Origin of the sequence: Bifidobacterium platyrrhinorum, assembly GCF_010667645.1 — a bacterium.
GTDB classification, from domain to species: domain Bacteria; phylum Actinomycetota; class Actinomycetes; order Actinomycetales; family Bifidobacteriaceae; genus Bifidobacterium; species Bifidobacterium platyrrhinorum.
On the sequence record NZ_WHZV01000001.1, the window covers coordinates 572,809 to 627,829 of the forward strand.

The following is a 55,021-nucleotide window of genomic DNA, read 5'->3' on the forward strand; positions in this document are numbered from 1 at the left end:
GCCGGGCGACCCATCGCGGTCGCCCGGCCCCGCTCGCATAAGAAGAAGACGTCCCCTACCACATCCACGACAATCCACGACAACGGAAAGAAGTCACATGGTCGACCCGCATTCCGACACCCCAGAGACCGGCATCACACCGGGAGGCACCACCGGCGCGTTCCGCGACGTGCTATCCAAGGACCACGCCCGGCGTGGCAAGCCGCCGCTGCACTTCGCCGACATGACCCCCGAACAGCGCATCGAGACCGCGCAGGGCCTCGGCCTGCCCAGATTCCGCGTCAAACAGCTCGCCAACCACTACTACGGCCATTTCGATGTGGACGCCTCCGAATTCACCGATTTCCCGGCCGCGAAACGCGACGAGGCCGCGGCCGCGTTCTTCCCGGAACTCATCCATGAGGTCACCCGTCAGGTGGCGGACAACGGCACCACCATCAAGACGCTGTGGCGCCTGTTCGACGGCTCGCATATCGAATCGGTGCTCATGCGCTACCCGACACGCACCACGCTGTGCATATCCTCGCAGGTGGGCTGCGGCATGGGATGCCCGTTCTGCGCCACCGGCAAACTCGGTCTGACGCGCAACATGTCCGCGGGCGAGATCCTCGAGCAGGTGCGCGTGGCCGCCCGCATGATGCGTGACGGCGAGGTGGCCGGCGGCCCCGGACGTCTGAGCAACATCGTGTTCATGGGCATGGGCGAGCCGATGGGCAACTACCGGTCGGTGCTGTCCGCGGTGCGGCAGATCTCCGCCATGCCCCCCGAGGGCTTCGGCATCTCCGCACGCAACATCACGGTCTCCACGGTGGGCGTGGTCCCCGGAATCAAAAAGCTCACCGCGGAGGGGATCCCGGTGCGCCTCGCCGTCTCCCTGCACGCGCCCAGCGACGAGCTGCGCGACGAACTCGTGCCGATGAACCGTCGTTTCGACACCACGCAGGTGCTGGACGCCGCCCATGACTACTGGCTGGCCTCCAAGCGACGCGTCAGCATCGAGTACGCACTGATGCGCGGCATCAACGACCAGGCCGAACATGCGCGCCTGCTCGCCAAGCGGCTCAATCATTACGGCGACAACTGGGCCCATGTGAACCCGATCCCGCTCAATCCGATCGAGGGCTCCCGCTGGACCGCCTCCAAGCCGGAGGACGAGGCGAGGTTCCTCGAGATCCTCCACGACGCCGGCATCACGGCCACATTGCGCGACACCCGCGGCCAGGACATCGACGGCGCATGCGGCCAGCTCGCCGCCAAGACCAAGGAGGCGTTCGAACGCCGTGGCGAGTCGGCGTGACGACGGTTTCGGACGACCCGTATGGACCGGCGCGCGTCCCAGTCAGCATAGCGAGACGCGGCCGGCCCGCCCGGCATGCGGCCGGTAGGCTGAAGACGGTAATGGAAAGCCTTGCAAACAGGGGAGTGGAGTTATGTCGCTGGCGGTTCGAGTCATCCCGTGCCTGGACGTCGATGCCGGACGAGTGGTCAAGGGCGTGCATTTCGAGAATCTGAAGGACGCCGGCAACCCGGTGGAACTGGCCGCCGAATACTACCGTCAGGGCGCCGACGAACTCACCTTCCTCGACGTGACCGCGTCCAGCTCGCATCGCAACACGATGATCGACGTGGTGTCGCGTACCGCCGAGCAGGTGTTCATCCCCATGACCGTGGGCGGCGGCGTGCGCACGCCCGAGGATGTGGACTCGCTGCTGCGTTGCGGCGCGGACAAGGTGGGCGTCAACACGGCCGCCATCAATGATCCGACGCTCATCAGCCGCGTCGCCGAACGCTTTGGCAACCAGGTGCTGGTCCTGTCCGTCGACGCCCGCCGCGAGAAGGGCGAGCAGCACACGCGGTCCGGATTCGAGGTCACCACGATGGGCGGCCGCAAATCCACCGGCATCGACGCGATCTGGTGGGTGAAGCGGGCCGAGGAACTGGGCGCCGGCGAGATCCTCCTCAACTCGATGGATGCCGACGGCACGAAGGAGGGCTTCGATCTGGAGATGATCCGCGCCGTACGCAAGGAGGTCAACATCCCGATCATCGCCTCCGGAGGCGCCGGCAAGGTCGGGGACTTCCCGCCGGCCATCGAGGCGGGCGCGAACGCGGTGCTCGCCGCATCGGTCTTCCACTTCGGCCTCATGACCATCGCCGATGTGAAGGCGGAGCTCAAACGGCACGGCTACACGGTGCGCTGACCGCGCATTCGCGGCATACGGGATTCACCGACGGACCATCCAGCGAACACAACGAAAAGACGACAATGACGGACATCATCTACGACAACACGACCGAACTCGACCCCCGCATCGCCGCGCGGCTCAAGCGCGACGCGAAGGGACTCGTGGCGGCGGTCGTCCAGCAGTACGACACACGCGAAGTGCTCATGGTCGGATACATGAACGACGAGGCGCTGCGCCGCACGCTCACTACCGGACGTGTGACCTTCTGGTCGCGTTCCCGTCAGGAATACTGGCGCAAAGGCGACACCTCGGGCCACGTGCAGTACGTGAAGGGCGTGTCCCTGGACTGCGACGGCGACGCCCTGCTCGTCGAGGTCGACCAAGTGGGCGCCGCCTGCCACACCGGCAAGCGCAGCTGCTTCCTCGAAGGCGGGCCGCTGCCGGTGGTCGTCGGCCATCGCGCACCGGAACGGGCCGACGGACCGGACGGCGGGAAGAACGCGAACGATACGGAAACGGAGGCACGGGCATGAGCGAGTGCAGCGTCGAACATCTCAACTGGGGAGGCACCTGGCCGACCCGCGAACGGTTCCTCGAACTGGCCGGCGAAGGCTACCGCGTGATTCCGATCGTGCGCCGCCTGCTCGCCGATTCGCTCACCCCGGTCGGGTTCTACGAGCGCCTCGCCGGAGGACGCTCCGGCACGTTCATCCTCGAATCGGCCGAATACGGCGGTTCGTGGAGCCGTTACAGCTTCATCGGCGTGGATTCGATGGCGCAATTGCGCGCCGACAAGGACGGCAACGCCGATTGGCTGGGCACCGTGCCCGCCGGGGTCCCCACGCACGGCGACGTGATCGAGGTCGCGCACGCCACGCTCAAGACGCTCAAGGCGCCGCGCGTGGAGGGACTGCCGAACCTCACCTCCGGTCTGGTCGGCACCGTGGGTTGGGACGCGATCCGCCATTGGGAGCCGACGTTGCGAGCCCAGGCCCCGAACGAAACCGGCCAGCCGGAGATGGTGCTGGCCCTCGCCACCGACATCGCCGTGGTCGACCACGTGTCCGGCTCGGTGTGGCTCATCGCCAACGCGGTGAACGTGGACGACAAGCCCACCCGCGCCGACATCGCCTACGACCAGGCCGTCAAACGCCTTGACCGCATGCAGGAGAACGCGGCCACGCCCACGCCGGGCGAGGCCCGTGTGAGCGCCCTCGACACCTCCGTCAAACAGCCCGAACTGCGGTTCCGCACCCCCAAGGAGGTGTACGAGAAGGCGGTGGAGGCCACGCGGCGGCACATCATCGACGGCGATGTGTTCCAGACGGTCATCTCCCAGCGGCTCGACATCGACTCGCCGGCCGACCCGTTCGACGTGTACCGCGTGCTGCGCACGCTCAACCCGAGCCCGTACATGTACTTCATGGCGCTCACCGATGCCGAGGGACGCGACTTCAACGTGATCGGCTCCAGTCCGGAGACGCTCATCAAGGTGGACGACGGCCACGCGCTCACCTTCCCGATCGCCGGATCCCGGCCGCGCGGCAAGACCCCGGAGGAGGACGCGAAGCTCGCCAAGGAGCTGCTCGCCGACCCGAAGGAGCGCAGCGAGCACATCATGCTCGTCGACCTGTCGCGCAACGACCTGAGCAAGGTGTGCAAGCCGGAGACAGTCGAGGTGGTGTCCCTCATGGACATCAAGCGGTTCAGCCACATCATGCACATCTGCTCGACCGTCACCGGCGAGGTCAATCCTGACATGACCGCGTTCGACGTGTTCATGTCGGCGTTCCCGGCCGGCACGCTGTCCGGTGCGCCGAAGCCGCGCGCCATCGAGATCATCGACGAGCTGGAGCCCGCCGACCGCGGCATCTACGGCGGCACCGTCGGCTACTTCGACTTCTCCGGCAACATGGATATGGCCATCGCCATCCGCACCGCGTTCCTGCGCGACCACGAGGCGAGCGTGCAGGCCGGAGCCGGACTGGTGCTCGACTCCGTCCCCGCCAACGAGTGGCAGGAGACCCGCAACAAGGCCGAGGCCAGCGTCGAGGCCATCCAGATCGCCGCGCAGCTGCGCGAGCTGTAACCGGCGTTTTCCCGGTGGTGACGGTCACGCGAACGTGACCGTCACCACGTCGCCCTCCTTCTCGGTGCCGGTCCATGCGGTGTCGGCACGCGTCCATACCATGCCGTTCGCTTCGATTTTCGTGATGCCGTAATGCCGCGCGTTGACGACGAGCCACGTCGACGTCTGCCAGACCGCGCGTCTGAGATTGTCGCCGGACAGGTCCGCGGGCATGGTGAAGACGGCGGTCACGGGGGAGTCGCCCTTGTTCCCGTCCGCGCGCGAACCGGATACGGATGGATAGGCGCTCTGCAGCGCGGCGATCAGCCCGTCCGGATCGGACGCGTCGGCGTCCGGCAGCTTGCACCCGACGCCCGCCGCGACCTCGCCGGTCAATGACTGCGCCCAGGCGCGGGCCAGACCGTCCCATTGCGCATACGCGTCCGGGTAGCCGGAATGCTGCACCTCCTGGGCGGCGTCCTCCACGGGCAATGACTCCCATCCGGAGACCTTGACGAGTCCGTCGTAGAACGCGTTCGTCGCGTAGTTCTCGTCCATGAGCTGTTCGACGGTGCCCCATCCCTGGCTGGGACGCTGTTGGAACAGGCCGAGCGAATCACGGTCGCCGTATTCCAGGTTCCTGAGTTTGGACTCCTGCATGGCCGTGGCGAGCGCCACCGTGGCCGCATGGTCGGGCAGGCCGCGCGTCACGCCGATGGCCGTGATGAGGGCCGCGTTGGCCGACTGCTCGGCGGACAACGCGTAGCTCATCACGCCGTCCGTCTGTTTGGCCATGCAGTACGAGCTCGTGTCCTGCGTGACGGTCGATGAGGAGAGTCCGGCGAGCCATCGTGCCGACAGGCGGACGACGCCCACGATCACGGCGGTGACGATGCAGATGGTGGCGATGACGACGATGAGCGCGTGCCGGAGCGCCTTCGCGCTTCGCGTCGTATTGTTCGTCGTGCGTTTGGCCATGCCCGGTGAAGTCCCCTTCCTTGTCGTCGCGTCTCACGTTACCAGCCGGTTTGTGGTTATTCGGCAAGAGAAGCCCGCAGGCGGGCCGAGGGGATCCCCATGAACCCGCGGATGGCGGATAATGGCGGGAGGCATGCGCATCCGCATGATGCGCCCGGGAAGGATGGACGATGACGAGACATGGTGCCGGGGCGGCGCGGGGGAGGCGTCGGTGGTTCGCCTGGGGGATGGCCGTCCTGTTGCTTGCGGCGTTGGCGGCGGCCGGAACGTACGCCGCCCGTCATCTTGCGACGGCATCCTGGCGTGTGGCGGGCGATGCCGGGACGGCCGGCGGAACGTCGGACGGTTTCGCGCCGGATGCGGCCGCCGGGGCGAGATACCCGAAGGCGGTGAGCCCGGTCGACTACAACGGCAACGGTGTGGACGATTACGCGGATATCGTCGCCGGCGCCCGCATCGATGCGGAGAACCGTCCCGCCTATGACGACGGCTATTACGAGGGAGGATATCCGCCGGACGACCGCGGCGCATGCACCGATCTGGTGTGGCGCGCATTCCGAAACGCCGGGTACGACCTGAAGTCCATGGTGGATGCGGATGTGGCCGCCGATCCGGGGAGCTACGCCGCCGTCGCTCCCCGGCCGGACCCGAACATCGATTTCCGCCGCACCGGCGTGCTCGACGTGTTCTTCGCGAAATACGGGGAGAAACTCACGCTCGACCCGGCCGACCATGCGCAATGGCAGGGCGGTGACATCGTCGTGTTCCAACACGTGAAGCACATCGGCATCGTCTCCGACAAGCGCGACGCGAACGGTACGGCGTTCGTGCTGCACAACATGGGGCAACGGCAGCGCGAGAACGACTATCTCGCATTCGACACGCATATGGCCGTCACCGGCCATTACCGGTTCGACGTGTCCAAGGTGCCGCAGGGCGTGCTCCGGAAGTGGTCGTGACGGTGTCGGAACGGAAGACGGCGGGAACGGTCGCCCGGCCGTCCGCCCGGACGGAGACGCGCGCCCATGCGACGACGGTATGATGAGGGCGGCATATCGAACGGGACATTCAGGAAAGGAACGCGGATGACCGGGCTCTTCATCGGATCGCATCTGTCCACCTCCGGAGGCTGGAGCGGGCTGCTCGAACGGTCGCATGACGAGGGCGGCACCGCGTTCGCGTTCTTCCCGCGGTCGCCTTACGGGAAGCGATCGAAATCGCTGGCTCCCGAAGGTGCGGGGGAGTTCGGCCTCAGGCTGCGGGAGGAGAGCTACGGGCCGATCGTCGTCCACGCGCCGTATGTGTACAATCTCGCCGGCAAGGACCCGGCGAAGCGCGCGTTCGCGATCGCCGCGCTGGAGGAGGACCTGCGTCTGCTCGCCCCCATCCGCGAAGCGGGGCAGGAGACGTATCTCAACATCCATCCCGGTTCGCATGTCGGGCAGGGCGCGGATACGGGGCTCCGACTCATCTCGGAGGGGTTGAACCGGGTGTTCGACACGCTTGGTGACGTACCCGATGCGGGACGCGTCCCGATCCTGTTGGAGACGATGGCGGGCAAGGGCACCGAATGCGGGCGTGATTTCGGCGAGCTCGCCGCGATCATCGACGGCGTCGACGACAAGTCGCAGGTGGGCGTCACCTTCGACACCTGCCACGTGTTCGACGCCGGGTACGATCTGCTCGGCGACTACGAGGGCGTGATGCGCGAACTGGACGGGACCGTCGGTCTCGACCTGGTGAGGGCCATCCATGTGAACGATTCGCTGTTCGGGCTCGGCTCGCATAAGGACCGTCACGCCAACATCGGCGAGGGGGAGTTGGGAATCCCGTTCTTCACCACGCTGGTCAACGACCCGCGCATGGCCCGTCTGCCGATGATCCTGGAGACCAAGGAGCCCACGGCGACCACGCACCGCGACGAGATAACCCTGTTGAGAGGCCTCACGCGGTAGGGCCGGCCGTCTTCATGCGCAGCTCGGGCAGCAGCACGGCGAACAGGATGACGGCCATCACCGCGGTGACGAGATCGGCGAGGGCCTGCGCGGCGATGACGCCGTCGTATCCGGCGATGCGCGAGCCGACGGCCAGGGTGATCGCGAGGACCACGCCCTGACGGCTGATCGACAGCACGAACGCACCCAGCGCCTTGCCGGCGGATTGGAACGTGCAAGTGGTGACCATCACGACGGCCACGCACACGAGGCTGAGCAGCTGGACGCGCAGCATGCCTGCGCCGAGTGCGACGATGACCTCGTCGGCGATGAAGAAACGCATGAGCCAGCGGTCGAAGACGCTCAGCACGACGGTCATGACCAGCGCGAACGAGCACAGGAACAGGTAGGCGAACCGCATGACGGCGTGCAGGCGGCGCATGTTGCGCGCGCCGTAGTTGTATCCGATGAGCGGTTGCGCGCCGAACGCGAACCCGACGAACACGAGCACGGCGATCATGACGACCTTCAGTGCGATGCCCATGGCGGCGACCGCGTCGGTGCCGTAGGGGAGCAGGGCCAGGTTGACCATGACCATTCCCACGCTCTGCGTGAGGTTCGTGATGGCGGAGGGGATGCCGATGGCGAGGATGTTGCGGACCTCGAGCGCGGTGATGTCGAGCCGGCGCTTCGCCGTGACGGCCGCCGCGGTCGCATGCCCGAACATGAGCCTCGGGTCGATGGACAGGTTGCGGCTGCGTGCGAGCAGGAACCAGACGAAATACGCGTCGGTGCAGATGTTCGCGATGACGGTCGCGCCGGCGGAACCGGCGGCGCCCCAACCAAGCCCCTGGATGAACAGGGGGTTGAGGACCATGTTGACGCCGGTGCCGATCATCGACCCGATCATGGAGGGCACGGCATGGCCTTCGGTGCGCAGCAGGTTCGTGGGCGTCATCGACACGATGATGAACGGCGAGCCGATGATGATGAGCGTATAGAACGCGGAGGCGTGCGCCCACGTGTCGTCGGTGGCGCCGAGCAGGTCGAGCATCGGCGTGCGGAAGACGAGTCCGAACACGACGATGAGCAGGCCGGTGACAATCGCCCCGTAGAAGCAGAACACACTCAGACGGCGGCCGTCGTCATAGCGTTTCCGGCCGAACAGGCGGGAGATGACCGAGGCGCCGCCCAGGCCGAAGATGTCGCCGAGCGCGATCATGACGGTGAACACGGGCGCGGTGAGGGATACGCCGGCCACCATGCCCGTGTCGCCGGTGTGCGCCACGAAGTACGTGTCCATCATGTTGTAGACCAGCGTGACGAGCATGCTGAGCACGACGGGCATCGTCAATGCGAAATACGCCTTCGGCACCGGCGCCTTCTCGAACAGTTCGCTATCCATGGGGTTCGTTACGGGGGGGGGCGGCCGTCAGCGCGAATCACGCAGTGCGATGCCGGCGTCGGCCATCTCCTTGCGCGCGGCGACGCCCAGTTCCTCGCTGACCGGTACGGTCAGGTCCTCGAAGACCGTGACCGGATAGCCGAGCTTCACCGCGTCGAGCGCCGTCTCCTTCACGCAGTGCGATTCGGCGATGCCGACCACATCCACATGGCCGACGCCCGCCGACCTAAGCGCGTTGGCGAGCGTCAGCCCCCTGTCCTGCGCCGCCCGGACCTCGTCACGCGATTGGATGCGATCCGTGTTGTCCTCGATGCCCTCGAACCCCGAGTAGGCGGCCGTGTACTGGCCCTTCTTGAAATGATGCCCGATCCCGAGCGCGGCGATGGCCGGGTGCAGTTCGGCGTTAGGGGTGCCGGCCTTGCCGTGCACGGGCCACGTGTCCACGAAGTCCGGATGCTCCGACCAGTGGTCGCCGGGCTCGATGTGCCAGTCCTGCGTGGTCGCGATGTATGCGTAATCGTCGCGGTGCGCCTCCACGTATGCGGCGATGCGTTCCGCAACCGCATTGCCTCCTTCGACGCCGAGCTCGCCGCCCTCGCAGAACGTCGGCTGGACATCGACCACGATCAACGCCTTGCTCACCATGATGTCTCCCTTCGACCTCCCCGGTGCCGGTGACCGGTTCCGACGCCCACTCTAATGGCACGACCGCGGAACGTGTACGAACGTGCCCATAGGATGGTGGCCCATGTGTGAAAGGACGAACCGCCGCGCCGTTTTCGGTCTGCCGTTGATGTTCTGGGGCCTGTGGCTTGCCCTGCTGATTCTATGGATGGGCAGGTTCGTCATCTCGTTCATGTCCATGTACCTCGTCAAGGACCTGCATGTGGATGCGGGGCTTGCGGGCACCATCGTCTCCATGTACGGGTTCGGGGGCATCTTCGGCTGCCTGTTCGGCGGATCCCTGTCCGACCGGTTCGGCCGCCCGGCGATGATCATCGCCGGCGAGATCGGATCGGCGGCGATGCTGGTGCTGCTCTCGTTCATCGACGATCCGACGCTTATGGGCGCGATGCTGCTCGTCTACGGCGCGATCTCGTCCATCCCCACACCCGCCATCGCCGCGTACATCGCGGACGTGGTGCCGATGCGCGACCAGAAACGCGCATACACGCTGCAGACGTGGGCGGTGAACTTCGGTTTCGCCATCGGCCCCATCATCGCGAACCAGCTCGTCAAAATCTCATACACGCTCATGTTCTACGCGGAGGCCATCATCCTCGTGGTCGCCACCTGCATGCTCGCGTTCTTCTTCCATGAGGCGCGCGTGCATGCGGCGACGGCTCCGTGCGATGCCGGTGAGGAGAACCGTTCCACGATTCCGGCCGAGACCCGCGCCGGCCAAGGCGTCTCGATGCTGGCGAACTACCGTCGCGCATTCGCCGACTGGCCGTTCATGTCGATGGTGGTGCTCATGTTCGGCTATACGATCGCGTACTTCCAGATGACCAGCGGCCTGCCGATCGCGATGACCGGGCTCGGCATGGGCACGGACCAGTACTCCGTGCTGCTGACCATCAACGGCGGCATGCTGTGCCTGCTGCAGATCCCCGCCATCGCCGTGTTCAACCGGATGAGCAACACGCGCGTACTCGTGCTCGGCATGCTGATGACGGCGGTCGGGTACATGTTCCAGATCGGCGCGACCACATGGCACGCCTTCGCGGTCGCGACGGTGCTGTGGACGTTCGGCGAGCTGGGCACGTTCCCGATCGCCGCGACCACCGTCGCGAACCTCGCCCCGGCCGAGGCGCGCGGCACCTACCAGGGGCTGTACAACCTGGTCTGGGCGTTGTCGAACGGGGCGGCGCCGCTGGTCGGCGGCTGGATCATCAGCGGATTCGGAAGCTGCGTGCTGTGGGTCTGCTGCACCGTGATGTTCCTGCTCGTCGCCGCCGGGCTCTACGCCACGAAGGGCGGTCGCGAACGCGCCATCGCCCGCAATCTGCGCGCCGCCGACCTGAAGCGGTGAGCCGGGGCGATTCGCGGGTTCGATGAATCCCCACGCCCGTTCGGTCGGCCCCTCCGGTACATGACATGCGCGCGGCGGGGCGTCGGCTTCAGTCGACGTCCGACGACGATTCCCGCCGTGCCTGCGCAAGCCGATCCGGGGCGGCCAGCCGGTCGCGGATCTCGGAAAGCAGTTCGACGGTACGTTCCTCGGGAGAGACCTCCGGTTCCTTCGCCTTCTCGTCCTCCTCCTGCTTGAGCTTCGCCTTGACGAGCATCGCGTCGGTCATGTCGCGGAACTTGTTGATCGGCACGAGGATGAAGAAGTACACGGCCACCGCGATGACGAGGAAGTTGAGCAGCGCGCCCAGAATCGCGCCGATCGAGACGGTCGCCCCGTTGAACGTGAACGCAAGCAGGCCGCTCATGTCCGGCTTGCCGAACACCATGGCGATGAGCGGGTTGATGAGGCTGTCCACGATCGCGTTCACCACGGAGGTGACCGCGCCGCCCATGACCACGCCGACCGCCATGTCGATCATGTTGCCGCGTGAGATGAACTTCTTGAACCCGTCGATCATGTCCTTCTCCTTCGTGTTGCTCATAGGACCATCCCCGCGATTATCCCGATTTCGGCGGACTTCGGGCAATCGCTCCCGATAATGCACAACATGGTGACCATTGCAAACGACAGGGCAATATCAACAACGTGTTGATTATCGTAATGCGCGGATCGACGCTTCTCACGCACGTATAGTGGACGATGAAACGAACACGATGACGGGGCATCCGCCGAAGGAAGGAAGGAAGGAAGGCATCATGGCCTATACGGCTGACGACAAGCAAGGCGGCGACGCGACGAAGCAGCAGACGCCGGCGGCGACGCAGGCGAAATTGCCGGAACCATATGAGAAGACCACACGCCACGCCATCGACATCGACGGACGTACGCTCCGTTACGCGGCGACCGTGGGCACGCTGCTCATCGACACGCCCAAGGTGAAGCCGGCGGCAAGCGTCTTCTTCACCGCATTCGAACTGCTCGACGATGAAGGCAAGGCCGATCACGCACGCCCGATCACCTACATCTTCAACGGCGGCCCTGGATCGTCCACCACGTTCCTGCTCATGGGATCGATCGCCCCGAAACGCATCGACGTGCCGGACGCGGCACCGGTGCCCGCCGCGCCGTACCGTCTCGAAGACAACCCGTACACGCTGCTGCCGGCCTCCGATCTGGTGTTCATCGACGCTCCCGGCGCCGGATTCTCCGAGATCCTCGACAAGGCGAAACCGGAACTGTGGTCGGTGGACGGCGACGTGGCCGGGTTCAGCGCGTTCATCCGCGCCTATTCGAGCAAATACCATCGTTGGAACTCGCCGAAGTACGTGCTCGGCGAATCGTACGGCACCACGCGCGGCACCGCCCTCGCATACCGGCTCCAGCAGGACGGGGTCGCGTTGAACGGGCTCACGCTCATCTCCAACATCCTCGACTACGCGTACACGCTCGACACGTCCGACCAGTTCTACATCGGGTACTTCCCAACCTACGCATCAGTCGCGAAATACCATGGCCGTGTGACGACGGAAACGGACCCCAGCGACCATCTGCAGGAGGCTCGCGCGTTCGCGAACGGCCCGCTGCGCCTCGCCCTCGCCGCCGGAGCCTCGCTGGACGACTCGGTCAAGCGCCATGTCGCCGAACGGTACGCCGAACTGACCGGTCTGGACGCGAAGTACGTCTACGATTCCGATCTGCGCGTCGTGGACATGCGGTTCCGCAAGGAGCTGCTGCGCGACGAAGGGAAGATCGTCGGCCGTTACGACGGGCGCGTGGCCGGCTACGACCTCGACCTGATGAACGACGAGGAGACGTTCGTCGTGGACGACGCGTTCCTCGACCCCGCGTATTCGAGCCTCGCCAACGCGTACCTGCGCGACGAACTCGGCTGGGACCGCACGCCCGAACGCGTCGGGTTCGCCGACTTCGACTGGAACGCCACCGAACCGGGCAAGGGCTGGACCTGGTGGCACAGGCAGCCGGACATGACCAAATCCTCATGGGGGCAGAACATCCCGTTCCCGAACGTCGTGCCCGACCTGGCCGCCGCGATCGCCCACCAGCCCACGCTGAAGGTGCTCATCGGCAACGGCGTCTACGACCTGTGCACGCCGTTCGGCCAGACCGAATACGACATCGACCATCTCGGCCTGCCGAAACCGCTGCGCGGCAACGTCGCGTTCACGTACTATCCGGCCGGTCACATGCTGTACTCGTCCAAGCCGAGCCTCGCGAAGTTCGCCGACGACCTGAACCGCTTCTACGCGGCCGATGTCGCCGGACTGCAGGCCATCGACGAACGTCCCGCCGCGCCCGCGCCGGACATCCGACTGTAGGGGGGGCGGCGTTCATCTCCGTCGGCGCCGGACCAGCGTCATCAGACCTTCCACATCCAGTTATGTGAGACATAGGGGAGAGGGAGATGGCACCGTAATCATGGTTCCATCTCCTTTATCTTATCCTTTCAGCTGGTGAGGCCTTGTGCGGGTTGGATGTGGGTGGCATTGCGCACGGGGACAGCCGCGGCGAGGAGCGCCGCCATAAGGATGACGAGAATGAGCACGCCAATCTGCGTCCATGGCAGTTGCGTGGTGAATTGGCCGGTCATGCCGCCGATCTGGGCTTTCACGCCGGTGACACCGAGCGGTAAACCGACGAGCAGTCCGACAAGCACGCCGAACGGCATCCGCGGACGACAGCGAGACCTCGGATAGCGGGAACGACGATCTCCCTGATTTCACCGGCCGGGAACACGCCATCCTTGCCCGCATCATCCAAGGCGACTCCAACGACCAGATCGCCGTGAGCCTCGGCATCAGTGTGTCCACCGTCAAAACCCACATCGGCAACATCCTCAGGAAAACCGGCCAAACCAACCGCGTCCGCCTCATCGTCTGGGCTGCACGGCATTCAATGCAGATTAACATTCCACACGCAGGGTAGCCCATTTCGTCTCCAATCGACCAATTGTCCGATATGTCCGATATTGTCGAAATGTCTGATTCGGGATAGGCTGTACGTGAGGTTTCAGGAAAGGAGTGGCCATGACAACATTCGAGGCAATCCCCATTTCCCAGATCGGCAAGGGATCCGCATACATCACCACGGGCGACGGCAAGGCATACCCGTTGGACGCGGAGGAGCTGCGCCGTGCGTTCGCGGCCATCGCGTGCGGAGATTCTGCCGAGATGATCACCACCGGTGAAGCCGCTCAGATTCTCGGCGTATCGGCGAAGACCGTCGCCCGCATACTTGACGCCGGAGAGATTCCGTTCGTACGCTACGGCGCGAAAGGCAACCGCATGGTTTCCCGCGCGCAGGTCGTCGCCTACCGCGACAAGTCGGAATCCCACGGCCATGAGGCATTGGAGACCATGCGCGAGGCCGCCAGCCAAGGCGGATTAGACGACATCGACTACTCGACCTATCTGGCTCGTTACAGCTGAAACGAGAGGAATTTGAGTTGGTGGTCGCTTTTCTTGACGCGAACATCTTCCCGCACACTTGGCTGACGGATGTGCTGCTCACGTTTGCCGACCATCACCTGTTCGACCCCGAATACTCCGACGACGTGTTCGAAGAAGCCCGCCGGGCATTCGTCGATGACCTTGGCAAAGATTCTGCTTGGGTCGACCGCTATCTGTCCACCATCCGCAATATCAAGCCGTATTATCTTGTCTCTCCCATTCCGGAACTGACCGGTGAGGTCGTGTTGCCGGACGCTGATGATCGGCATGTGGCGGCCGCCGCCTATAACGGTGATGCGGATGTGATCGTCACCTTCAATCTGAAGGACTTCCCCGCGAACCAACTCGCCAAAATCGGATTATCCGCCCGTCACCCCGACGCGTTTCTGACCGGCGTCGCCGAGGCATATCCCGAGCGCGCGGTCAAGGCCATGACCGAACTGGTCGCATCGAAAAAGCATCCGCCGCGCACCATGCAGGAAGAACTGGAACGGCTCGAACATTCCGGCATGCCAGGATTCGCCCGTATTATGCGCAGGTTGATGAGTGGGCAACCCGCTTAATCCAGGATTCGACTTCTATGTCACATGCCAACACTTCGTTCCGCCATGAATGGGATTGTATTGTTGTGCATCTACCGTGTTGTCCGTGGACTTGAAGACAAATCCGATAAACAGTGTTTCAGTCAGGACCTTCCATGTTCCTTGGCTTGATGCGCTCGTGACGGGCGTTGTGCTGTTGTGTGATTTGCCGTTCGTGTTGCCGTGGTTTTCTTTCGGTGTTCCGTTGAAGGGTGTTGTCGGGTTGGTGTGCGCGGTCGGGATGTGCGCACCGTGGTTGGCGAGACGGCGTTTCCCGCTGGGGTCGTTTTTGGTCTCGTTGGGATTCGCTATCGTTCAAGTGCTGTTTGTCCCGCTTCCGGTTCCCGGTTCGGACGTGCCCCTCAATATGTTCGATGGTGTGGTGACGCCGTTGCCGTCATCGGTAATGGTGGTGTTCGGCGTGTATAACGTGGCGAGCCGGAGTCGCTGGCTGCAGGCGTTGATCGCCGCGTTATTGGCGCTTAGCTTCGTGGGGGTCGTGGCGGCGTGGCAGGTGCGTGCCGGCTGGCTGTCGCGCGATGCGGTGATGCTGGCGGTGATGCTGATCGGCTGGGTGTGGGGTTGGGGTCTGCTGGTCGGTTCCTTGCGCGAACGCAATCGGCGGTTGGAACGTGAGCGGGATATACGTGTGCGGCTGGCTGTCGTCGGAGAGCGTACGCGCATTGCACGTGAGATTCATGATGCGGTCTCGCATTCGTTGGTGTCGATGACGGTGATGGCGGAAGCCGCAGGTCGTCTGGTCGATTCGGACCCCGCGAAGGCCGGGAAGGTGATGAGCATGGTGAGCGGTACGGGGCGGGCGGCCACGGCCGACATCCGCCGGGTGCTGACCGTGCTGCGCGACGACGATACGAGTACCGACGATTCGACTCAGCCGAGTCTTGTGAATCTGGATGCTCTCGTCGCCCGGGCCCGCACGGGTGGCGTCGATGTGGAATTGACGGTGCGGGGCGAACGTCGCACTCTGCCTACCGGATTGGATGCCGCGGCGTATCGCATCGTGCAGGAGTCGTTGACGAACGCAGTCAAACATGGCGGCCCGTCGTTGACCCGCATCGAGGTGACGTTGGATTACGGCGGGGATGCCCTGACCATCCATGTGGATGACGACGGCGCCGGGCCGAAGTCGCATCATGACGGCGGTTTCACCGATGGCGGTCGAGGTCTGATCGGCATGCGGGAACGGGTTGATGCCTATGACGGCACGCTGCGGTTCGGACCGGGCCCTCGGGGCGGGTTCGAGGTGATCGCCGTGCTGCCGTTCGACGATGCGCATGACAGGGAGAGATGAAGTGATGGCGATTCGCGTATTGATTGTGGACGACCAGCCGATGTTCCGCATGGGATTGCAGCTGCTGTTGGAGACCGTCGATGGCATCGACGTGACCGGTGAAGCCGAGGACGGCGGTGCGGCGTTGGCGTTTCTGGAATCCACACCGGTGGATGTGGTGTTGATGGACGTGCGCATGCCCGTGATGGACGGCGTGGAGGCGACCCGGCGAATCCGCGCGGAATTCAAGGACGATGCGCCTCGTGTGCTGATGCTGACCACGTTCGCGTTGGACGAGTATGTGATCGACGCGATGGAGGCCGGGGTATCGGGATTCCTGCTCAAGGACGCACCGTTGGACGAGCTCGTCTCGGCGATACGGCACGTCGAGGCCGGTGACGCGGTCGTGTCCCCACGCATGACCGCGCGTCTGCTGGGGCATTTCCTTTCGAACGGGAGCACGAAGGACAATGCCGGCAACAGGGACGTCACGGGTGCGGTGGCGACGTTCGACCTGACCGACCGGGAGACGGAGGTGTTTCGTCTGATCGGCTTGGGATTGTCGAACGGGCAGATCGCCGACCGTCTGCGTATCGCCGAGAACACGGTGCGCGTGCATGTGCGGCATGTATTGGACAAGACCGGCTCATGCAACCGCGTCCAGGCCGCGGTGTTGGCCTACCGCATCGGCCTTGTCTCCGCCGACGACCGGTGATAGCGACTCGACTAGTCCGAAACGACTAGCGGCACCGGACGCGAATAGTCCATCCGGCCAATGGCGGGGGCGGCGGATCCCGGGAATCATGGATGCCATGAGCAACCAACGACAATCCCCGCAAGGGTCTCCATCCGACGCGATGGTGTCCGCCCATCATCTGACGAAGCGCTACGGCGACCGCACGGTCGTCGACGATCTGAACCTGCTCGTGCCGCGCGGCAGCGTGTACGGGTTCCTCGGCCCGAACGGTTCGGGCAAATCCACCACGATGAAGATGCTCCTGTCCTTGGTCCAACCCACCGGAGGCGACATCATCATCGACAGACGACCCATGAACCGCAGGACCCGGGGCGAGCAGTTGACACACATCGGCTCGCTGATCGAATCGCCTCCCGGATACGGACACCTGACCGGCGAGGAGAACATGCGCATCGTCCAACGCCTGCTCTCGCTGAGCAACCGGCAGATCGACACGGCCGTGCACGCGGTGCGCATGGAAAGCCAGATGGACAAGCTCGTACGCAACTACTCGCTAGGCATGAAGCAACGCCTCGGCATCGCCATGGCACTCGCACGCTCGCCGCAACTGCTGATACTGGACGAGCCGACCAACGGGCTGGATCCGGCAGGCATCGAGGAGATCCGTGAACTGCTCGCACGTCTGCGCGATCAGGGCGTCACGGTGATCGTATCAAGCCACCTGCTCGGCGAGATCGACAGGACCTGCGACACACTCGGCATCCTGTCACGAGGACGTCTCCTGTTCCAAGGCACGCGCTCCCAACTGTTCTCCAAGGCCACACCCGACCTGCTCGTCGAAACCGACGACCCGGCGAAGGCGAAGGCCCTGCTGGAATCACGCGGCTACACCGGACTCGCCCTCGAAGACCGGACACTGGCCGTACCGGGCGTCGGCTCTCACGACTCGACCGCCGATATCATCGCATGGTTCGTGAGCCAGGGCCTACGCATCTTCATGGTGCGCCGCCGCGAACAAAGCCTGGAGGACATCTTCATGCGTTTGACGGGAGCGGGAAGCCTATGAGACACGCAACCCCGGGCGCGGCCACGCCCGATGCCGCCACCGCGGCCCCGCAGTCTAGGAACGAAGGCATGCTGCGCCGGGCCATCATGAACGAATACGCCAAGATGCACCGGCTCAAGGTCCTGCCCCTCTACATCCTGATGCCGGTGGGCATCATCGGCGCCACCATGTTCGAAAGCCTCGGCGCCGGACTGACCAGACACCTCACCGATACGGACGGCACGGCATGGAAACTGGTCACGGCCTGCATGGGAGCGGGGTTCTCGATGCTCATGCCGATCCTGCTGGCGGTCATCGCCAGCCGTCAGGCCGACATCGAGCATCTGGGCAACGGGTGGCTGTTCCAATCCACCGCGGGACTGGCACCGGGCCGGTTGTGCCGGATCAAATTTATCGCCACCGGACTACCGGTCATTCTCGTCTCCCTGCTCGCTGTCATGGTCACCACCGGTTTCGCTCTGGCCGTCGGAGTCACCGGACCGGTGCCCTGGCTGAGACTCGCCGGCTACGCGGTCGCCGTGACCACCGTTAGCCTGATCGTGCTCGCCGTGCAGCTCCTCATCGCCTCGCGCGTGGAGAACCAACTTGCCGGCATCGGCATCGGCCTGATCGGGTTCCTGCTGGCGAACTTCGCCGGCGCGTTCCCCGACTGGCTCGCCTATCCGACGCTGTGGGGCGCGTACGCGAAGATCATGCCCGCCGGATACCAAGGGGAATCGCTCGTCTGGAACGACACCTCGTATGCCGCGGTCGGCGTACTCGCCGTGATTGCCGCCGTGATGTTCCTGTGGATCACCGCACGATTCGACCGAATGGAGGCCCGTTCATGAAACACGCGAACCTCGCAGGTCTCATGGCCTGCGAATTGGCGAAGATCAAAGGCTCACGCATAGGAATCTTCGTCGTACTCTACCCGCTGATCATGGTGTTGACCGGCACGGGCATGACCCTCATCTCGGGAGGGTTCGGCACGGACGGCTGGCATCTCCTGTGGGCCCGCGCAACAGGTTTCTACGGTATGGCCATGTACGCGGTCGGCATCGCCGTCATCGCCTCGCTCGTCTGGCGCGTCGAACACAAGGGCGGCAACTGGAACACCCTGATGAGCTCGGGAACACCCGCGTGGGGCGTCATGACGGGCAAGACCCTCGCCATAGGGCTGCTATCGGCACTGATGCAACCCGTGTTCCTCATCACCGCGATCCTCGTGGGCAAGCTCGCGGGACTACCCGGCATGCTGCCGTTGGAATACTGGTGGAGCGTGCTCGCCTCCATGATCGCCTGCCTGCCCGTGGCCGCCGCCCAGTCGGCATTCTCCTGCTTCATCCGGCCGTTCGCCCCTCCCGTCGCCATGGGACTCGTCCTGGCCGGCGCCGACACGTTCCTCCTGCTCCTGCACCTGACTCCCGCATACTTCCTGCCATACGGCATCCTCACCCGGGCCACCATGATGGGCTCCGCCGCCAGCCGCATCGGCACCTCGTTCCCGGTCGATCCCGTCACGCCCGCCACCATGTGCATCAGCATCGGCGCATCCATCGGCCTGACCCTCATCATCATCGCCATCGCCTCCCTCATACTGGAGAAACGAGACATTTATGTCTAACGGCATGGGCCTTCGCCTTTACCTCGGGATTTACGGTGACGAAAAAACTACAACCCTCCGGCCTTGTACCAGCTGACGGCAATCTGAGTGCGATCCCTGAGCCCGAGGGTCGTAAGGATGCGGCTGACTGCGCGTTTGACCGAATTGGATTCGATGACGAGTCTGCCGGCAATCTCCTCATTGCTGAGTCCTTCGGCAATGAGTGAGCAAATCTCACGTTGGCGCGGGGTAAGCGCGTCGAATGATGCGCGCAACTCCTGTTGCCGTCGGTCTCCCGTGGGATGGGGGAGACCTCGTTCCAGCACCTGTCTGGTGATACGTGGGGTGAGGATCGCATCGCCGCTGGCGATGGAGCGAATCGCTTCCACTAGGGCGCGTTTGGTGACGTCCTTCAGTAGGAATCCGCTGGCTCCTGCGTCGAGTCCGCCGAAGGCGTAGTCGTCTTCGTCGTAGGTGGTGAGGATGAGGATTCTGATGGTGGGCCAGTGCTTGGTGATGTGTCGGGTTGCTTCGATGCCGTCCATGCCGGGCATGCGCACGTCCATGAGGATCACGTCGGGCAACGCCTGGTGATTAACGTCCAACCGGTTGAGTGTGTCGATGGCGGATTGCCCGTTCTCCGCCGCTGCGATGACGGTGATGCCGGTCACGTCGTCGAGCATGAGCTGGAAGCCGAGCCGTGCCAGTCTCTGGTCATCCACGAGCATCACATGGATCATGGCTGGACCTTCCTTTCAGTCTGCTGTTTCCCGGTCGGGGGAATGACCGCTTTGACCTGCCATTCGGTGCCATCTATTGGCCCATAGGCGAATACGCCGCCGGCATCCCGCACGCGCTGTGACAGTCTGGCCAGTCCGGTGCCGTCATCGGGTGTGGCGGTTGGTGTCGCGTCGCCGGCTCCGTCGTTGTGGACGGTGACGGTGACCCCGTTCCGAGGCTGGTGGTTCCATGAGACGTTGAGATGTGTGACGTGCCTGCCGTGACGGATGGCGTTGGTGATGGCCTCTTGGGTCACGTCGAAGCAGAGATTCGCCTGCGATTCGTCGTCGGCGCGGATGCCGGTTTCGGTGAATATGGTGATGATGCCGAGCGTGCGGGCGTGTGCGAGGATCGGACGGATGTCGTCCCATGAGTGCATGTTCCGGGAGCCCAGCCTGGCGGGGTCTTCGTCTTCGCCGTCCACCTCGGTTTCAGCTAACGCGCGTACGGCTTTGCGCGTGTCCGTCAGGCTTTCCCGTGCGATCTCGTTGATGCCTTTCAGAGCCTCCTCCACGCGCGGGTCGCCGGTCTTGCCGGTCAATCCTTCGGATAAAGCGATGATTGCGGTCAGGCCGTGGCCCACACTGTCGTGCAGCTGTCCGGCGATGCGCGAACGACGCACCGCGGCGTCACGCTGCTTGACGGCGGTTTGCGCGCGCCGGTGTTCCAGACCGGCGGCTGCCGTGGCGTTCCTGGCTTGGACCATGCCGCGGCGCGCCAGCGCGATCGCGCCGGCGAGTGCGAGCAGGAGGATGCGGCCGGGCCATTCGCCGAGGAAACGGCTGGCGGGCCATGACATGAACGTCGCCAAGGTCACGACCAGCGTCGTTGCGAGGGACCCGATGTACATGCGGCGTTCCCCGACCGTGCGCATGAATGTGTAGAACGCCGCGACCAGCTGGACCAGCAGGATCGAGTCCGCATGCCAGAAGGACAGCATCAAGGTCAGGATGAGCTGCGACGCCAATGTGACGGACGGGATCCGGTAGCGGAACACCAATGTCAGGCATGACAGGAGCAGGGACAGCAGCAGCATCGCGAATCCGCCGGTCTGCTTGGCGAGCATGTACATCGGGTCCAACGGGGCGCCGATCATGCGTTCCCACGTGAGCATCGCGCCCTCGACCGCGAGCACGCATAATGGCATGGCTATGGCAGTGATTCTGCCGACATTCACCGTTTGCCGTTCCATATGATCCACTGTGCCACCTCGTCGGGTCATCGGCATGCTCACTGGGCGAGACAATCCGCGCCGGGCATCAGGCAGCTGAGCATCGTGATCGAACCGGTGAACAACACAGTGAATACGATGATGATGGCCAGCCATACGAACGGCGAGAACAGCGCCCCGATCCATGCGACGACACGGCCGCCATGCTCCCATCCGTGCCCGTCGCGGCCGATGATCCACGCAATCAGCACGCCGGGCAGAGACAGGAACAGGCCGAGCAGCAGGAAGCCGATAACCGAATCGTTGCGTTGATGTGATTGCATGTCAACGGCTCCTGATCGCATTTGCCACGCTACGACGCAGCGCGGGGCGAATCTGCATGTACTGGATGAGGAACAACGCCAGCCAGCAGGCCGCTCCCGCGCCGATCACACTGGCCCACGGGATTTCGACCACCGGCACGCCGACGAGCGTGATGGAGCGTGTGGTGAGCACGAGCGAGCTGACGGCGACCGGGATGAGCGCGAGGACGACCGCGCCGACGGCCAGTTGCAGGCTCTGCCACAGGATCATGCGCGTCACCCGGCGCGGCGACAGGCCGATACTGCGCAGCAGCGCCTGATCGGCGACCATGCCGCGGTTCGACAACGCGATGACGGCCAGGCTCGTGACCAGGGACACGATGCACAGCATCGCGATTATCAGCAGCGAGTCCGCGTAGTTCAGGCTCGTCGGATGGCCGCCCAGGGTCAGTATCCGCCCGTAGGACCGCGCGCAGGTCAGCAGGGTCGCGGACAATCCCAGAGCCAGTGCGAGCGGGGCGATGGTGTTCATGCTGAACACGGTCTTCGCCTTGGCGGCGCGGGCCGCGAGCACGCCGGTCGCCGACCCGCACAGGCGGCATATGACGCGTCCCGCGTCCAGCAGGATCGGGACCAGCACGCCGGCGAGGACGTACATGCCGAACGACGCGATGATCCCGGCCCATAATGCGCTGTTGAACGTCTGGCCGGCCTCCTGTCCGAATGCGTGGGCGCGCGGCATGCCCATGCCGGAGAACGCCAATGCCAATGCCGCCGCCATGACGACCAGTCCGAGCGCCCAACGAGCCCAATGCCGCCATCCACGCCGCCCGATCGGCGCGTTCCCGCCGCGGATCGCCTCGATGGGACGAACCTTCGCCGCACGCATCGAGGGCACGAACGCACCCAGCATGCACGTGGCCACGCCCAACAGTAGCGAGCCGAGCCATGCCGTCGCGGACGGTGTGAACGCGGGAGGGACGAACGAGCCGAGCCCGCCGGCGAAGCTCTCCGCGGCCATCGCGTCGAACTCGGGGACCGCGAGCAGGCTGGCCGGCATCGCGATCAGCGAGCCGAGCAGCGAACCAGTGAGGCTCGCCACGCCCACGAGCATCCACATGCCCGCACGCACCTGGCTCGGGCTGGCACCCATGAGACGCCATTGCGCGAACGTGCCGCGGATGCGGTCGACCGTGGCCGAACCGACCACCGTCAGCGAGAAGAACGCGAGCAACGCCACCACGACATAGATCGTGACCGACACCATGGCGAACTCGGCCAGATCCAAACCCGCCAGCCGGGCGGCCGACGCGAACGACGGCGACGAGGTCCACACGAACTGGTTCATGCACACGCCCACCAGCGTGGTCACCACCGCGATCACCATGATCGCGGGCACCCAACCCGCGAGATCGTCACGGAACACGCGAAGCACATACCTACCCACGACGAGCCTCCCGGCCGTGCTGCGACATGGCCGGCTCGAACGTGCGGCGCATGCCCTCGACGATCTGCCCGGCGGTCAGCCTGCCCTCGACGTGGGTGATCCCGCCGTCACGCAGGAAGACCACGCGGTCGGCCAGGGCGGCGGCGTCCGTGTCATGCGTGACCATGACCACGCTGGAACCCGAATCCGCCAGCTCGCGCAGCACTTGCAGCACGAGCTCGCTGTTCGCGGTGTCGAGCGCGCCGGTGGGCTCGTCGGCGAACACCACCGACGGACGCAAGAGCAGGGCCCGGCACAGGGCCACGCGCTGCTGCTCTCCACCGGACAGGGCGCTCACCACGGTCCTCGCCCTCCGGCGCAGGCCGAACCGGGACAGCAGCTGCGTGACCCGGACGTAATCGGCCTTGCGATGGGCGAGCGAGAGCGGCAGCATCACGTTCTCCTTGACCGTCAGATACGGCACGAGGTTGTACTGCTGGAACACGAAACCGATATGCCCGCGTATGAACCGCGAACGACGCTCCTCGTCCAACGCGTAGATGTCGGTGCCGCCGATGACGACCCGACCCGAGTCGGGCCTGTCCAAACCTGACAACACGTACAACAGAGAGGTCTTGCCCGCTCCCGAAGGCCCGACGATCGCCGTCAACCCGGCACCGGGAATATCCAACGAGACACCATTGAGAATCACACTCGGACTGGAACCATCAGCGGAAGCCACACGCTTGACCAGCCCACACGCCTGAACCGACATCGACTTGACCGGTTGCAGACCGTCATCTCGTTGCCAATGGCCTGCCGCAATGGGCGTATTCGGATTTTGGATTGCCACGCCAGCCCCTTTCCGTAAAGGTTGATCACGCCGTTTCCGACGTATGACTCATACCTTCATGGAAAGAAGCCCGGAAGTCGAGAGACAAACAAGATCTGTCATCTTAGGGTGACAAACCCCACCGATGACGCTCTCGAAAAAAGAGAACCCCCAGTGCATCACGGCTGAGTCGAAGACCGTCCGGAGAGGCCCATTGGGGGAATTCATGGAATATGATAATGGGTTATGAGCCGACAGTCAAACCCAGCGCCTGATTTCCTCTCGCAAACCCCTCGCAAGGGCAGCCCGCAGGAGAGGGCGTTGCGCGCGTGCATCACCGACGAACGGCTCGCATCCTACGACTCCGAAGCCCAGCGGCGCTCATGCCCGGCGCTGCGACTGTACCTGTGGGATCACGACATGGCCAGCGCCTGCATGGGAGACATCGCCATCCTCGAAGTCGCCCTGCGCAACCACATGGACCGGCGGCTGTCCCTCATTTCCTCGGAACAGACAGGCACCGAAGACTGGTACATGGCGGGTCTCAACTTCGACGACCGTACCCAATACCAGATCCGCGAGGCATGGAACCATCTCACGCCGCAACAGCGCGGAATTCATACGCACGGTCATCTCGTTGCCTCATTGACGTTCGGCTTCTGGCGCAACCTTCTGGAGGACGGAGGCACGATCCATACGAAGTGGCCGGACCAGAGGCGCGCCGACTACGAGAACGACTTCTGGCGCAAGGGGCTTGACAAGACGTTTTCCAATGGGCGCCAGTATGCGCGTGCGATGGGAGAACGTTGGACAAGACGCTACGCGCTGGACATCGTCAAGACGGTGCACGCCCTGCGCAACAGGGTCGCCCATCACGAGCCGCTCGTCAACGGCATCCCGCTGCCCGGTGAGAACCGGCGCATCACGTTGATGGAAGCGGTACAGGCATGCTTCGACTTGGCGATGATACTGGATCGCGACCTGCATGCGTGGTTGATGGACAACAGCAAAATGAAACTCGCACTCGAACACGAACCGCAGCCCAATGGGTAACGGATTGTCATAGGTCCGAATCCTGCCGGCCCAACCAGAACGCTCTACTGCAGATTGCAGAAGTAGAACGTTCTGGTCGATGATTCGGCACTAGATGCGTCTCACCGCCTTGAGCAGCAGCCATGCGCTTATCGCGGCGACGGTGACGCCGACCGGAATCACATAACCGGCGAATCCCGTTCCGTGTAATGCCCATGTGGTCGGTATGACGGCGTACAGCATCGGCGCGTCTTCGAACATGCCGGAGCTCACCGTAAGCCCGGCGACGACGAAGAAGGCGACGACGTTCCATGCGACGAGGGGACTAGCCCAGAGTCGCAGGGCGAAGCATGCAAGGGAAAGAACGACGGCGGCGAACGCAAGCATCACAACGGTATGCGGTGAGAGAGGCCGCTCATTGACGGCAAACCCGATGGCGAATCCATACAGCAAAGTCAGGCAGACGTTGACCACGACGCCGAGCGACAGCGACTCCAAGGTAAAGCGAAGCAGAAGCCGATCGTGGATGCTGAAGGAACGATACGAAGAGGGCACCCTCGCATGGGAGAAGACGAGACCGGCCGTGGCTATGGGAAGCGCCATCACCATCGCCGACTGCGCCACCGCGCCTGTGTTCCCGTAACGGAAGAAAAGCAGCGGGAGGAAAAGCACGGCCATGAAGGCGAGCGTCGACCAGCGGATCAACGCCACACGCTCGATACGGATCAGGGATTTCATTTCTTGTCCGCTCCTTTGCAACGGAACCAGCTCAGCAGCACATAGGCGGCCAAAAGCGTCACAATCGGGACGACGACCATCACAGGACCTATAGGCGATCTGTTCGCCGTTTCCGCCGGCGACATCATAGTGCCGTTCAGATTCAATCCGACGGTTCGCAGGACGTTCGCGACGTAGGGCGTCGCATAATCGGGAAGGTCGCCCGGCAGAAGAACCCAGACATAGCAAAGGACACCCGAGATGACCCCGGCGATCCTGGGATCGGTGATGATCTCGATGATCGAGTAGATCAGGGAAGTCGCAAGGCTCTGCAGCACGACGAAGTACAGGACGGTGGTCAGATGCGGGTGCATTCCGGTACCCGTCAGGACCATGATGACGTCGAAGCACAATACGCTCATCAGGTTCACGGCGGTCAGGAGCAGAGCCCGGAACATGGTCCTGAGCGAGCATGGCGTCCACGCGCGATACACGTGACGCGGCAGACCCCCGTAGTGCGCTTTCGCGACCCTGTCATCGCATGCGAAGAGCAACGTGAGGCAGATCAGCGGCTGGGTGCCGGTGAAATAGATGCAATATCCTCCGGTTATCGGGGTTCCGTTCGCCGCGCCTGAGATCCACGCGCCCAGCAGAAGGGACGCCACCGCACCGAACGCCGCGGCGAGGGAATACCATGCATTCCAGTAATAGGCGACCAACGCGCGAATGGGAGAAACGGCGCTCACGACTCATGCCTCCCGTAATACAGTTCCGCGAGGTTCACTCCGGTCAGATCCGTGACCTGCACGGCCCGGCCATGGCGGATCATGATGCATTCGTCCGGGACTCCCTGGATCTCATGGAGCAGATGCGTTGAGATGACGACGCAGTTCCCCTTATCCCGATAGGCGCGAAGCGTTTCGGACAAGGAGGCGATGCCATCGGGGTCCAAGCCGTTCTGCGGCTCGTCAAGGAACAGGAATCTCGGATGCGGTACGAGGGCGAGGCAGAGCTCCAGACGTTCCTTCATGCCCGTCGAATAGTCCTTCGCCTTCCGTCCATGCGCCGCGCGGTCGATGCCGACAGCGTCCAACGCCGTCTTCGGGTCCACGTCCAGACCCCAGAACGCGGAGGCCACCTCGACGTTCCGTCTGCCGCTCAGGTAGGGAAAGAAACTGGGGTGGTCTATCGCTGCGGACATCTCGTTGATATTCGTCCCGGTGTACGTGATGTTCCCGCTCACGGGCTTGATCCGCCCGAGCAGCGTCTTCATCAGCGTGGTCTTGCCCGCACCGTTCGCCCCGAGCAGGCAGATGATCCTGCCCGTACGTAATTGCAGGTTGATGTCGCTGACGATCGGGGAGTTCCTGTATCCGATCGAGAGATTCGTCGCCGATATAGCTGGCATGATTCACCTTCCATGAAAGGCGGTCCCGGAGGTCAAGGTCAAGACCAAGGATGTCTTGTCTCCACGGACCGCGCGTCACACGACGCTGCCGACTGCTTGCATCCATGGTCTTCCCGGCCACGCGGAATCTCCATCGGCCACGAGGATGAATACGCGCCTCATCCTTGAGGATGAGGTTCCGTGTCCGTTGGAGATAAGCGGGAACGCGATGCGGTTCGGTGAGGTGGGAGACGCATGGATTGACGATTCGGCGAGGCGCGTCAATCCGCGGTAGGCTGGAAATCATCCGCTCGGCATCCAAGGAAGGAGCGCAATGATCGAGATACAGGGGCTCACCAAATCATTCGGAAGGACACGCGGCGGAGGGGCGCGCGGTACGCAGGCAGGGCGCGGCGGAACGGTACCCGGTTCGGCTGCTCGGCGTGGTGCGGCAGGCGGCGCGCGCAAAGCCATTGACCACGTCACCTTCACCGCCGAAGACGGCAAAGTCACCGGATTCCTTGGACCGAATGGAGCCGGAAAATCCACCACAATGCGCGCCGCTCTCGGCCTGATCCGCCCCGACGAAGGCAGTGCGCTCATCGACGGACGGCCCATCGGACGCATCGAGGCGCCGATGAGAGTCGTCGGAGCCGTACTCGACGCCAAATCGGCCCATCCCGGACGATCCGCCTACGCGCACCTGCGTGCGCTCGCCCTCACCAACGGCATCGGCCGCAAACGTGTCGATGAGATCATCGACATGACCGGACTCGCCGCGGTGAGGCAACGTCCCGCCGGTCAGTTCTCGCTTGGCATGAGTCAGCGTCTGTCCATCGCGGCGGCGCTCCTCGGCGACCCTCACAATCTCGTCCTCGATGAACCCGTCAACGGGCTCGATCCCGAAGGCGTCAAATGGGTGCGCGAACTGTGCCGGTACTACGCTTCACAGGGGCGGGCCGTGCTGCTCAGCTCCCATCTCATGAGCGAAGTGGCCCTCACGGCCGACGATCTCGTCATCATCGGACAGGGGCGCATCCTCGAAACCACCACCGTGAACGCGTTCGTCGCCGAACATTCGCGGCATTCGATTCGCGTCGTCACCCCGGATCCGGCCAAGCTGTACGCCATCTTCGCGCATGCGGCCGGTGTGAGCGTGATGCCTGCGGCGCGCGCCGCAGGCGACCCGGCGGAAGGGCAGGCGTTCCGCATCGTCGGCGCCGACCTCAAAGCCACGGCCGACGTGTTCGCACGCGCCGGACTCGTCATCTACCAGTTCCTCGAGGAGCGCGCCTCGCTCGAGGAGGCGTACATGGCGTTGACGCACACCGCGGTCGAATACGCGTCGACGGTACCGGACGGGAGGAACGTCGCCATAGAGAACCGTCCGCAAGGGAACGTCCAGAACCGTCCGCAGGAGGTGACGCGATGAGCAGGGGAGCGCACGCGTCGAAAGGACGCGGACGGTCGGGGACGCGGTCGGACATGCGAACCGTCGGACAAGCGGGACGGGACGGTGCGCGGCGCGCTCGCGCATCCACGCGGACCGGCGGCGCACGCCTCAACGCATGGGGCGTGTTCCGCAGCGAAATCGTCAAAGCGTTGAGCATCCGGTCCACCATCGTGCTGCTCGTCCTCAACCTCGTGTTGCTGCCGGCCGGCGCCGCGCTGTCCGCATGGTCGATGACGCTCATCGCCGGCATGGATCCCGGCACCGGCAAGGCGCTCGCGCATCCGGTGGAATTACCCGCGAGCCTCATGTGGTTGTCGGTGGGCGGCTTCACCGTCACCTGCATGATCGTCACCGGCATCCTCGGCGTCATGACCGTCACCAGCGAATACACGACCCGCACCGTGCAGATGTCGTTCGTCACCGATCCGCATCGTGTGCTGTTCATGAACGCGAAGGCCGCCGTGGCCGCGGCATTGTCGTTCCTGTCCGCGCTGGCGGGGTTGCTGTTGTCGTGGGGTGTCACGTACGCGCTGTTCGCCACATCGGCCGGTGGCATGGGGACGTTGGATGATTCCGAGCGGCTGCTGCCGTGGGTCACCGTGTTTGGCGGCGCGTGCGTGCTGGCGGTCACGGCCGTCATGGCGTTGGGCTTGGGTGGGTTGTGCCGTTCCACGGTGGGTGGCGTGTTCGCGCTCATCGGCATCGTCATGATCGCGCCTTCGGTATTGTCTCTGGTTTCGCTCGCCGGCGACCGGTTCGCGTGGATCAAGTCCGTCGCAGCGTGCCTGCCCAGTCAGGCGGCGACGACGTTCCTGGCCGGTGGCGTCGATGTCACGGGCGCGACGGTCGCGCTGATGGGTGCCACTGGTGGCGGGGCCGCGGGTGCCGGCTCGGGTTCCGGCACTGGTTCATCCGCGGCCGACGCGGTTGCCTCGGTCGCGACCTCGGGCGGCTTCGACCCGACTTGGTGGCAGTCCGGTCTGCTGCTGCTCGCCTGGGCGGTGGTCCTCTATGCGATCGGTGTCCTTGTGGTGCGTCGCGCCGATGTGAAATAGGGATGCGAATCGCGATTTGCGGCCGTCTTGTCCTGTGGATGCATTCGGCCGCGCGCGGCCGCAAGATCGACGCGATCCGCGCCGCCGGCAACCGTCTGCCGGTCGCATTCTCCATGCGCACGGACTGCGAGATCGTCGCGGGACGCACGGCGTGCGGCTGGGGTGAATCGTTCAAATCGATCGTGGGCGAGGGCGTCGCCTCCATCGTCGACGATCTCGACTCGCGTCGACACGGACTGCGGTTGCTGATGGCGCATCAGGCGCGCATGCCGCATGTGGAGTTCACCGACGCGCAGGTGAGAAGCGTCACGGTATGGAGAATCGAATCGGAGCATTTCACCGCCAAGGTGAGGTCCAAGCCCGCCGCGGCGCATAGCGGACACGGTAAACGTGGCGTTGTCGCTCCCGACTCCGCCGCGGGCGACAACGCCACCGGTGGCACTACGGTCTGAACCATGCCGATGACCGAACACCTTGATGCCGAATCCATCGCGCGACTGCCGAAGGCGGAATTCGGCTTTCCGGGACCGGAGCGCGACCGTCTCGTCGTGCTCATCCTCTCCGGGGCGAAAACCGCCACGGCCGCGTTGCTGATGGACTATGCGGAAGACGACGAACCGTTGCCGCACGTCGGCGGCCGTTCCATACTGGTGGATTCCGCCAATCGTCCCGTGGCCGTATTGGAGACCACGGAGGTCGAGACCGTCCCGCTGGGAAGCGTCACCGACCGGCAGGCCGTCGACGAAGGCGAGGGCGACGTCACCGTCGAGCAATGGCGTCGCACGCACGAATCCTTCTGGAATTCAGGGGAATACCGCGACTGGTTCGCCGACCCGGATTTCGTCGTGGACGACGGCAGCATGGTCGTGCTGGAGCATTTCACGGTGGCGGAGCGACTGCGGTAGTCCGATGAGGGTATGGGATTCATCTTTTCCCGACGATTGCGGGGAAGAGATGGGTGAGTCTTCTACAATGTATTGGAAAGATTCCATCTGGCTGAAGGAGCGCATTATGGATCGTAAGCGTGCAGTCGAAGAGGCCATCCATTCCGGTGAGATGGAGGGGGCCTATGTGTCCGATGAGTTCCGTAACGACGCGAGCGAATTCGCCCGGGGGAATATGAGCATCCAACAGCTCATGCAACGTGCATGGCGTCGCAACGATCATAACGTCGGCAACCGCTCCGAGGAGCTTCATGCCGTCTGAATTCGTTGACCCGTATATCGATCAGGATACCGGCATCCTCGCCAATCTTCCCGGTGCCAGAACTTGGGATGAGCTGAAGCAAGCGGAAGGCGAACTGGTTGGGGCCCGCATGCTGCAGTTGTTCTCCAATCCGCCAAAGGTTTGCGATGGCAATCTGGATGAACTCAGGCTTCTTCATCATCTACTGTTCCAGGATGTCTATGCATGGGCTGGGCATATACGGACTGTGGAGATTCGTAAGAACATCGAGGGCTCCGATTTCTTCCTGCCTTCCACGAACATCGAGATGGGCATAGCGTGGTCACAGGGAGAACTGGAGCGCGACCATATGCTTAAGGGCATGGGGGAGACGATGTTCGTGGAACGATTGGCATACCATTACGACAATTACAATTTCGTCCACCCCTTCCGCGAAGGGAACGGCCGTACCCAACGCGCGATGTGGACTCTGCTCTGCCATGCTGCAGGATACGATCTCGATTGGCGACGAGTCAGTGGGGAAGAGAACGACAATGCAAGCCGCTTGGCTGCTGAAGACAGGGACTACTCCGCGCTTGTCGCCATGTTCTCCCGAATCGTGCGCCCTTGTGATCCGAGCGAGCCGTTCAACAAGGACTTGATTTCGGAAGGCCACCTCAACGAATTGTGATAGATGCCGCGAACAACGGCACCATGGTCGTGCTGGAGCATTTCATGGTGGCGGAGCGACTGCGGTGACCATCGCCGATTCATGCACGATACGGCGTGCATATGCCGGTATGACTCGCGCGCATGCGGTAGGGTGAACGCGTCCGGCGGATTCGTATCGGATTCATGCCGGACGCATATGTATGACGGGTGACGAGAGGTACATCATGGACAGAATCGAGACCGAACGGCTGGTGTTGCGACCGTGGAGGATCGGCGACGCCGCCGAGGCCGCCTCGCTGTTCCGGTACGCCTCGGACCCGCAGATCGGGCTGCGCTGCGGGTGGCCGCCGCATACCAGCGTCGAAGGCAGCATGAACGACATCAGGAACATCCTCGCCGTCGAGAACAACTGGGCCATCACCATCAGGGACGGCGATGAAACCGCGGACAACGAAACCGACGCCGACGCGCCGGTGGGCAGCATCGCGCTCAAACCCGTCAGCCACTACACCGCCGACGTCGTCACGGGCGATCCGGAGCTCGAAGCCCGCTACAGCCGGTATCTGAACGATAACGCGCTGGAACTCGGCTACTGGATCGGACGTCCGTTCTGGGGCAGGGGATACATGCCCGAGGCGTTGCGTGCGGTTCTCGAATACGCGTTCGACACGTTGCGCAAGGACGCGGTGTGGGGCGGGCATTACGCGCAGAACCCGCAGTCCGGCCGCGTGATGGCCAAGTGCGGGCTTCATGTCGTCGGCGAATCGGAGCAGGACTACTATCCGCTCATCAACCGCCGGTATGACGGCGTCTACCGCATCATCACCGCCGACGAATGGAGCGGTATGCGAAACGGCATAGGAGCGGAGACGACACGGTGATTGTCATGATGTTCGAGGCGGGCATCCGAATCGTCACCGGCTGACGGCATCCGCCGAACGCTCCGTTTTTGGCAGCAGACGGTTCGCGTACCAGGTGAACAGCAGTCCCGCCACGATCGCCGAAGTCGCGTCCGAAACCGGCTCGGCGACGAACACACCGATCGTGCCGAATCCAAGCCGAGGCAGGATCAGCGCCAACGGCACCAGCAGGATCAGTTTGCGGAAGATCGCCAGGAACAATGACGGCTTCGCCTGCCCCATGCCCACGAACGCGCACTGGACCACGTTCTGGATTCCGAACACGCCCATGCCGCATACGAAGTACGGCAGCGTGCGCGACACCACGTCGATGATCGCCGCGTCCGACGTGAACAGCGAGGCCACGGCACCGGGGAAGAGCGCCAGCAACGTCGTCATCGTGCAGTTGATCGCCACCTGCGCGATCATCGTGCCGGAATACGCACGCCGTACGCGTCCGTACGATCCCGCACCGTAGTTGTATCCGATGATCGGCTGCAGGCCTTGCGAGATGCCTTGCGAGAACACGAAGATCAGCTGCATGAGGCTCGTCATGATGGTCATCGCGCCCACATAGACGTCGCCGCCGTAATGCTGCAACGACGAGTTGAACACCACCTGGATCACGGATTCGGTGATCTGCATGATGAACGGGGAGACGCCGAGGAACAGGATGGGGCCGAGCATCCGCGTCGGCCGGATGCTGTGCAAGCGGAGCCGTATCGCACTGTCCGGCGAGGCAAGGAACCGGATTATCCACGCGGCGGACAGGCCTTGTGCGATGACGTTCGCCAGCGCGGCGCCACGCACTCCCATGCCGAACGTGAAGATGAACAGCGGGTCGAGGGCCAGCGAACTCAACGCCCCGATGATCACCGACGTCATCGCCACAAACGCGCGCCCCTGCGCGGTGATGAACGTGTTGAGCCCCAACGACAACTGCACGAACAGCGTGCCCGACAGGTAGATCGCGAGGAAATCGGAGGCATATGGCAGCGTCGCGTCGCTCGCGCCGAACAGGACGAGGATGGGCGTCTTGAAGATCTGGAGCAGTATGGACAATATGATGGCGATCGCGATGATCGCCGCCACCGACGCGCCGAGGTACCGTTCCGCCTTGTCGAGGTCGCCGCGTCCGAGTTCGATCGAAGCGAGCGGGCCGCCGCCCATGCCGATGAGCAACGCGAACGCGGACACGGCGAGCGTGATCGGGAAGCACACTCCCACGCCGGTCATCGCGAGATCGCCCACGCCGGGGATGTGCGCAAGGAAGAGACGATCGACGATCGTATACAGCGCAGTGCACGCCTGCGCCACCACGGCCGGGATCGCCAGCGACACCACCAGCCGTCCTATCGGCCTTGTGCCGAGTCCCGATCCGTCGCCGGAGGCCGTCGTCGTCTTCGATCGTTCATGCGTTTTGCGTTCCATCACGAGAGGGCATTGTATCTCCCATTCCGTCTTGCACGGGCGGGAGCATCGGGGGCATCGGCACGCTCCCATCGGGATCGGTCATGAACCATGCCGGAACGTGTCCGCAAGTACGGCGACGCCGTCGATGCGTGGGCCGATGTTCGGGTCCTGCGCGCCGGTCTCCAATTCGGGCGCATTCGATGGCAACACGAGTCTCGCCCGGTTCCCATACACTTCCAGCATGCAGGGACGCATGCGCGAATCGATGTTCCGATTGCATGCCAGCCGTCTCATGAACCGTTGCGACAACCGCAAAGCCCGCGGCGTGGGCTTCGCGTAGTCGCCCATCCGGCATCTTCCGGGAAGCGCATCCGTCCAATCGGGATCATGTTCACTCCAGTAGAGCACGTACCGGTGGATCCGCATGGTCGGCGCGAACCGGAGGATGAACACATCATTGGTGCAAACCTGGTAGTGCGTGAAGTAGTCGAATCCGTCGGTGTTGAACGGGTCATGCGTGATGATCGGAGTGGACAGCGCGAGACGACGCAAGGGGAGACCCGCGTATGCCCGTCCGATCATGGCGCCGGTGACCATGAGCCCCGGTTCGGCGGGCAGCCGACGTTGTCGCAGATCCTCATACACGTCCTCCAGGGTGACGATGACCGCGGTGAACAGGACGATCCCCAGAATCACATAGATCGCTTCCGGCACGGACGTTCCAAGGAGAACGACCAACGCGATCAGTATCATGGCCGACGCGATGACGACGGCCATGCCGACGAGCACGGCGCGGTCGTGACGCCGCAACGCCGGTTGCGGATCGTACGGCCGGGCCGCTATCGGCCAGTCATGGAAACCCTGCGTAAGACGTGTGGATTGCGGGATGAATGGGGACGGTGACGGATTCATGGGCACCTCGTTCGACGGGTTCGCATCCGATGCCGCCATGTCGGGAATACGCACTTCCCGGAACGACGGTCATTGCCCATGGTATCCCCGTGAACGGCATGCTTCGTGAAATCGAGCGGACGGATCCGGAATCGCCGAGGCCGGGCGTATCATCGGAACCTGGAAAATCCGATGACGGCAGGGGAGTGCGACATGTCCTTGACCACTGAACAGCGTGCGGCGACCAAACGGGAGTTCCGGGAGAACATGGCCCTGCTCGGCCTGACCGTCGACCGGATCGGCGTCGATTTCGGGGTCGACGGAGAAACCATCCAACGCATCATCGATCTCGAATCCGGCGTGCTGGAATACCCGTGGATCGTGCGCCGCTACCTGCTCGACAAGGCCGCGGCGGCCGGCGTACGGCCGGTGCCGTTCACCGCGCTGCGCGGCGACCCGCACGACTACTGGTTCCTCGACGACCGGATCATCGACGCGAACCGGCTCGACTGATACGAACGCACGAAGCGGACCGATCAGGACCGGGGCTCCGGGCCCCGAACCCGAGATGACCAATTACCGGTGGAAGCGGCGGTCTTTCCGCTACAGCTCGACCTGCTCCCATTGCGGGGGCAGCGGGATGCGCCGCGTCGGGGTGAGGCAGGCGAGCAGCAGTCCGGCGGAGGCGCACAGGACGACGAGCAGCATGACCGCGTGGAAGCCGAATCCCGGCGTCTGCAGCAGCCATCCGACCAATGCGGGAGCCAATGCGCCCGGCACGCCGACCGTCGTCTCGAACACGGTGGACACCCTGCCCTGCATGTCGTCCGGCGTGCGCCCGAAGATGAACCCGAGTTCACCCGCGTTCAACGCCGGGAACAGCACCGACGCCATGGTCATGCATGTGACCGCCGCAACATACGAGTCGGTGAACACGAGCGGCAGCATCGCGAACGTGAACACGGCGAACGTGAGGATGATGAGCCGGCCGGTCGGCACATGCTCGACCAACCATCCGGCGGCGAACGAGCCGATCAGCGCGGCGACGCCGGTGGCGGTGCCGACGAGCCCGATGAGCGCCGCATCCGTGCCGCGTTCCGCCAACATGATCTGCACACCGATGATGCTCCCATAACAGGCGACGTTCATGACCGCACCCTGCGCGATCGCCGCGACCACGGTCCTGCGGGTCAGCGTCCACCGCCAGCCGTCGACGAACTGGGAGAGGAACGACGGCTTGGCAACGTCTGGGGAAGAAACGACGACGGCCCCGTCTGCCCCGTCAGCGCCGTCGTCGTTTCGTTTCGGCAACGCCAGCGAGGCGAACACGGAGGTCAGGTACAGCAGCGCCGAGGCGAGGAACAGCATCCATCCGGCGATCCGGTACAGGAGTCCGCCGATCGCGCCGCCGGACAGTTCGACGCATGACTCTCGCGCCTCGCGGATGGCCTGCGCCTTCGCGAACCGGTCCATCGGCACCAGGGATTTGAGCATCGCGTCGTTCGATGGCCCGAGCAAACCGTTCATCACCGCGAACAGGATGACCGTCACGGCGAACGTCGTCGTGCGCATCGTCCCGGTGGCGAGACCGGCCGTCACCGCGACGGACAGGCCGGCGCCGGTCAGACCGAGCAGGATCATCAGCCGCCGCCGGTCGTGACGGTCGGCGAGCGCCCCGCCGACGGACATGAGCGTCAATCCGACCGCCGATTCGATGGTGACGAGCAGTCCGGCAATGAACGGCGAGCCGGACAGGGCGAGGCCGATCAACGGTATGGCGAACGTGCGCAGGCTGACGGCGACCACGTCGGCGGTGTCGGCGGCGAACCAACATCGGTATGCGGGGATCCTCCAGAGCGGGCGGGCGCGTTGGGACGATTCGTTCGCGGGTGCGTCCATGGTGGCCGGGGTGGTCGCGTTGGTATGGGGATCGGGGGATTGTGCGTGAATCGGGTTCGGGCGGTCGTCGGCGTTCATGGTGGGTCTCGTTTCATGATGCGCCATGACCGGTGCACGGATCATCGCCGTCGATGACCATATCGATCGTCCATCGCAGGTCATCTTCGGTGTGATGGCCTTGCCGATGGACCGATCGGCGGACTGCGTGATGGATGGCGGTGCACCGTTCATGGACGATGTTCGGAATGTTCGCATGGAAGCATATCACGGCCATATGGTTTCCGGCCGTGATGCCGTGACGTGAGGGGACGGGTGAGGGCACCCGGCTCTCAGCTGTATGCGAAGGATTCCAGAACGACGTACATGCGAGGCTCCTTTGGCTCTACCGGTGTTCGGCGATGTTCCGACTTCTTTCATCCATGGTAGTCGACGGCCATGCCGCGCCCCGCCAGAGCGGGGCGGACGGGATGGTTCACAGGTCCTGGATCTGCGCGCCGAACGGCCAGAGGGCGAGTTTCGCCATCTTGAACGATTGGATGCCGAACGGGATGCCGATGATGGTCACGCAGTTGGCGAGTCCGGCGACGATGTAGCCGAGCGCCATCCAGATTCCGGCGAGCACCACCCAGATGATGTTCGCGAGCGTGGAGCCGAGGCCGCCGCCGTAGCGCACGGTCTTGCCGAACGGGGTGAGCGTGAGCCCGGCCATCTTGAACGCCTGAAGACCCAACGGGATGCCGACGATCGTGACGCACAGCACCACGCCGATGACCGCCCATCCGAACGCGATGGCGAGCCCGCCGAGCACCAGCCACAGGATATTGCCGATCAGTCTCATGTTTTCTCTTCGCTCCTTGATGCATGTACGGATTCCATGTGTCGCAACCGTCCCATTCTCCCATCGTGCGGCGGATCCATCCATCGGGGAATCCCCTGATTCCTCCCCGGGTTTTCCGGGATCGCCGGAATGGGACGGGGGCCGTTCACATGTCGCACGACCTTCACGCGTCCGTTCCGTCAGGGCGCGGCGTACAGTGGCGGTCATGTTGGATCACATCACGTTGCGTGTGCGCGACGTCAACCGCAGCATCGATTTCTACACGCGGGCACTCGCGCCTTTGGGGTATGTCGTCAAGGCCCATCATGAACCCACATTGGGATTCGGCGTGGATGACGGCACCCCGCATTCGGATTTCTACGTGTCGCCGATGACGGAAGCGACGGGTGGGGCGTCGCCGGTCACGCATATCGCCTTTCTCGCGCCCGACCGCGATGCCGTACGCGCGTTCCATGAGGCCGCGATCGCCGCGGGCGGCCGGGACAACGGGGCTCCCGGTCCGCGCCCCTACCATCCGGGATACTATTCGGCGTTCGTCCTCGATCCGGATGGCAACAACGTCGAGGCCGTGGTCGACTGGTCCGGCTGGTTCCGCGATGATGGCGACGGGCAGGCCGCGGGGGAATGACGTCGTCGTGCGGGGCGACGGGATCAGAGCAGCCTGATCGGGTCCGTGCGCTCGACCGGCCGGATGAGACGGCGTCCGTTCCCGCTCGCCGGCAGCGGCGCGACCTCGTGGAACGCCAGGCGGCGTGACAGTTCGGTCCCTTGCCTCCGCAACGGGTCGATAAGCCGCACGCCGTCGGTCGCACGGTCCAGCCATGCCGCGGTCATGCCGTCCGGTACGAGCAACGGCATGCGGTCATGCACACTCGCCGGACCGTCCACGGCCGGGCAGGTGACGATCGTGGCGGTCAACTGCCATGGCGAGGCGTCGGAGGCGCGCCACCACGAGTACAGTCCGGCCATCGCCAATGGTTTCCCGCCCTCCGCATGGAAATAGAACGGGCGTTTGCCCTTCCACTCGTAGTAGCCGCTTGCGGGGATGACACAACGCATGGAACGCGTGGATTCGGCGAACGTGGGTTTGACGTGGATGGATTCGACGCGTGCGTTGTATGTGGGGTAGGGGAGCGTCTTGCTTTGGCTCCACCGGGGGACGAGCGTCCAGTGGGCGCCGGTCAGGTGCCGCCGCCCGTCGCGGTCCTGCGCGACGACGCCGATGGTCTGCATGGGGGCGATGTTGTACGAGGGCTGCGGCAACCGGTCGCGGCGGATGCCGTCCTCGTCGACGTCGAGCCACCGGGCCACCGCGTCCCAATCCAGATCCAGCGCGAATCTTCTGCACATGCGGCCCAGTGTACGCGCGGGTCGACGGCCACGGGCCACGGCATACCCGCCTTGGGAGGATCCGGCTGCAACGTTTCTTCCGCGGTACCATGGGTGATGTTCCACCGGTGAGGCGCGAGGTTCGAGGAGGATGGCCATGCCTGTTGACGCGATGGCGGGTGACGATGCGACGTCGCACGGCAGTACCGTCTCCGACGCCGCTGCGCCGGCCTCGTCCGACGCAGCGGACGGTCGGCATCGGACGAGCCGTCGCGGCGTCTCGGTGAAGGCGACCGTGGCGCGCGCCCGTTGGCAGCGGCGCAAGAAGATCGCCACGCGCAGGGCGATACGCGAGACCGCGTTGCGGCTGTTCGACGAATACGGCTACGACACGGTCACCACGCAGCGTATCGCCGACGAGGCGGGCGTGTCGGCGATCACCCTGTTCCGGTATTTCCCGACCAAGGAGGATCTCGTCCTCGGATTCGCGACGGATGGCGGGCTGTTCGCCGATCTGCGTCGGGAGATCGGGGAGCGGAAGGGCGGCTCTCCGATCGGGTTCGTCCGTCGCATGGTCCCGCAGGTGCTCGGCGGGCTCGAACCGTCGCAGCTGGGGGAGCTGGCGCATCGGCTGCGCATCGTGCGTTCCGACGACGGGTTGCGCGTGGCGCTGTACGCCCGCATACCGCAGTGGACGGACGCCGTCTCGGAGCTATGGGAGAGAGGCGGCTCCATGACCGACGATGGCGGCGCACGCGCCGGTTTCCCCGTGCGTCTGTCCGTCTCGTTCATCATTGACTGCATCATCGAATCCCTGCTGGAATGGTCGCGTCGCTGCGATGATGGGGTCGACGGCGAGAATGCCGTCGACGTGCTCGTCGAGGTCGTCTCCGAGGCGATGGAGACGCTGTCCCGCTGAGTCCCCAATTCGGCACACGGCCATCCGGTCCGATAGTCGTCGAAAGGGTGCCGTCCCAGCGTCGAATATTCAAATGATAGCGACTTTATTTTGAATTGAAATAGCGGAATTCAGCCGTTTTCCCATTAGGTGCCCTGCGTCGTTCAATCATTGTTTTCTTTCATATGAAAGTTGCATACATATGAAAGAAAAAGAGTACGTCCATCCATAAGAAATCGACTTTCACATGAAAGACAGAGCCGCGGAAATCCCTGGGATTGGGCGTATATGCGCTTAAGCAGGGGCCTTGCTTCGTCCTGCTCGATGCGACATTTCCTGTTTTCGATGCCGAAAAGGAAGGCGGGCCGTCTTCCGGTCGCATTCGTCATGCGATGTCCGGAAGGCGACCCGCCTTATGGTTCCGTGCGGTCGTCCCGCCTCGCCATGGGGTCGGGAAGCCGACGTGTGCCGTCACTTCGTAAACGGTTCGGACGCCTTGTCGAGCGCGGCGATCTCGTCGGCCGTGAGGTCGAGGTCCACGGAGGCGAGGAGCGCGGGCAGCTGTTCGGGCGTGCGCGCCGAGGCGATCGGGCCGGCGACCTGCGGGCGGTGGCGCAGCCAGGCGAGCGCGACCGTGGCGATCGCCACGCCGTGCGCCTTGGCGACCTCGTCCAACGCGTCGACCAGCGCGAAGCCGTCGGCGGTGAGATAGTCGGCGACCATGCCCTGACGCGCCTTGCCCTCCGCGTCGGCGGCGGAACGGTACTTGCCGGTGAGGAATCCGGCGGCCAACGAGAAGTAGGGGAACACGGCAAGGCTCTCGCGTGCGGCGAGGGGCGCGAGCGTGCGTTCGTAGCCGCCGCGCGTGACGAGGTTGTAGTGCGGCTCCAACGCGACCGGCAGCGCGTAGCCGTGTTCGCGTGCGATGCGGAACCACTCCTCGATGCGGTCCGCCGTGTAGTTGGACAGGCCGATCGCGCGGATCTTGCCAGCCTTGACAAGCTCGTCGAACGCCGCCGCCGTCTCCTCGAGCGGCGTCGCCTTGTCGTCGAAGTGTGCATAGTACAGGTCGATCTCGTCGACGCCGAGACGCAGCAACGACTCGTCGGCCGCGGCGATCACGTTGTCGTGCGAGAGCCCCTTGTACTGCGGATGCTCGCTCACCTTCGTGGCGACAATCACCTTGCTGCGATTGCCGCGTACGGCGAGCCAACGGCCGAGGATGATCTCGGATTCGCCGCCGGCGTTGCCCGGCGCCCACGCCGAATACACGTCGGCCGTGTCGATGAAGTTGCCTCCGACCTCCACGTATTCGTCGAGCACCCTGCGGCTGGTCGCCTCGTCGCTCGTCCAGCCGAACGTGTTGCCGCCCAGCACGAGCGGAAACACCTCCAGGTCGCTGTTTCCCACCTTCACACGCTTGTCCGTCATGGTGCGTCCTTCCCATCGTCGCCGGACGGTCCGTCGTCGCCGGCGGTCCTCTTATTATGCCGTCGACATGATGAGCCCGGGCCGCGAATGCTATAGGCATAATCCATAGCCTGTTGTCCGCTCCCGGGACATGATCCGAATGACAATGACATGGCCGCCCGTCATTCGGGCCTTGACATCAGACGAGGATGCCGTCGCAGTGGTCGATCTCGTGCTGGATGATCTCGGCGGTGAACCCGTCGAACGTCGCGGTCGCCTCGCGCCAGCGCCGCGTGCGGTATGTGACGGTGATGCGTTCGTAGCGGACCGCCGGCCGCACGCCCTTGAGGGACAGGCATCCCTCCTCGGTCTCGTAGCGGCCCGACTTCGCCGTGACGACCGGGTTGAACATCGTCATGTTCCGGCCGGTAGCCTCGTCATGGAACACGATGATCCGCTTGGACACGCCGATCATGTTCGCGGCCATGCCGACGCACGAGTCCGCATGCGCGGCCAGCGTATCCGCGAGATCCGCCGCCACCGGCAGGTCCTCCTCCGTCGCCTCGTCGGACGGTTGCCGCAGGAACGACTCGGAGGTCATGATCGCCCGTTCCATGATGTTTCCTTTCTTGTCGGGTTGAACGCTCCGATTCTACCGACATCCCGTGCGGCCGTCACCGGTATGATGAGGTGAGGAACGGAAGGGGTGACGATGATGTACCGGAACGAGGATGATCGCACGTCGCACGATCTCCCGTCACGTCATTCGACCCATGGACCGGAATGGTCCATGGGTTGCGGCCGAAGCACCATCAAGCAGATATCCGCACGCGCCGTCACACCGTTCATCGCCATGGCGATGTGCGCGACGCTGCTGGGCGCCTGTGGCGTACCTCCTTCCTCCGGCACGACGGATTCCGCCGCAGCGAACGGCCCATCGTCTTCGCGGACGACGGAACCGAAGGGAAAGGCCCGGACGGACACCGACACCCAGTCACACGATCCATGGAACCAATACGGCGAAGACGCCTCCCACCCGCAGGAGGTCGATGATCCGCATGCCTCATCACGCGAGGATCTCGAACCGGCCCGTTCGCTCACCCACACCGTGGTCATGTCGTTCACCAGCTATTCCGTGGTGGACGAACACCATATACGCATCTTCTTCACCGGCGGTACGCCCGCATGCCAGGGATACCAGGCGACGGCGAAGGAAACCGCCGACACGGTCACCGTCACCCTCGTCCAAGGGCTGGTGCCGGACGCACCGGACGCCTGCACGCTGCAGGCGGTGGCCTATTCGATGATGATCGAATTGAAGGATCCGCTCGGCGCGCGCACGGTCGTCGCGGCGCAATGATCATATGCGGCGCATCGCAAGACGCGCCGCATATGGAACGGACGGCCCGGTTCCGCGGATTCCCGGTGCACAATGGGAGCCATGAGCACAGCACTGGTCATCACCTCCAATCCCGAACACAACAGCCTCACCAACGCGGCCGGCAGGGCCTTCGCCGAAGGCTTCCGCACGAAGGGCGGCGACGCCGAGACCCTCGACCTGTACGAGGCCGGGTTCAACCCCGTCTACACGACCGCCGACCGCGCGCACTACCTCGGCAAGGCCGACATGCCCGAGGATGTGGCCGCCATCCAGACCCGTCTCGCCGAGGCGGACGTGATCGCGCTCGTCTTCCCCGTCTACTGGTACACGATGCCCGCCATGGTCAAGGGCCTGTTCGACCGTGTCATCTGCCGCGGATTCGCCTACAACGCCGACGGCACCCCGGGCGCCTTGGCCGGCAAGACGGTGCGCGTCATCATGCTTACCGGCGGCCCGGAATCGTGGTACAGGTCCGACGGCGTCGGCGAGGCGTTGGACAACCAGATCCGCCGTCAGACGTTCATGAAGTACTGCGGCGTCAAGGACGTCGAGATCGTCTACGTCGACAACCTCTCCATGGGCGACGACGATCCCGCCAAGCGCGAGGCCGCCGCCAAGCAGCTCGACGGGATCAGGAAGCTGGGAGCGTCGCTCGCCTGAAACGGGCATTCCCATCGATACGGCCTAGGGGCGTTCACCGGCCGTCCCCGCGACGACGCTGAACCGCGGCCGACGAACGCCCCTAGGCCTGTTCATATACGGATGCCGTTACACCGTATGCAGTCCGACGATCGTCGCGCGGAAGCCTCCGTCATCGGTACGCGACAACCGGAGTTCCGCGCCCATGGCATTGCACGCCGCATCGGCGATGGACAGTCCCAATCCGACGCCGTCCGCGGCGCTGATGCGCGAATCCGTCCCACGATGGAACGGCTGGACCAGCTCGCCGAGGTCGTCCGGAATCGTCCCGTCGGTGGTGTTCTCGATGACGAGATGCAGCGTGCCGTCACCATCGTTTCCGGTCTCAATCGTGACCGAACCGCCGTCGACGTTGTGCACGACCGCATTGCGCACGAGGTTGTCGACCGCCAGCGACAGCAATGCCGGATTCGCCGTGACACGGAATTCATCCGAATCGGCAATTGTCACCGTGACGCCTCGATCGTCCGCGTCTTCGGTCGACCGGTCGATGGCATCATGCAGACAGGACATGACGTCGGCAGTTCCGTCACCGGCCCTAAACGAGGATTCGTTTTCGCCGGTGCGCGCATAGGCGCCGCTCTGGATGCGCGACAGGGTGAGCAGCGCGTCGACGAGTCTCGCGCCACGTCGGTTCGCGGCGAGCGCGCGGCACACCGACGGTTGGTCACCGTCATGGTGCCGTCCATGTTCATGCACATCACGATGTCCCCGCCGTCGCGTTGTGCGGTATGGGAAACGATGAGGTTCTGCGTGACGATCAGTGCGGCCATCATCGCGATGACGATGAGCACCACGGCGAGGGTGATCCGCGCGCGGAACGTGTGCGGACGCAGCCGCTCCGCCCATGAACGGGAACGGGATTCCCCATGTGGTTCTTCGACGTCCATGGGGGAGATGCTTGTCTGGCTGGTGTCGTTGTCGTTCATCGCAATCGATATCCTTTCCCGCGCATCGAAACGACCGCGTCACGGTCGCCGAGTTTGCGGCGCAGCGAGTAGGCGGTGGTTTTGACGAGGTCGGCCGCCGTGGATGCGGTCGCAGGGTCATCCCATACGGCGTCGTGAAGGGACTCCGTGCTCACGTAACCGCCGCCCGCGAGCATGAGCTCGACCAGGACACCGTGCTCCTTGGGAGTCAGATCAGCTGGAGCACGCCCGGAGCCGACGAAGACGAGTCGCTTCGCCATGTCCAGCGTGATGCCGCCACGGGTGAGCACGGTGCCATCGCCATCCGATCCACCGCCCGTCCGGCGTCGCAACGCCCGGATGCGGGCGAGCAGCTCCGGATAGGCGAACGGTTTGGTCAGATAGTCGTCGACACCCAAATCGAGCCCGCTGACCCGGTCGCCGATCTCGGCGGCGGCCGTGAGCATGAGCACGGCGACGGGGATGCGGTTCGCGGCGATCGTCGCCATCATCCTGCGATTCCTACGGTAAGGCGAAAGTGAGGCGGTCGGGTCGGACAAGCGAACCGGGCTCGCCTTCATCCTTGCGTTCCCGTCCGCATGCCCGGAATGTAGGACGCGTAGGCCGGTGGCGGACACGGGTGGCCTATGGTGGCGCATGGTCGGACTTCAGATACTCAAGGGAGGACCATGTCGGTACTGGACGAATTGGTTGCGGGCGCATTGGAGGACCAGCAGGCCCGTGAGCGCACCGTGTCGTTGGAGGACGTGAGGAAGGCCGCCCTGGCGGCCCCGGCCCCGATCGACGCGAAGCGATGGCTCAAGCGCGCCGACGGCATCCCGGTGATCGCCGAGATCAAGCGCGCCTCCCCGTCCAAGGGCCATCTGAGCGACATTCCCGACCCGGCCGCGCTGGCCCGGGAATACGAGAGGGGCGGCGCAAGCGCCATCTCCGTACTCACCGAAGGCCGCCGGTTCCTTGGGTCCCTCGACGATCTGGACAAGGTGCGCGCCGCCGTGCATATCCCGGTGCTGCGCAAGGACTTCATCGTCACCGACTACCAGATCCTCGAGGCACGCGCCCACGGCGCCGACCTGGTGCTGCTCATCGTCGCCGCGTTGGACGACACGAAGCTGAAGCACCTGCTCGATCTGGCGCATGAACTCGGCATGACCGTGCTCGTCGAGACGCACACACGCGAGGAGATCGAACGAGCCATAGCCGCCGGCGCGAAGGTCATCGGCATCAACGCGCGCAACCTGAAGAACCTCAGGGTCGACGTCAACAAGTACGCCGAACTGGCCGACGATCTGCCCCACGACGTGATCCGCGTCGCCGAATCCGGCGTGTTCGGCGCAGTCGAGGTCGAGGACTACGGCCGTGCCGGCGCCGACGCGGTGCTGGTGGGCGAGGGCGTCGCCACGGCGGACGACCATGAACTTGCGGTTGAACGACTAGTGAAGGCAGGAGCAAGAGTGAAAGCATCAGAAACCACCCCGCTGAGCGAGCATCACGGTCCGTACTGGGGCCAGTTCGGCGGCCGATACGTGCCCGAGGCGCTCATCACCGCCCTCGACGAGCTGGAGCGCGTCTACGATGAGGCCAAGCAGGACCCCGAATTCCACAAGGAGTTCATGACCCTGCAGCAGCGCTATGTGGGCCGTCCCTCGCCGCTGACCGAGGCGCCGCGATTCGCGAAGCTCATCGCGGAGAAGACCGGGCTTGACGCCCGCGTCTTCCTCAAGCGCGAGGACCTCAACCACACCGGCGCGCACAAGATCAACAACGCGCTCGGCCAGGCGCTGCTCGTCAAGCGTATGGGCAAGACCCGCGTGATCGCGGAGACCGGCGCCGGACAGCACGGCGTGGCCACCGCCACCGTGTGCGCGATGCTCGGCCTCAAGTGCCGTATCTACATGGGCCAGATCGACGCCCGCCGCCAGGCCCTCAACGTGGCGCGCATGCGCATGCTCGGCGCCGAGGTCGTCGAGGTCACGCTCGGCGACAGGATCCTCAAGGACGCCATCAACGAGGCGCTGCGCGACTGGGTCACCAACGTCAAGGACACGCACTACCTGCTCGGCACGGTCGCGGGCCCGCACCCGTTCCCCGAAATGGTGCGCGACTTCCAGAAGATCATCGGCGAGGAGGCCAAGCAGCAGCTCAAGGACTGGTATGGCATCGACCATCCGGACGCGATCTGCGCGTGCGTGGGCGGCGGTTCCAACGCCATCGGCGTGATGAACGCGTTCCTCGACGACGAACGCGTCAACCTGTACGGCTACGAGGCGGGCGGCAACGGCCCCGAATCCGGCAAACACGCCATCCGCTTCGCGCCGGGCACCGGACAGCTCGGCATGTTCCAGGGCGCCAAGAGCTACCTGCTGGAGACCGATGAGGGCCAGACGCTCGACACGTACTCCATCTCCGCCGGCCTCGACTATGCGTCCGTCGGCCCGGAGCACGCGTGGCTCAAGGACATCGGCCGCGTCAACTACAGCTGGGCCACCGACGAGGAGGCGATGAACGCGTTCCGCGACCTGAGCCAGACCGAGGGCATCATCCCCGCCATCGAAAGCTCGCACGCGGTCGCCGGCGCGTACAAGGCCGCCGCCGACCTCAAGGCCAAGGGCTACGACAAGGCCGTGATGGTCATCAACATCTCCGGCCGCGGCGACAAGGACATGGCCACCGCCGGCAAGTGGTTCGGCTATCTGACCGACGACCAGGCCAAGGCGCTCGAGGTGACCGGCGCGCACGGGAACACCGTCGCCTGAGCGGAATCGGAATCGGACACAGAGGAGATTTTCGATATGACAAACGTTGCAACCACACCCTCCGGCCAGCCGTTGGGCATCAGCCACAGGCCCAGCCCCACCGAAGCCATGTTCGCGAAGTTCAAGGCGGAGAACAAGCCGGCCTTCATCGGCTACCTGCCGTACGGCTTCCCGAACCCCGAGGTCTCGCTCGACGCCTTCCGCACGATGGTCGAGCACGGCGTCGACGCGGTCGAGATCGGCCTGCCGTACTCCGACCCGGTCATGGACGGCCCGGTCATCCAGGCCGCATCCTCCATCGCCCTGAACAACGGCGAGACCATCCGACGCGTCTTCGAGGCCGTGGAGACCGTGGCGAATGCGGGCGGCGTGCCGCTCGTCATGAGCTACTGGAACCTCATCTACCATTACGGCGTCGAACGGTTCGCCCGCGACTTCGAGAACGCCGGCGGCGCCGGCCTGATCACCCCGGATCTCATCCCGGACGAGGCGGGGGAGTGGATCGAGGCCTCCGACCGCCACGGCCTCGACCGCATCTTCCTGGTCTCCCCGGATTCCGCCGACGAGCGTCTCGAAGTCGTCGCGAGGAACGCGCGCGGCTTCGTCTACGCGGCCGCCCGCATGGGCGTCACCGGCGAACGCGCGAGCATCGACGCGTCCCCCGAAACGCTCGTCGAACGCACCCGCAAGGCCGGCGCAAAGAACGTGTGCGTCGGCATCGGCGTGTCCACCGCGGAACAGGGCGCGAAGGTCGGCGCCTACGCGGACGGCGTGATCGTCGGCTCCGCGCTCGTGCACACGTTGCTCGCCGACGACAACCGGACCGCCCGCGACACCGCCGAGGGGCTGAAGCTGCTCGCCGCGAAGAGCGAGGAACTGGCCGCCGGCATCCACGGCGCACGCGCCTGACGGTTCCGATACCGGGTCCGGCCCGTCGCGGACACGTTTCCCGCCGCTTCCGGCGGAGAGCGGGCCGCGGACCGGACCCTGCGTAGGATGAAAGCATGAATCTCGCATATATTCCCTCACCGACGTTCTCGAAGTTCCAGATCGGCCCGGTGACCATCCGCATGTACGCGATATGCATCCTCATCGGCGTCTGCTTCGCCGTATGGATCCTCACCCGCCGCTGGAAGCGCGTCGGCGGCACCTTCGACCAGGTGCTCGACACCACGCTGGTGGCCGTGCCCTCCGGGCTGGTGGGCGCGCGCCTGTACCACGTGATCACCACGCCGGCCGCGTATTTCCCGCCCACCGGCGATCCCGCCGACATCGTCAAGGTGTGGGAAGGCGGCATGGCCATCTTCGGCGGCATCGGCGTGGGCGCGCTGGCCGCGTTCCTGTGGTGCCGTCACAAGCGGTACCCGTTCGCCCTGCTCGCCGACTGCCTCGCCCCGGGGCTCCTCGTCGCCCAGGCCATCGGACGTCTCGGCAACTGGTTCAATCAGGAGCTGTTCGGCTGGCCCACGAATCTGCCATGGGGGTTGAAGCTCAACGACTCGTCCGACGCAATCGGCCGCACCGAGGTGTGCTACCAGGGCTCCGCATGCCCGTCCGGCACGCTGTTCCACCCCACCTTCCTGTATGAGATGATCTGGAACCTCATCGGCGCGGCGCTCATCGTCTGGCTCGGCCGCAGGCTCGCCGCGCGTCTCAGGGCGGGCCAGCAGTTCGCCATGTACATGATCTGGTACGGCCTGGGCCGCACCTGGATCGAGAACGTGCGCATCAACTACTCCACCGTGATTCTGGGTCTCAGGACCAACGTGTGGACCGCCATCCTCGTGTTCACCGCCGGATGCATCCTCTTCGTCGTCCTTCACCGCGTCGGCCAGGAGACGTCGACGCTCGCCGCCCGTCTGACCGCGGTCACCGCCGACGAGCTCGAACGGCAGGCGCAGTCCGGGAACGACCACGACGGCGAACGCGCGAAGAACGGCGACTGAACATTCGCCGCAACGCACCCGGGCACCGCCCATAGTCCCATTTGATAGATAAGGTATGGAACCATGAAGAAGATTGAAATCGCCCCCAGCATCCTGTCCGCCGACTTCTGCAACCTCGAGCGCGACCTCAAGGCCATCGCCGACGCCGACCTGGTCCACGTCGACGTGATGGACCACCACTTCGTCCCGAACCTCACGCTCGGCGAGCCGATCGTCAAGCGCATCTGCGAGGTCACCGACCTGCCGGTCGACGTGCACCTCATGATCGAGGACCCGGACCGTTGGGCCCCGGAGTACGCGCGCCTTGGCGCCGCCTCCGTGTCCTTCCACATGGGCGCCACCCACGCGCCGGTCCGTCTGGCCCGCCAGCTGCGCGACATGGGCTGCAAGGCCTGCTTCGCCGTGCGCCCCGCCGAACCGGTCGAGCCGATCTTCGACATCCTCGACGAGTTCGACATGATCCTCATCATGACCGTCGAGCCCGGCTTCGGCGGCCAGAAGTTCCTCGACAACCAGATGGCCAAGGTCCGCCGCCTGCGCGACGAGATCACCCGCCGCGGCCTCGACACCAAGATCCAGGTGGACGGCGGTGTGAGCCCGAAGACCGCGCACATCGTGGCCGAGGCCGGCGCCGACGTGCTCGTGGCCGGCTCCGCCGTGTACGGCGCCGACGATCGCGCGGCCGCCATCGACTCCATTCGCGAGAAGGCCGCCGCCGCGTACCGCGACTGAGCGCAGGCGCACGGGTTTCCCGCGGGATTCCGCATTCCGACACCAAGAAGAAAGCATCACAGACACATGAAGACGTTCGAATCGCTGTTCGCCGAGCTGAGCGAGAAGGCCAAGACCCGTCCGGAAGGATCCCTGACCGTCGACGAGCTCGACAAGGGCACCCATTTCATCGGCAAGAAGATCGTCGAGGAGGCCTCCGAGACCTGGATCGCCGCCGAGTACGAAGGCGCGGACCGCACCGCCGAGGAGATGAGCCAGCTGCTCTACCACGTGCAGGTCATGATGATCAAGCACGGCCTGAGCCTCGAGGACGTCTACAAGCACCTGTGACGTGACGTCCGAAGCGACGTCCCGTACCGCGGCGCGGTCACCAAAGGCCGCGCCGCACAACGATTAGGGGGAAACCATGCTGAGAATCGCCGTGCCCAACAAGGGCATGCTGTCCGAACCCGCCTGGAACATGCTGGCGGAGGCGGGCTACCGTCTGCGCACCAACTCGCGCCAGCTCGTCGTCGAGGACCCGGACAACGACATCGAACTGTTCTACCTGCGGCCGCTCGACATCGCCGTGTACGTCGGCCGTGGCACCATCGACTGCGGCATCACCGGCGAGGATCTGCTGAAGAACTCCGGCACCGCGGCGCTCGAGCATATGCCGCTCGGCTTCGGCGCCTCCACGTTCCGTTTCGCCGCGCCGAACGAATCCTCCTTCTCCAAGCTCGAGGACATCGACGGCAAGAGGGTCGGCACCTCCTTCGACAAGCTCGTGCACGACTACCTCGTCGACCACGGCATCAACGCGGAGACCATCCACCTGGACGGCGCGGTCGAATCGTCCGTGCAGCTGGGCGTCGCCGACCTCATCGCCGACGTCGTGTCCACCGGCACCACGCTGCGCAACGCAGGTCTGCGCATCTTCGCCGACCCGATCATGCATTCCGAGGCGTGCCTCATCCGCTCGCCGCGTCTCGACGAGAAGGACGAACGACTGACCATCCTCAGCCGTCGTCTCGAAGGCGTGATCACCGCGCAACGCTACGTGCTCATGGACTACGACATCCCCGTGTCCAAGGTGGCCGCCGCCGTGGCCGTCACCCCCGGCTTCGAAAGCCCCACCATCTCCCCGCTGCACGACAAGCAGTGGAACGCGGTGCGTGTCATGGTGCCGAAGGCGAAGGTCAACCAGCTCATGGACAAGCTGTACGAGGTGGGCGCGCGCGGCATCATCGTGACCGCGCTGACCGCGTCCCGCATCTGAGGCATGACGACGAGCCGAAGCATGACCGACCGCAACGCCAGATCCACGTACAGTCCGGAACCCCGCGACATCTATTTCACCATCCCGAACCTGCTCAGCCTGTTCAGGATCGTCTCGATCCCGTTCATCGCATGGCTGATGTCGAATCACGAGATGGTGAATGCGTTGATCGTGCTGGCGGTGTCGTCCCTGTCCGACGGGCTGGACGGCATTCTGGCCCGCAGACTCAACCAGGTGAGCAAAATCGGCCAGATCCTCGACCCTCTGGCCGATCGTCTGCTCATCTTCTGCTCGATCATCGCTCTTGGCGTGGCCGGAATCATCCCGTGGTGGATGCTTATCGTGGTCGGTGTGCGTGATCTGTTCATGGCCGTTCAGGTGCTGTGGCTCGCCCAATATGGATATGGTCCGCTTCCCGTGCATTTCGTGGGAAAGACCGGCACGGCGCTGCTCATGATGGCCATCGTCGCTCTCACCGTCGCCGATCTCGGCTCCGGTTCGCTGTTCCTCCTGCTGCATCTGGCCGCGTTGGCCACCGGCATCTGGGGCGTGGCGATGTACTGGCTCGCCGGTTACATCTACTTCAGACAGGGCATCACCGTCCTGCGCCGGGAGGTGCCGCAGCGGCATGAGCAACGCGAACGGGAACGCCGCGAGAAGGCGCGCGTATGACCCACGGCGACCCGGCACCGGCATCCTATCCGGTGGAAGCTGCGCAGAACGCGGAACGACGGTCCGTCCGACGCCGTTCCGCGTTCTCGCATGCCTACCGGGGTCTCATATCCCACCATGCGGCGCGTACGACGATCTCCGCGGCGGAACGCGAACGGCGCAAACGGGTGCGGCAGGACGACTCGCTGCGTCTCATCGACGATCTGACCAACCGTCCGCTCGATCCCATCTATCTTGACGCGAACCTGGGCGCGCACAAGGAATCGCCCGTCGCCATGTGGGCCACCCGCGTGGTGTGCTTCGTCGTATGCATCGGCGTCGGGTTCCTCGGCAGCCTGTTCGTGCAACAACTCCACTCCGATCCGCGCAAGGAGGTACGGGCGAGCCTGGCCTCCGAACTCGAATCCTCACAGACCGAGGTGAACAGGCTCACCGGCGAGGTCGGCGCATTGCGCCGTCAGATCGACAGGCAGTCGAAACGGCTCAACATCACCGGATCCACGCAGACCGTGCGCAATGACGAGATGGCGAGCGGACAGGTGAAGGTGGAGGGGGAGGGCATCGTGCTGAGCGTGGCCAACCCGCTGGCCGCGGCGAACGATTCCTCCACCGGCGCCACGCCGCGCGAGACCGCCGGCAACCATCTGCGCGTCGTCACCGACGGCGACCTGCAGCAACTCGTCTCCCTGCTGTGGCGTGCCGGGGCCGAAGCCATCGCCGTCAACGGCTATCGTCTGGGATCCCAGACATCCATCCGCACGGCCGGCGGCACCATCCTCATCGGGCTGGACGCGGTCGAAAGCCCCTACCGCATCGAGGCAATAGGGGACAGGCGCACCCTGGCGAAGGTCATCGACCAGGACAATCTGGGAAGCCTTTACGATGCCTACAAGGACGCCGGCATCACACTGCAGGTGAAGCAGTACAAGACGATTACACTGGAAGCAGCCGTAGTCGGAGACGTCAGCTACGCGAGGAAGGTGAAGTAGATGGCAGCAGTGCTCGGTCTGATCATCGGCGTGGTGGTCGGCGTGTTCGTCCAGCCGGACATCCCCGTATGGATCCAGCCGTACCTGCCGATCATGGTCGTCGCCGCCCTCGACGCGTTGCTCGGCGCGGCGCGCGCGTATTTCGAACGTCGTTTCTCCGATCGCGTGTTCATCATCTCGTTCTTCGCCAATGTGGTCACCGCCACGTTGCTCGTGCTGCTCGGCAACCAGCTGGGCGTCGGCTCGCAGCTGCAGACCGCCGTCATCGTCGTGCTCGGCATCCGCATCTTCTCCAACGTGTCCGCCATCCGCAGGTTCATCTTCCGAGGCTGACATGGCGAGACGAAACGGACGGGACGGAAGCGGGAACACCCTCAGCGAGATGAGGGCCCGCAACGAGGCGGAGAAGCGCAACGACGGACTCGAGACGGGCTCGTTCCCGCAGGTGCGCAGGCGCGGCACGGGCAAGCGTGTCATCGGCGACTCGGGCGTGAAGACCAAGATCGTCTCATCGCTGCTCGTGGTGCTCATGTGCGCGCTGCTCGGCTTCGGTTACATGACCCAGATCAACAACACGCAGTCCACCTACGAGACGATGAGCGAGGACGAACTCGTGCGCCTCATCAACGAGACCAGCACGCAGGCGTCCAACCTCGAACAACGCAAAAGCGAACTCACCAGCCAGCTGACAAGCCTCAAGGCGGCCGCCGACCAGCGTGAACAGGCAGAGAAGATCGCCAAGCAGAACGAGGAGACCAGCGGCATCATCTCCGGGCGTCTGCCCGCACAGGGACAAGGCGTGGTCATCCGCATCACGAAGGGCTCGAAGCAGGACATCGACGCGGCCACGCTGTTCACGCTCATCGAGGAACTGCGCAACGCCGGAGCCGAGGTCATCTCGATCGGCAACGTGCGCGTCGTCACCTCCACCTCGATCGTCAAAGGCGACGACGGCAAGCTCCAATGCGACGGCATCACGCTCGACACGCCGTATGTCGTGCGTGCCATCGGCAATCCCGGTGACCTGCAGAACGCGGTGAACATCGCAGGAGGCATCGGGTCCAGGCTGAAGGTCATGTACGGTTCGCGCGTGACCGTCGAACAGTCCGACGACGTCGTCATCAACGCCGTGCGCGGCGCCAAGCAGTACAAATACGCGAAAACGGTGGAATGACTCCTGCCATCCACGATGCGGGCGGAGCGTCCGGTCTCCTCTCGCCGTGGTTATTCGGCCACGGCGTCCCAATCATCCCAAGGGTTCCCGCATTTCCTCCCATTCGTGGTCTAAGATAGGCAGTTATGACCGAACCAATTCCCAGCGCAGGCGAAACCACCATCATCGGCCTGCCCGCAATCACCATTCCCGTCACCGCCACCGGTGACCGTCCGCTCACCACGGAGGACCTCGACACGATCGCCCGTCTGTCGGACGGGACGGCGCTGCTGATCTCCACGCGAGGAGCGGTGTCGGGATCCCGCTATCTGCTCGACGAGGACGAGGTGACCGTCGGCCGCGACCCGCGCGCCGACATCCTGCTCGACGACTCCACGGTGTCGCGTTCGCACGCCGTGTTCCGCCGCGTCGGGGGAGTGTTCACCGTCGTCGACGCCGGTTCGCTGAACGGCACCTACGTGAACCGCCAGCGTGTCGACCAGGCCACGTTGAAGAACGGCGACGAAATCATGATCGGCAAGTTCCGCCTCGTCTTCTTCACGAAGTCCGCCGTCATCGCCTGACACGTCGGCGGGTCCATCCCGCTTCGTCAGGGTGCCGGCGCGACTCACGGCGATCACGAGAACGGTGACGTACCGTCCGGATGTCACGTCACCGACGGCAAGAAGGGGAGTGGCGATGAGCGACACCGACCACCGACCGCACCTGACCGTGCGTTCCTCGGACCCTATGGATGCCGCCCGCACCGGTTTCGACGGCGCGGTACAGGGAGAACTGTTCGCATCGAGGGACGAGGAGCGCGCCAAACGAGGGTATCGGGGGACCGTCGCCTCGAAGGTCGCCGGCATCACCTACCGTCAGCTCGACTATTGGGCGCGTAAACAGATAGTGGAGCCGTCGATCACCCCTTCGCACGGCTCCGGCTCCCGTCGTCTCTACTCATTCAAGGACGTGGTGATTCTCGCCGTGTCCAAGCGTCTGCTCGACGCCGGGGTGAACCTGCAGAACGTGACCGCCGCCATCGGGTTCCTCACGCAACGTGGCACCGGTCAGCTGGCGAATGTCACCATCATGTGTGATGGGCAGCATGTCCATGAGTGCACGACCAGCGAGCAGATGCTTGATCTCCTGCAGAACGGCAAGGCCGTGTTCGCCGTATCCGTGGGGGCGCTATGGCACCAGATCAGGGATGCGCTTGAACACGAGGACTACGTGGACCTGACCAAGGCACCGGCGAAACGCTCCACGGGACGTCCCATCGACGATCTGACCGCGGCGCGTATGCGCCGCAGGCTCGAGGCGCGCCGGGTGCAACGACATCAAGCCTGAACGGGAATATGAACACCGAGGGGGAGTACGCCTTATGATCGACATGCTGCCCGCACTGCTATGGTGCGTCGACGTGGTGCTGTCCATGAACATCATCGGATTGTGCGTGATACGCGGGCGGCTGTTGTCCCGGTATTCCGGCGGTGTGCCGCGTGTGAGCTGGCCGGTGACGATCGCGCATGTCGTTTCGGCATTGCTCGGGCTGGCGCCGTATCTGGCGTACACCTGGTTCGCGGACGGCGGATTCGACCCGGAC

The 55,021-nt window shown here is 64.4% G+C and carries 64 protein-coding genes and 2 pseudogenes (1 of these 66 cut by a window edge); 43 read left to right on the forward strand and 23 right to left on the reverse strand.

What is annotated here, in order from left to right:
- The first annotated feature begins 97 nt into the window (after window positions 1-97).
- The 4 genes from rlmN to trpE all read left to right on the forward strand — a co-directional run bounded on the left by rlmN (window position 98) and on the right by trpE (window position 4,275).
- Entirely contained in the window at window positions 98-1,297 is a 1,200-nt protein-coding gene (gene rlmN, locus GFD21_RS02340) for a 23S rRNA (adenine(2503)-C(2))-methyltransferase RlmN (protein WP_163196314.1), read from the forward strand.
- Window positions 1,298-1,430: 133 nt separating this feature from the next.
- Window positions 1,431-2,201: an imidazole glycerol phosphate synthase subunit HisF gene (gene hisF / locus GFD21_RS02345; RefSeq protein WP_163196315.1), complete on the forward strand. Its 771-nt coding sequence runs from the start codon at window positions 1,431-1,433 to the stop codon at window positions 2,199-2,201.
- A 65-nt stretch (window positions 2,202-2,266) separates the two neighbouring features.
- Window positions 2,267-2,719 (forward strand): phosphoribosyl-AMP cyclohydrolase, encoded by a 453-nt coding sequence (gene hisI, locus GFD21_RS02350; RefSeq protein WP_163196316.1) that lies wholly within the window; start codon window positions 2,267-2,269, stop codon window positions 2,717-2,719.
- The gene (gene trpE / locus GFD21_RS02355; protein ID WP_163196317.1) at window positions 2,716-4,275 is read left to right on the forward strand and encodes an anthranilate synthase component I; all 1,560 of its coding nucleotides are present in this window, start codon (window positions 2,716-2,718) and stop codon (window positions 4,273-4,275) included. The genes hisI and trpE overlap by 4 nt, the downstream gene beginning before the upstream one ends.
- 24 nt (window positions 4,276-4,299) lie before the next feature.
- On the opposite strand, the gene GFD21_RS11225 is transcribed toward trpE, so the two are convergent.
- Window positions 4,300-5,232, reverse strand: a complete 933-nt coding sequence (locus GFD21_RS11225; RefSeq protein ID WP_163196318.1) for a cobalt transporter — start codon at window positions 5,230-5,232, stop codon at window positions 4,300-4,302.
- A 170-nt stretch (window positions 5,233-5,402) separates the two neighbouring features.
- On the opposite strand from GFD21_RS11225, the gene GFD21_RS02365 reads away from it, so the two are divergent.
- Both GFD21_RS02365 and GFD21_RS02370 read left to right on the forward strand, forming a co-directional pair.
- Window positions 5,403-6,191 (forward strand): DUF1287 domain-containing protein, encoded by a 789-nt coding sequence (locus GFD21_RS02365; RefSeq protein WP_225431530.1) that lies wholly within the window; start codon window positions 5,403-5,405, stop codon window positions 6,189-6,191.
- A gap of 126 nt (window positions 6,192-6,317) precedes the next feature.
- Window positions 6,318-7,187, forward strand: coding sequence for a deoxyribonuclease IV (locus GFD21_RS02370; RefSeq protein WP_163196319.1), 870 nt, complete (start codon window positions 6,318-6,320; stop codon window positions 7,185-7,187).
- Here GFD21_RS02370 and GFD21_RS02375 read toward each other — a convergent pair.
- Both GFD21_RS02375 and GFD21_RS02380 read right to left on the reverse strand, forming a co-directional pair.
- Window positions 7,177-8,571: an MATE family efflux transporter gene (locus tag GFD21_RS02375; protein WP_163196320.1), complete on the reverse strand. Its 1,395-nt coding sequence runs from the start codon at window positions 8,569-8,571 to the stop codon at window positions 7,177-7,179. The two genes, GFD21_RS02370 and GFD21_RS02375, sit on opposite strands and share 11 nt — an antisense overlap.
- A 27-nt stretch (window positions 8,572-8,598) precedes the next feature.
- Window positions 8,599-9,213 (reverse strand): isochorismatase family protein, encoded by a 615-nt coding sequence (locus GFD21_RS02380; RefSeq protein ID WP_163196534.1) that lies wholly within the window; start codon window positions 9,211-9,213, stop codon window positions 8,599-8,601.
- Between the two features lie 106 nt (window positions 9,214-9,319).
- On the opposite strand from GFD21_RS02380, the gene GFD21_RS02385 reads away from it, so the two are divergent.
- On the forward strand, window positions 9,320-10,603 hold the full coding sequence (locus GFD21_RS02385; protein ID WP_163196321.1) for an MDR family MFS transporter: 1,284 nt from the start codon (window positions 9,320-9,322) through the stop codon (window positions 10,601-10,603).
- A gap of 88 nt (window positions 10,604-10,691) precedes the next feature.
- On the opposite strand, the gene mscL is transcribed toward GFD21_RS02385, so the two are convergent.
- On the reverse strand, window positions 10,692-11,162 hold the full coding sequence (gene mscL, locus GFD21_RS02390; RefSeq protein ID WP_163196535.1) for a large conductance mechanosensitive channel protein MscL: 471 nt from the start codon (window positions 11,160-11,162) through the stop codon (window positions 10,692-10,694).
- Window positions 11,163-11,400: 238 nt separating this feature from the next.
- On the opposite strand from mscL, the gene GFD21_RS02395 reads away from it, so the two are divergent.
- The gene (locus GFD21_RS02395; protein WP_163196322.1) at window positions 11,401-12,981 is read left to right on the forward strand and encodes a S10 family peptidase; all 1,581 of its coding nucleotides are present in this window, start codon (window positions 11,401-11,403) and stop codon (window positions 12,979-12,981) included.
- A 128-nt stretch (window positions 12,982-13,109) separates the two neighbouring features.
- On the opposite strand, the gene GFD21_RS02400 is transcribed toward GFD21_RS02395, so the two are convergent.
- Complete coding sequence (locus GFD21_RS02400; protein WP_163196323.1) at window positions 13,110-13,319, reverse strand: hypothetical protein; 210 nt, start codon at window positions 13,317-13,319, stop codon at window positions 13,110-13,112.
- Between the two features lie 74 nt (window positions 13,320-13,393).
- On the opposite strand from GFD21_RS02400, the pseudogene GFD21_RS11380 reads away from it, so the two are divergent.
- The 8 genes and pseudogenes from GFD21_RS11380 to GFD21_RS02440 all read left to right on the forward strand — a co-directional run.
- Window positions 13,394-13,588: pseudogene (locus GFD21_RS11380) on the forward strand (response regulator transcription factor); the annotation flags it as partial.
- Window positions 13,589-13,689: 101 nt separating this feature from the next.
- Window positions 13,690-14,091 carry a helix-turn-helix domain-containing protein gene (locus tag GFD21_RS02410; protein ID WP_163196324.1) on the forward strand — a complete coding sequence of 134 codons (402 nt, stop codon included), beginning with the start codon at window positions 13,690-13,692 and terminating at the stop codon, window positions 14,089-14,091.
- A 20-nt stretch (window positions 14,092-14,111) separates the two neighbouring features.
- Entirely contained in the window at window positions 14,112-14,675 is a 564-nt protein-coding gene (locus tag GFD21_RS02415) for a PIN domain-containing protein (RefSeq protein WP_318643724.1), read from the forward strand.
- A gap of 85 nt (window positions 14,676-14,760) precedes the next feature.
- Window positions 14,761-16,005 (forward strand): sensor histidine kinase, encoded by a 1,245-nt coding sequence (locus GFD21_RS02420; protein WP_163196326.1) that lies wholly within the window; start codon window positions 14,761-14,763, stop codon window positions 16,003-16,005.
- Between the two features lie 4 nt (window positions 16,006-16,009).
- Window positions 16,010-16,699, forward strand: coding sequence for a response regulator (locus GFD21_RS02425; RefSeq protein WP_163196537.1), 690 nt, complete (start codon window positions 16,010-16,012; stop codon window positions 16,697-16,699).
- 97 nt (window positions 16,700-16,796) lie between these two features.
- The gene (locus GFD21_RS02430; RefSeq protein ID WP_225431531.1) at window positions 16,797-17,747 is read left to right on the forward strand and encodes an ABC transporter ATP-binding protein; all 951 of its coding nucleotides are present in this window, start codon (window positions 16,797-16,799) and stop codon (window positions 17,745-17,747) included.
- Window positions 17,744-18,577 (forward strand): ABC transporter permease, encoded by an 834-nt coding sequence (locus GFD21_RS02435; RefSeq protein ID WP_163196327.1) that lies wholly within the window; start codon window positions 17,744-17,746, stop codon window positions 18,575-18,577. The genes GFD21_RS02430 and GFD21_RS02435 overlap by 4 nt, the downstream gene beginning before the upstream one ends.
- Window positions 18,574-19,353, forward strand: a complete 780-nt coding sequence (locus GFD21_RS02440; RefSeq protein ID WP_225431534.1) for an ABC transporter permease — start codon at window positions 18,574-18,576, stop codon at window positions 19,351-19,353. The genes GFD21_RS02435 and GFD21_RS02440 overlap by 4 nt, the downstream gene beginning before the upstream one ends.
- Window positions 19,354-19,400: 47 nt before the next feature.
- Here GFD21_RS02440 and GFD21_RS02445 read toward each other — a convergent pair whose 3' ends face one another.
- From GFD21_RS02445 to GFD21_RS02465, 5 genes are read right to left on the reverse strand one after another with little or no spacing between them, the layout of a single operon-like run.
- On the reverse strand, window positions 19,401-20,072 hold the full coding sequence (locus GFD21_RS02445; protein WP_163196328.1) for a response regulator transcription factor: 672 nt from the start codon (window positions 20,070-20,072) through the stop codon (window positions 19,401-19,403).
- Window positions 20,069-21,289 (reverse strand): sensor histidine kinase, encoded by a 1,221-nt coding sequence (locus GFD21_RS02450; RefSeq protein ID WP_318643715.1) that lies wholly within the window; start codon window positions 21,287-21,289, stop codon window positions 20,069-20,071. The genes GFD21_RS02445 and GFD21_RS02450 overlap by 4 nt, the downstream gene beginning before the upstream one ends.
- Window positions 21,290-21,342: 53 nt before the next feature.
- Window positions 21,343-21,606, reverse strand: coding sequence for a hypothetical protein (locus tag GFD21_RS02455; RefSeq protein ID WP_225431537.1), 264 nt, complete (start codon window positions 21,604-21,606; stop codon window positions 21,343-21,345).
- 1 nt (window position 21,607) lies between these two features.
- Complete coding sequence (locus tag GFD21_RS02460; protein WP_318643716.1) at window positions 21,608-23,011, reverse strand: FtsX-like permease family protein; 1,404 nt, start codon at window positions 23,009-23,011, stop codon at window positions 21,608-21,610.
- A 13-nt stretch (window positions 23,012-23,024) separates the two neighbouring features.
- Window positions 23,025-23,786 carry an ABC transporter ATP-binding protein gene (locus tag GFD21_RS02465; protein ID WP_163196331.1) on the reverse strand — a complete coding sequence of 254 codons (762 nt, stop codon included), beginning with the start codon at window positions 23,784-23,786 and terminating at the stop codon, window positions 23,025-23,027.
- A 303-nt stretch (window positions 23,787-24,089) separates the two neighbouring features.
- On the opposite strand from GFD21_RS02465, the gene GFD21_RS02470 reads away from it, so the two are divergent.
- Window positions 24,090-24,896 (forward strand): Abi family protein, encoded by an 807-nt coding sequence (locus GFD21_RS02470; RefSeq protein WP_163196332.1) that lies wholly within the window; start codon window positions 24,090-24,092, stop codon window positions 24,894-24,896.
- Between the two features lie 90 nt (window positions 24,897-24,986).
- On the opposite strand, the gene GFD21_RS02475 is transcribed toward GFD21_RS02470, so the two are convergent.
- From GFD21_RS02475 to GFD21_RS02485, 3 genes are read right to left on the reverse strand one after another with little or no spacing between them, the layout of a single operon-like run.
- The gene (locus tag GFD21_RS02475) at window positions 24,987-25,613 is read right to left on the reverse strand and encodes a cytochrome C oxidase subunit IV (protein WP_163196333.1); all 627 of its coding nucleotides are present in this window, start codon (window positions 25,611-25,613) and stop codon (window positions 24,987-24,989) included.
- Complete coding sequence (locus GFD21_RS02480; protein ID WP_163196334.1) at window positions 25,610-26,338, reverse strand: hypothetical protein; 729 nt, start codon at window positions 26,336-26,338, stop codon at window positions 25,610-25,612. Before GFD21_RS02480 ends, GFD21_RS02475 begins: the two co-directional genes overlap by 4 nt.
- A complete protein-coding gene (locus GFD21_RS02485; RefSeq protein ID WP_163196335.1) occupies window positions 26,335-27,000 on the reverse strand; it encodes an ABC transporter ATP-binding protein in 666 nt (221 codons plus the stop codon). The genes GFD21_RS02480 and GFD21_RS02485 overlap by 4 nt, the downstream gene beginning before the upstream one ends.
- A gap of 451 nt (window positions 27,001-27,451) precedes the next feature.
- Here GFD21_RS02485 and GFD21_RS02490 point away from each other — a divergent pair, with 451 nt between their 5' ends.
- From GFD21_RS02490 to GFD21_RS02520, 7 genes and pseudogenes are all read left to right on the forward strand, one after another.
- A complete protein-coding gene (locus GFD21_RS02490) occupies window positions 27,452-28,411 on the forward strand; it encodes an ATP-binding cassette domain-containing protein (RefSeq protein ID WP_318643725.1) in 960 nt (319 codons plus the stop codon).
- 143 nt (window positions 28,412-28,554) lie between these two features.
- Window positions 28,555-29,487 (forward strand): hypothetical protein, encoded by a 933-nt coding sequence (locus tag GFD21_RS02495; protein WP_225431540.1) that lies wholly within the window; start codon window positions 28,555-28,557, stop codon window positions 29,485-29,487.
- A 20-nt stretch (window positions 29,488-29,507) separates the two neighbouring features.
- A pseudogene (locus GFD21_RS02500) lies at window positions 29,508-29,939 on the forward strand (pyridoxamine 5'-phosphate oxidase family protein); the annotation flags it as partial.
- 9 nt (window positions 29,940-29,948) lie between these two features.
- Complete coding sequence (locus GFD21_RS02505) at window positions 29,949-30,392, forward strand: ASCH domain-containing protein (protein WP_163196338.1); 444 nt, start codon at window positions 29,949-29,951, stop codon at window positions 30,390-30,392.
- Between the two features lie 106 nt (window positions 30,393-30,498).
- Window positions 30,499-30,693 carry an antitoxin VbhA family protein gene (locus GFD21_RS02510; protein ID WP_163196339.1) on the forward strand — a complete coding sequence of 65 codons (195 nt, stop codon included), beginning with the start codon at window positions 30,499-30,501 and terminating at the stop codon, window positions 30,691-30,693.
- Complete coding sequence (locus GFD21_RS02515) at window positions 30,683-31,342, forward strand: Fic/DOC family protein (RefSeq protein ID WP_163196340.1); 660 nt, start codon at window positions 30,683-30,685, stop codon at window positions 31,340-31,342. The genes GFD21_RS02510 and GFD21_RS02515 overlap by 11 nt, the downstream gene beginning before the upstream one ends.
- 205 nt (window positions 31,343-31,547) lie before the next feature.
- Entirely contained in the window at window positions 31,548-32,204 is a 657-nt protein-coding gene (locus GFD21_RS02520) for a GNAT family N-acetyltransferase (RefSeq protein ID WP_163196341.1), read from the forward strand.
- Between the two features lie 33 nt (window positions 32,205-32,237).
- Here GFD21_RS02520 and GFD21_RS02525 read toward each other — a convergent pair whose 3' ends face one another.
- Entirely contained in the window at window positions 32,238-33,653 is a 1,416-nt protein-coding gene (locus GFD21_RS02525) for an MATE family efflux transporter (RefSeq protein ID WP_163196342.1), read from the reverse strand.
- Between the two features lie 81 nt (window positions 33,654-33,734).
- A complete protein-coding gene (locus tag GFD21_RS02530; protein ID WP_163196343.1) occupies window positions 33,735-34,349 on the reverse strand; it encodes a hypothetical protein in 615 nt (204 codons plus the stop codon).
- A gap of 390 nt (window positions 34,350-34,739) precedes the next feature.
- Between GFD21_RS02530 and GFD21_RS02535 the strand changes: the two genes are divergently transcribed.
- Window positions 34,740-35,039, forward strand: coding sequence for a DUF2316 family protein (locus GFD21_RS02535; protein WP_163196344.1), 300 nt, complete (start codon window positions 34,740-34,742; stop codon window positions 35,037-35,039).
- Between the two features lie 90 nt (window positions 35,040-35,129).
- On the opposite strand, the gene GFD21_RS02540 is transcribed toward GFD21_RS02535, so the two are convergent.
- Window positions 35,130-36,503, reverse strand: coding sequence for an MFS transporter (locus GFD21_RS02540; protein ID WP_163196345.1), 1,374 nt, complete (start codon window positions 36,501-36,503; stop codon window positions 35,130-35,132).
- A 25-nt stretch (window positions 36,504-36,528) separates the two neighbouring features.
- Here GFD21_RS02540 and GFD21_RS02545 point away from each other — a divergent pair, with 25 nt between their 5' ends.
- On the forward strand, window positions 36,529-36,729 hold the full coding sequence (locus GFD21_RS02545) for a hypothetical protein (RefSeq protein WP_163196346.1): 201 nt from the start codon (window positions 36,529-36,531) through the stop codon (window positions 36,727-36,729).
- 168 nt (window positions 36,730-36,897) lie between these two features.
- Here the strand turns inward: GFD21_RS02545 and GFD21_RS02550 are convergent, their stop codons facing one another.
- Window positions 36,898-37,263, reverse strand: coding sequence for a YccF domain-containing protein (locus tag GFD21_RS02550; RefSeq protein ID WP_163196347.1), 366 nt, complete (start codon window positions 37,261-37,263; stop codon window positions 36,898-36,900).
- A 205-nt stretch (window positions 37,264-37,468) separates the two neighbouring features.
- Between GFD21_RS02550 and GFD21_RS02555 the strand changes: the two genes are divergently transcribed.
- Entirely contained in the window at window positions 37,469-37,891 is a 423-nt protein-coding gene (locus tag GFD21_RS02555; RefSeq protein WP_163196348.1) for a VOC family protein, read from the forward strand.
- 23 nt (window positions 37,892-37,914) lie between these two features.
- Here the strand turns inward: GFD21_RS02555 and GFD21_RS02560 are convergent, their stop codons facing one another.
- A complete protein-coding gene (locus GFD21_RS02560; protein WP_163196349.1) occupies window positions 37,915-38,613 on the reverse strand; it encodes an SOS response-associated peptidase in 699 nt (232 codons plus the stop codon).
- Between the two features lie 136 nt (window positions 38,614-38,749).
- On the opposite strand from GFD21_RS02560, the gene GFD21_RS02565 reads away from it, so the two are divergent.
- The gene (locus GFD21_RS02565; protein WP_225431543.1) at window positions 38,750-39,511 is read left to right on the forward strand and encodes a TetR/AcrR family transcriptional regulator; all 762 of its coding nucleotides are present in this window, start codon (window positions 38,750-38,752) and stop codon (window positions 39,509-39,511) included.
- A 450-nt stretch (window positions 39,512-39,961) separates the two neighbouring features.
- Here the strand turns inward: GFD21_RS02565 and GFD21_RS02570 are convergent, their stop codons facing one another.
- Window positions 39,962-40,921 (reverse strand): aldo/keto reductase, encoded by a 960-nt coding sequence (locus tag GFD21_RS02570; protein ID WP_163196350.1) that lies wholly within the window; start codon window positions 40,919-40,921, stop codon window positions 39,962-39,964.
- Window positions 40,922-41,099: 178 nt separating this feature from the next.
- Complete coding sequence (locus GFD21_RS02575; RefSeq protein WP_163196351.1) at window positions 41,100-41,516, reverse strand: peptide deformylase; 417 nt, start codon at window positions 41,514-41,516, stop codon at window positions 41,100-41,102.
- A gap of 90 nt (window positions 41,517-41,606) precedes the next feature.
- Between GFD21_RS02575 and GFD21_RS02580 the strand changes: the two genes are divergently transcribed.
- Together GFD21_RS02580 and GFD21_RS02585 are read left to right on the forward strand one after the other, a co-directional pair.
- Window positions 41,607-42,260, forward strand: coding sequence for a hypothetical protein (locus GFD21_RS02580; RefSeq protein WP_163196352.1), 654 nt, complete (start codon window positions 41,607-41,609; stop codon window positions 42,258-42,260).
- 81 nt (window positions 42,261-42,341) lie between these two features.
- Window positions 42,342-42,941 carry an NAD(P)H-dependent oxidoreductase gene (locus GFD21_RS02585; protein WP_163196353.1) on the forward strand — a complete coding sequence of 200 codons (600 nt, stop codon included), beginning with the start codon at window positions 42,342-42,344 and terminating at the stop codon, window positions 42,939-42,941.
- Between the two features lie 108 nt (window positions 42,942-43,049).
- Here GFD21_RS02585 and GFD21_RS02590 read toward each other — a convergent pair whose 3' ends face one another.
- From GFD21_RS02590 to GFD21_RS02600, 3 genes are read right to left on the reverse strand one after another with little or no spacing between them, the layout of a single operon-like run.
- Window positions 43,050-43,430, reverse strand: a complete 381-nt coding sequence (locus GFD21_RS02590) for a sensor histidine kinase (RefSeq protein ID WP_163196354.1) — start codon at window positions 43,428-43,430, stop codon at window positions 43,050-43,052.
- The gene (locus GFD21_RS02595; protein ID WP_163196355.1) at window positions 43,427-43,909 is read right to left on the reverse strand and encodes a hypothetical protein; all 483 of its coding nucleotides are present in this window, start codon (window positions 43,907-43,909) and stop codon (window positions 43,427-43,429) included. Before GFD21_RS02595 ends, GFD21_RS02590 begins: the two co-directional genes overlap by 4 nt.
- Window positions 43,906-44,400: a winged helix-turn-helix domain-containing protein gene (locus tag GFD21_RS02600; RefSeq protein WP_225431546.1), complete on the reverse strand. Its 495-nt coding sequence runs from the start codon at window positions 44,398-44,400 to the stop codon at window positions 43,906-43,908. The genes GFD21_RS02595 and GFD21_RS02600 overlap by 4 nt, the downstream gene beginning before the upstream one ends.
- Window positions 44,401-44,577: 177 nt before the next feature.
- Between GFD21_RS02600 and GFD21_RS02605 the strand changes: the two genes are divergently transcribed.
- The 13 genes from GFD21_RS02605 to GFD21_RS02665 form a co-directional block, all read left to right on the forward strand.
- Complete coding sequence (locus GFD21_RS02605; RefSeq protein WP_163196357.1) at window positions 44,578-46,665, forward strand: bifunctional indole-3-glycerol phosphate synthase/tryptophan synthase subunit beta; 2,088 nt, start codon at window positions 44,578-44,580, stop codon at window positions 46,663-46,665.
- A 36-nt stretch (window positions 46,666-46,701) separates the two neighbouring features.
- Window positions 46,702-47,574, forward strand: a complete 873-nt coding sequence (gene trpA, locus GFD21_RS02610; protein ID WP_163196358.1) for a tryptophan synthase subunit alpha — start codon at window positions 46,702-46,704, stop codon at window positions 47,572-47,574.
- A 95-nt stretch (window positions 47,575-47,669) separates the two neighbouring features.
- Window positions 47,670-48,611, forward strand: coding sequence for a prolipoprotein diacylglyceryl transferase (gene lgt / locus GFD21_RS02615; RefSeq protein WP_163196359.1), 942 nt, complete (start codon window positions 47,670-47,672; stop codon window positions 48,609-48,611).
- A gap of 63 nt (window positions 48,612-48,674) precedes the next feature.
- Window positions 48,675-49,343 (forward strand): ribulose-phosphate 3-epimerase, encoded by a 669-nt coding sequence (rpe, locus tag GFD21_RS02620; RefSeq protein ID WP_163196360.1) that lies wholly within the window; start codon window positions 48,675-48,677, stop codon window positions 49,341-49,343.
- A 66-nt stretch (window positions 49,344-49,409) separates the two neighbouring features.
- Entirely contained in the window at window positions 49,410-49,673 is a 264-nt protein-coding gene (locus GFD21_RS02625) for a phosphoribosyl-ATP diphosphatase (protein ID WP_034528235.1), read from the forward strand.
- 76 nt (window positions 49,674-49,749) lie between these two features.
- Entirely contained in the window at window positions 49,750-50,601 is an 852-nt protein-coding gene (gene hisG, locus GFD21_RS02630; RefSeq protein ID WP_163196361.1) for an ATP phosphoribosyltransferase, read from the forward strand.
- 21 nt (window positions 50,602-50,622) lie between these two features.
- Complete coding sequence (locus GFD21_RS02635) at window positions 50,623-51,273, forward strand: CDP-alcohol phosphatidyltransferase family protein (protein ID WP_163196362.1); 651 nt, start codon at window positions 50,623-50,625, stop codon at window positions 51,271-51,273.
- The gene (locus GFD21_RS02640) at window positions 51,270-52,262 is read left to right on the forward strand and encodes a DUF881 domain-containing protein (RefSeq protein WP_163196363.1); all 993 of its coding nucleotides are present in this window, start codon (window positions 51,270-51,272) and stop codon (window positions 52,260-52,262) included. Before GFD21_RS02635 ends, GFD21_RS02640 begins: the two co-directional genes overlap by 4 nt.
- Window positions 52,263-52,595 carry a small basic family protein gene (locus tag GFD21_RS02645; protein WP_163196364.1) on the forward strand — a complete coding sequence of 111 codons (333 nt, stop codon included), beginning with the start codon at window positions 52,263-52,265 and terminating at the stop codon, window positions 52,593-52,595. It begins immediately after the preceding gene.
- A 1-nt stretch (window position 52,596) separates the two neighbouring features.
- Complete coding sequence (locus GFD21_RS02650) at window positions 52,597-53,436, forward strand: DUF881 domain-containing protein (protein WP_163196365.1); 840 nt, start codon at window positions 52,597-52,599, stop codon at window positions 53,434-53,436.
- Between the two features lie 125 nt (window positions 53,437-53,561).
- Window positions 53,562-53,999: an FHA domain-containing protein gene (locus tag GFD21_RS02655; protein WP_163196366.1), complete on the forward strand. Its 438-nt coding sequence runs from the start codon at window positions 53,562-53,564 to the stop codon at window positions 53,997-53,999.
- A gap of 166 nt (window positions 54,000-54,165) precedes the next feature.
- Window positions 54,166-54,765, forward strand: a complete 600-nt coding sequence (locus GFD21_RS02660; RefSeq protein ID WP_163196541.1) for a MerR family transcriptional regulator — start codon at window positions 54,166-54,168, stop codon at window positions 54,763-54,765.
- A gap of 34 nt (window positions 54,766-54,799) precedes the next feature.
- Window positions 54,800-55,021 carry the 5' portion of a hypothetical protein gene (locus tag GFD21_RS02665; protein ID WP_163196367.1) on the forward strand. Its footprint extends 147 nt past the window's final position, so 222 of the gene's 369 nt are visible here — the first part of the coding sequence; its start codon is at window positions 54,800-54,802; its stop codon lies beyond the right edge, outside the window.

Coding starts and splice junctions, on each gene's coding strand:
- GFD21_RS02535 (WP_163196344.1), top strand. CDS start 34,740: ATGTCCTTGACCACTGAACAGCGTGCGGCGACCAAACGGGAGTTCCGG.
- GFD21_RS02370 (WP_163196319.1), top strand. CDS start 6,318: ATGACCGGGCTCTTCATCGGATCGCATCTGTCCACCTCCGGAGGCTGG.
- GFD21_RS02455 (WP_225431537.1), bottom strand. CDS start 21,606: ATGCAATCACATCAACGCAACGATTCGGTTATCGGCTTCCTGCTGCTC.
- GFD21_RS02485 (WP_163196335.1), bottom strand. CDS start 27,000: ATGCCAGCTATATCGGCGACGAATCTCTCGATCGGATACAGGAACTCC.
- mscL (WP_163196535.1), bottom strand. CDS start 11,162: ATGATCGACGGGTTCAAGAAGTTCATCTCACGCGGCAACATGATCGAC.
- GFD21_RS02635 (WP_163196362.1), top strand. CDS start 50,623: ATGACCGACCGCAACGCCAGATCCACGTACAGTCCGGAACCCCGCGAC.
- GFD21_RS02575 (WP_163196351.1), bottom strand. CDS start 41,516: ATGGAACGGGCGATCATGACCTCCGAGTCGTTCCTGCGGCAACCGTCC.
- trpE (WP_163196317.1), top strand. CDS start 2,716: ATGAGCGAGTGCAGCGTCGAACATCTCAACTGGGGAGGCACCTGGCCG.
- GFD21_RS02395 (WP_163196322.1), top strand. CDS start 11,401: ATGGCCTATACGGCTGACGACAAGCAAGGCGGCGACGCGACGAAGCAG.
- GFD21_RS02565 (WP_225431543.1), top strand. CDS start 38,750: ATGCCTGTTGACGCGATGGCGGGTGACGATGCGACGTCGCACGGCAGT.
- GFD21_RS02585 (WP_163196353.1), top strand. CDS start 42,342: ATGAGCACAGCACTGGTCATCACCTCCAATCCCGAACACAACAGCCTC.
- GFD21_RS02435 (WP_163196327.1), top strand. CDS start 17,744: ATGAGACACGCAACCCCGGGCGCGGCCACGCCCGATGCCGCCACCGCG.
- GFD21_RS02445 (WP_163196328.1), bottom strand. CDS start 20,072: ATGATCCATGTGATGCTCGTGGATGACCAGAGACTGGCACGGCTCGGC.
- GFD21_RS02545 (WP_163196346.1), top strand. CDS start 36,529: ATGACCGGTGCACGGATCATCGCCGTCGATGACCATATCGATCGTCCA.
- GFD21_RS02600 (WP_225431546.1), bottom strand. CDS start 44,400: ATGATGGCGACGATCGCCGCGAACCGCATCCCCGTCGCCGTGCTCATG.
- rpe (WP_163196360.1), top strand. CDS start 48,675: ATGAAGAAGATTGAAATCGCCCCCAGCATCCTGTCCGCCGACTTCTGC.
- GFD21_RS02660 (WP_163196541.1), top strand. CDS start 54,166: ATGGATGCCGCCCGCACCGGTTTCGACGGCGCGGTACAGGGAGAACTG.
- GFD21_RS02650 (WP_163196365.1), top strand. CDS start 52,597: ATGGCGAGACGAAACGGACGGGACGGAAGCGGGAACACCCTCAGCGAG.
- GFD21_RS02640 (WP_163196363.1), top strand. CDS start 51,270: ATGACCCACGGCGACCCGGCACCGGCATCCTATCCGGTGGAAGCTGCG.
- GFD21_RS02505 (WP_163196338.1), top strand. CDS start 29,949: ATGACCGAACACCTTGATGCCGAATCCATCGCGCGACTGCCGAAGGCG.
- GFD21_RS02645 (WP_163196364.1), top strand. CDS start 52,263: ATGGCAGCAGTGCTCGGTCTGATCATCGGCGTGGTGGTCGGCGTGTTC.
- GFD21_RS02570 (WP_163196350.1), bottom strand. CDS start 40,921: ATGACGGACAAGCGTGTGAAGGTGGGAAACAGCGACCTGGAGGTGTTT.
- GFD21_RS02555 (WP_163196348.1), top strand. CDS start 37,469: ATGTTGGATCACATCACGTTGCGTGTGCGCGACGTCAACCGCAGCATC.
- GFD21_RS02560 (WP_163196349.1), bottom strand. CDS start 38,613: ATGTGCAGAAGATTCGCGCTGGATCTGGATTGGGACGCGGTGGCCCGG.
- GFD21_RS02510 (WP_163196339.1), top strand. CDS start 30,499: ATGGATCGTAAGCGTGCAGTCGAAGAGGCCATCCATTCCGGTGAGATG.
- GFD21_RS02655 (WP_163196366.1), top strand. CDS start 53,562: ATGACCGAACCAATTCCCAGCGCAGGCGAAACCACCATCATCGGCCTG.
- GFD21_RS02625 (WP_034528235.1), top strand. CDS start 49,410: ATGAAGACGTTCGAATCGCTGTTCGCCGAGCTGAGCGAGAAGGCCAAG.
- GFD21_RS02525 (WP_163196342.1), bottom strand. CDS start 33,653: ATGGAACGCAAAACGCATGAACGATCGAAGACGACGACGGCCTCCGGC.
- GFD21_RS02470 (WP_163196332.1), top strand. CDS start 24,090: ATGAGCCGACAGTCAAACCCAGCGCCTGATTTCCTCTCGCAAACCCCT.
- GFD21_RS02430 (WP_225431531.1), top strand. CDS start 16,797: ATGAGCAACCAACGACAATCCCCGCAAGGGTCTCCATCCGACGCGATG.
- GFD21_RS02410 (WP_163196324.1), top strand. CDS start 13,690: ATGACAACATTCGAGGCAATCCCCATTTCCCAGATCGGCAAGGGATCC.
- GFD21_RS02465 (WP_163196331.1), bottom strand. CDS start 23,786: ATGTCGGTTCAGGCGTGTGGGCTGGTCAAGCGTGTGGCTTCCGCTGAT.
- rlmN (WP_163196314.1), top strand. CDS start 98: ATGGTCGACCCGCATTCCGACACCCCAGAGACCGGCATCACACCGGGA.
- trpA (WP_163196358.1), top strand. CDS start 46,702: ATGACAAACGTTGCAACCACACCCTCCGGCCAGCCGTTGGGCATCAGC.
- GFD21_RS02375 (WP_163196320.1), bottom strand. CDS start 8,571: ATGGATAGCGAACTGTTCGAGAAGGCGCCGGTGCCGAAGGCGTATTTC.
- GFD21_RS11225 (WP_163196318.1), bottom strand. CDS start 5,232: ATGGCCAAACGCACGACGAACAATACGACGCGAAGCGCGAAGGCGCTC.
- GFD21_RS02440 (WP_225431534.1), top strand. CDS start 18,574: ATGAAACACGCGAACCTCGCAGGTCTCATGGCCTGCGAATTGGCGAAG.
- GFD21_RS02520 (WP_163196341.1), top strand. CDS start 31,548: ATGGACAGAATCGAGACCGAACGGCTGGTGTTGCGACCGTGGAGGATC.
- GFD21_RS02515 (WP_163196340.1), top strand. CDS start 30,683: ATGCCGTCTGAATTCGTTGACCCGTATATCGATCAGGATACCGGCATC.
- GFD21_RS02425 (WP_163196537.1), top strand. CDS start 16,010: ATGGCGATTCGCGTATTGATTGTGGACGACCAGCCGATGTTCCGCATG.
- lgt (WP_163196359.1), top strand. CDS start 47,670: ATGAATCTCGCATATATTCCCTCACCGACGTTCTCGAAGTTCCAGATC.
- GFD21_RS02550 (WP_163196347.1), bottom strand. CDS start 37,263: ATGAGACTGATCGGCAATATCCTGTGGCTGGTGCTCGGCGGGCTCGCC.
- GFD21_RS02595 (WP_163196355.1), bottom strand. CDS start 43,909: ATGAACGACAACGACACCAGCCAGACAAGCATCTCCCCCATGGACGTC.
- GFD21_RS02475 (WP_163196333.1), bottom strand. CDS start 25,613: ATGAAATCCCTGATCCGTATCGAGCGTGTGGCGTTGATCCGCTGGTCG.
- hisG (WP_163196361.1), top strand. CDS start 49,750: ATGCTGAGAATCGCCGTGCCCAACAAGGGCATGCTGTCCGAACCCGCC.
- GFD21_RS02385 (WP_163196321.1), top strand. CDS start 9,320: ATGTGTGAAAGGACGAACCGCCGCGCCGTTTTCGGTCTGCCGTTGATG.
- GFD21_RS02365 (WP_225431530.1), top strand. CDS start 5,403: ATGACGAGACATGGTGCCGGGGCGGCGCGGGGGAGGCGTCGGTGGTTC.
- GFD21_RS02540 (WP_163196345.1), bottom strand. CDS start 36,503: ATGAACGCCGACGACCGCCCGAACCCGATTCACGCACAATCCCCCGAT.
- hisI (WP_163196316.1), top strand. CDS start 2,267: ATGACGGACATCATCTACGACAACACGACCGAACTCGACCCCCGCATC.
- hisF (WP_163196315.1), top strand. CDS start 1,431: ATGTCGCTGGCGGTTCGAGTCATCCCGTGCCTGGACGTCGATGCCGGA.
- GFD21_RS02605 (WP_163196357.1), top strand. CDS start 44,578: ATGTCGGTACTGGACGAATTGGTTGCGGGCGCATTGGAGGACCAGCAG.